The organism is Calditrichia bacterium (assembly GCA_020634975.1).
In the GTDB taxonomy this organism is placed as follows: domain Bacteria; phylum Calditrichota; class Calditrichia; order RBG-13-44-9; family J075; genus JACKAQ01.
Genome location: JACKAQ010000001.1, coordinates 3424873 through 3482543, shown reverse-complemented (window position 1 = coordinate 3482543; position 57671 = coordinate 3424873). Strand labels below are relative to the sequence as shown.

Genomic DNA, 57671 nt, shown 5'->3' with positions numbered 1-57671 from the left:
GCTGGAATTTTTCGGCTTTTGCCAAATCCACCTGTGCTAAAGCATTGATTATTCTATCTTTGGCGGCGCTGAATCGTGAGAATGTATCATTGTTTGTTTCATGAATCGCCAACTCAATATTGCTATCGTGAAACTTGCGCAATGCAATCGCAATCATGCGAATAATATTGGACATCTCATCAAAATCGGATGATATTTTTTTAACATGTTTCCGCAAATATTTATCAGGACTGAAGTTGTACAGTGCCAGCGGTGGCTTTTCAAACATCGCAACCGGTTCCGGAACGCCTATTTGCGACGCTGTCGCGGCATGAAATGTATGCTTGTTAAGCTGGCTTGCAACCGAAAAATCAGTTTGGACGGCGGAAGGGTCAAGTAATCTGCCTGTCACCGAAACATTTTGGGATTTTCCTGTCGCTGCATCACGATACCGCAAGACATATGCAATTTCGGACGGTGTATGGCTAATCAAAACTTCCTCTTTTTGGAAGTACGGCACAAAAACTTTGCAGTATACTAATGTTGAACCGTCCGGTATTAGATTTGAGTTTAATGTATGGCGATATTCTGAAAATAAATTAGCCACAAACATTTCATCGCCAGCCCAACCGTATGCTGCGGTCTCCTCTGGTGATGCTGCTATACCGGGCTCCGTTGCACATAAGAAACGAATTTTGAGTGTTCGGCCGCCATTGGCATAGCTAACCAGTGATTTCGTTTTTTCAAATTGATAAATTCCCGCACCGCCATGGTGAAAGTAATGTTCCTTTTTACGGAATTGTTTGATCACTTTTTTTACGTCAAATCCGTCACCGTCGTCCGAAATCAGAACAAACGCACCGGAATCTGTGATAACTGCTTCAACCACAATCTGTTTGGATGGGTCTTTTTGATTTCCCCATTTGTAGGCATTACCAATACCTTTTTTCAACAAATACAGCAGGTCATTTTTCAAGTGGTCGTGCGGTACATGTGAAAAACGTCGCTCAAATGCAGCATAGAGAATCGGCAACAGTTCATCTGGCGTTTGTCCTTTGATCAGCAAATGGACTTCGCCAGATGTTTCAAAATCCGGATTTGCAACATCGGTTATTTTTGCATCCATCGCATGATCCGAGGCATTGATTTCAGATAGAAATTGCTCCCTGGTATGGTTTAGATCAAACATTTTTCCGTTCCGAATTATAAATGTGCTTCTTTTCCAATTTCAACTGCTGTTTTACATTTGGTGAGCCGCCAGATAACGACTGTCTTACGAACAAAAATTATTTAAAGTGAGCTTTCAAAGTTGCTATCTACGAAAAATCCGTCTCAACAGCACCGAGGCGGAATTGCATTTTTATAAGTTTAAACTACGATAAACCTTTATTTTATACAGTGTGATCGTCACATTTTGCAAATTCCTTTTTTCATTGCTTATTTTTCCCGGATCATCCATTTTCAGTCGTTTATTGCAGGCGTAAAGCCGGTCAGCCGACACAACCCCCGAGATTTTTCGAGCAAATTTGCCAATTCTGAAATCGCCGCACCATTGCGAAAGGCGATCATCGTGCGGCGCAAAAAAGCAAATCCGTAATACAGCCGGATTTGCGACGGCAAAGCGATACCGCCATTTTGGCGATACCCCTGTTGCAACTGCGCCTGAAAGAATTCGAAATTTTCCGGAAAATGGGTTTCCAGCACTGCGAACATATTACCGATATCCAACGCCGGATTGGCAACGGCAGAGCTGTCAAAATCGATGAGCGTGATTGAACCGTTTTCCACAAATATTTGCGACAAATTGATATCGCCGTGCACCGGTTTGAGCATTTGGTCAATTTCATCAAAATCGAGCAATCGCTGGAGAATTTCGTTCACTGTTTTTTGCAACGACGGGTGAGCGCTGCACAGCGCATCAAATCCCGGATGGCAATATTTTGCGAGATGTTCGCGCATGGTGCGAATCTCGCAATTCGGCAGCGACAAACTGTGCAAAACCGCCAATGTTTGCCCGAGAGATTGCATGGCATTGCCAATTGTTTCGATTTCTGATATTTGCTCCAGCGTTTTTCCGGAAAGCATCGGTAACAGCAGCATGTCAATTTCCGGCAGATAGGCTAACGGCTCTGCCATTTGCAATTTTTTGCCGGATAAACTTGCAGCGGAAAGCATATGTTGCATCCGCCCGAACGTCCGTTTGCCGCGTTTTTTGCGATAAATTTTACCCACCAACACAGTTGTTCCGTCTGCAGTTGCAATGTCGTATGCAAACACACAGCGCTTTCCCGCGCGATGTTTTAGCACCCGATGATCGACGGAAAGGGATTTTCCCGCGAGTGACGGTAAGTGGGTCGCAAATAATGCAGCCATTTGCCCGTTATCCTGTGCGGTGGAAATACCCGGTATTTTTTTATCGACTATTTTCAATGTTTACAATTATCTACGTTGATGAATAAATGATGACATTTCACAAAAATTATTTCAGTAACAAGCTGTGGTTGTCCAAAACGATGCGGATACCGTTCACAAAAAACGTGCGGCTGTCGTAATCGATGCCGGAAATTTGCCCTTCGATTTCGTCAACATTAAAATCGTATGTTTCCTGAGCTGTTATTTTGCTGGGCAAAAATCCGCCGTGCTCAAAATATCCCCGGATTTTCACCTGCTCGCCTTCGTAAAAATCGCCAAAACTAGACGGTTTATTGGTAATCGTACGATAAACGGTTTCCGGCGATAGCGCAATGGTCTGGTTCAACACTTTTATTTTGTGCGATTCGCGATCGATAAACTGGATAACGCTCTGCATTTTATCCTGATCATCTTCGTATTTGGCGGTGCGGGTGGTGTTCACTTCCACCGCCAGCAATGCGCCGTCGGGTTGCAATTTCCCGTTCACTTTCACAAATTGTTCGTTTTGCAATGCTTCAAATTTGATAAATGCGCTCATTTGATCTCCCTGATGCAATCTTCTGCCTGTTGAATCATCTTTGCGATGCGTTTGCGCCACCCTTCTTTTTGATAACGGAGCAATTTGCAGGCGCGGCGCAAATGGGTGATTGCCTCGTAATACGGCACACGATCGCGGATTTCCGTGTCCATCGTTTTGAAATATTCATCGTAAAGTGCGTCGATTACGACCGCCATTCGCGGTTCGCGCTTTAATTTGCCTTTCAAAAATACAACCAGATTGCCGATATCCGCTGCCGGATCGCCATACGAAAGTGCATCAAAATCAATAAGATAGGCGCTTTCATCCTGCAAATGCAGCTGCCCCATATGCAGATCGCCGTGAATTGGCGCCAGCGGCACATTCGCCCAGCGTTTTTCAAGCGTTTGGAAATCCGCCAATAATTGCTCGATCTGCGGCGCTAATTCCGGACACGCCAAAAAGAGGAACGGATAGCGCGGATGGCAGCGCAGCAAATGATCGTCCAACGTCATCGCCGGTCCCGGCACATAGCCGCAGGAATGCAATTTTGCCAGTGTCCGGGCGAGTTGGCGCATGTATGCCGGATTGAGATTTTCTTTCAACAATTGTTTCACCGGTTTGCCGGGTACTTCTTCCTGAAACAACATGCTCATCGGTGTGGAAAAGGCGTATGGTTCCGGAATGCTGATTTTATCGGACGCATTTTGTTGAAAACCGCGGGTCCACAATTCTTTCATAAATTCAAAAACTTCTTCGCCCTGATTGATTTTGTAAACCTTGCCGATCACCGGCCAATTTACAATTGCACCGTTTCCGTTGGTGGATGCAACCACCCGGTAGCGGATAACGCAGCGCTGGTTGCGTTTGCGCAGCACTTCGATATTCACATCCCGGACTTCCGCTTTTTCGCCAAAATGTTCTTTTGTCATCGGCTCGAACACTTCCCGCATCTTTGCGGGATCGAGCGCTTTTTTGAGGGTATATAACTTATCTGTTTTGTAATGAATCGTCGATTTCGTCGCCACTGTTCATCCCTGTTTTTATTAAACTTAACTATATTTTACAATTGCACGAAAATCCCGGTTTTCCAGTGCCGGGCTTTTCATGGCATCATCCAGCAATTTGCCGATTTTGATGACGTTCTGACGGTTGTCAAATTCCTGTTTAACGGTTTCGCGTCCGGCTTTTCCCAACACCAGCGCCAGTTCCGGCTGAGTGATCAATTTTTCCAACGCAGCCGCCAGTGCTTCGGGATTGCGCTGCGGCACCAGCAATCCGTTTTTGCCATCGTCGATCAGCTCCGGAATGCCGGAAATCGCGGTGGAAACCGAAGGGATTTCCAACGCCATCGCCTCTACCAAAACGTTGGGAATGCCATCGCGATCGCCATCCGGCTGCACTTCGCAGGCGAGCGCAAAAATATCTGCCTTCCGGTAATATTCCAGCAATTCTTCCTGCGATAACTTATTGATTAATTGAACATTAGCTGTCAAATCAAATTGATCGATCAGCGTTTGCAATTCAGTTTCCATGGGTCCGCCACCTGCAAAATATGCGGAAAAAGCGTAGCCTTTTTCTTTCAGCAGATGCATAGCTTTCAGCAGCGTCGGGAATCCTTTTTTGGGCACAAATCGCCCGATGGATAAAATTACCGGCGGCTTTCCGTTTCGCGACAACGCCGCATTTCGGGTAAATTTTTCGATGTTGATGCCGTGATAACAGCGATAAACCGGCGCATCCTGCCCGGCAACGCCAGCCATATGCTTGCGATTAAAACCCGTGCAGGTTACGGCAAATTGCGCCCCGTGAATTTTCTGGCGCAAAAATTCATCTTCTTGCAAATAAATATCTTTTGCATGTGCGCTAAAACTGTAGGGAATTCCGGTGATCCAGCTTGCGAAAAATACCAGTGTGGTGGGTCCATGACTGAAGTGCGCATAATATTGACCGAACTGGGCGTTCGGCACAACCCTGTCTACAAAATAAACCGCCTGCGAAAAACGTTTGATTGTCGAAGAACTCCAGCGGTTCAGGCTGCGCCATGCCGCAAAATGCAATGCAGGCAAATAGGACAGCGGATACCGCAGCAACACCCGCAAATGGCTGAGCATAAACGCGCCAAAAAATTGCCAGAAATAATCCGGCACATACGATACCGGCGCTTTCACCCGCTCAACATCGCCGTGGATTTTCGTTTCTCCAGGATTCCGCATCGCAACGATGTGCAGCGGATAACCCAGCTCTTCCAGCAACAATATTTCGTTGAGGATGAACGTTTCCGAAAGCCGTGGGTAGCCTTTCAGAACAAACGCAATCACTTTTTTATCGCTTGAGCGTGACATTTTTTCCTTCCTTGAACCTTGTGCCGAATGTATTTCCAAATAACAATTGCCGTACGCGAATGGTTAAATCAGGCTCATAAAACGGGATTCAAATAAAAAACATCCGTGTGGTCCGTAATTTACAGATTGTTTGTTTTTCAAAAACCTTTGTATTCGGTTGCTTCGTTTACAATAATGTTGTAATTCATCAATTTGAGAATTTGCTCATCGGAGCTGATCGACTCGATATTGCCTTGCAGCTCATCGTTTTCCACGCCAATCGGTTTCCAGGTTTTTAACTTTACCGGAATAAATTCTCCGTCGGCAGAGCGATGGCCGATGAGTTTTGCCATATCGCCAACTGCCAGCTTGCTGAGCTCGGTGTTTTCGCGATGCTCATTTTTCACCGGAATACCTGGCGGAATTGAGAACGTTTGGTTTAGCAGCCCGATAACATTGTTTTTCGCATCGAGCGACTGAATTTTACCTTCCATTTCCAACTGGTCTTTTGGCTCTTTATATGAAATTTCCAAAGCGTTGAGCGTATTTCCGTCCACCGGTTCGCATTTAATTTTTACACGCTGCCCGATTTTCAACGCTGAAAATGCTGAATATGTAAACATCCTAATTTCTCCTGTAAAACATTCCGTGTTTGAAATTCAACAACCCTTTCTCCCGTAAAAACAAAGGGTTATACTTCTTTTTCATTGGCAACGGAAACGCTGCTCAAAATGGTAAATGCGGCATTTCTGGCACCAAACATATCCGGCACGTTGCTGTCATCAAGTGTCGATCCGCCTTTCAGGCGTTCGGTAATTGTTTCTGCAAGGCGCTCCGGCGTTAAATCGTTGGGGTGAATCGCTGCAAACATATTCCGATCCGTGAGCAAACGGGTTCGGATAGTTTGCTCGGCGCTGGGTCCGGGTCTGGGAATGATAATTGCGTTTTTACGGAACCGCATAATCTCGCTGGTAGTGTTGTAACCCGCCATCGAGATGAGCAGATCTGCCCGTTTTAAAAAATGAATGGCATCGTTTCCCAAACTTTCCACCGCAACCGGAAAGCCTTTTGCTTTATCCCTAAGTGCTTGAATTTGCTCCGTTTGCATAAACGGTCCGGAAGATACAATCGCCTGAAATGCCAGTTTCGATTTCAGTAGATTAACCGTATCCAAAAAAATATCCATAAAACTGTTGGCATCGTGACCACCGCCGCCGGTTACCAGCAAAAGCGGCAAATTGTTATTGGGCAACAGCTTTTTTAACTGGCTGTTACTGAACTCTTTGGGTGTATCATCCCGGCAAACAAAACCGCAATAGGTTGTTTTCTTAAGCATCTGCTCCGAAAAAAAATATTCTTCGGCGCTGTGGAAAATTTCCGGGCTGCCGTAAATCAGCACTTTATCGTAATATTTTTCGGCAACGTCGTATGCACCTTCAAGCTTCCATTGTTTGAAGATGTCTTCCGGTCCGCCCAAAATATCGCGAAGCCCCAAAACCATGCGGGTATGCGGGCTCAATTGTTTAATTTGTTTGATCGGTTCGGTAAGTTCTCCCAACGCACCGTGCGGCATGTGATCCACCAAAAAAACATGCGGTTGGAAACTGAGAGCAATATTGGTAATCATATCTGCCCGAACGGGCAACAGCTCGCTGGATGTCATATTTAAGCGATTGGATGCCCAAACGCCGTAATCGATTTTCACCATCGTGGGAATTTTGATAAAATCGCAGAGCGGCGGCAGCTCAAAAAATGGTGCAACCGGCGAATCCACTATAATCAAAACCGAGGCTGACGGACACAATTGTTTAATTTGGGTAGTGATACTCAAATTCCGTCGCAAATGTCCCAATCCGTACCCATCCTGGGAGTAAATTAACACCCGCAAATTTTTGGGGAAATCGGGTGTTTTTTCTGCTGCGGCAAACCTCCAATGATTGATGCTACCGTTTGGAACTGTATTTCGGCTCTCCAGGAAACCGTTTACATTCAAGTTAAAACTCCTTGTTTGCTTACCAAATGCATTATTTTCGTCTGTGTATCAACGAAAAAACACAGCACAGCATGGCTGATTCATCCTGTCGCGATAATTATGATTGAGAAAAGATATCAGGAAATTGAAACACTAAAATTGCCTTCGAAACAGAACTTCTGGTGTGTGGTATTTCAACAACACAAAAAAGCCAATTTGCGTCGATTACCTGATGCAACCAAAACAACGAACTCAAGAAAACCGGCACTGGCTTTTCTTTGATTCTGATATTACCAAAGTTACATTTTTTAGCAATGCCAGATACTCAATGAACAAATATAATTCAGGGTATTCAGCGTAATACTGAATGATAGAGTGATAATTGTACATTAGCGTTCAAGCACTGAACGCGTTCTACGATGTGCTCCAACGCATTGCGCGGAACCATATCGTATTTTTTTTCGGCTGGACCCATGGTAAACACTTTCATGACTTTTCGGCCCAATGTTCCTGCACTGAGGATATTCGGTGAAATCAGTTCGACCAATCCCAAGTCTTCAAGAACTTGTGCGCGATACAAATGCTCGTGATGCATTGTTTCGCCGGGAACGAAAATCGCGTGTTTATTATATGAAGATATTTCGCAAAACAAATTGAAACCGCCGTTGCAAACCACCAATTCTGCATGTTTTAAATATTGCAAAATATTTTTGCTGAACCGGTGAAACGTTACATTTGGCAACCGCTCTGCACGATCCATCAGAATAGATTTTTCATAAGATGCCATCATCGGACCGGTAATAATGACGCTGCTGAACGGCAACGGCTCCACCTGGTTTTCCAAAAATTCCAGATAAGAACTAACCAGCTCATAGCCTTCCGTTCCGCTGCCGGCGGTAACCAGCACATATGGATTGTCCTGCTTAATATCCGCAGATTCCCGGTGATTTCTCTCTGAAGAAATGTTTGGCGCGCTCATATAGCCTGTAAATGTGGTTTTTTGGGCAAGCGATTCCGGGAAATCGTATTCGCGGGTTGCGTCAAAAATATGCTGAACACCGTGAACCCAAATTTCGTCGCAAATTCGATCCAGCATACCGTAAACATCTTTTTGCTGCCATTCTTCTTTAATGATCGCCGGGCGACCGAGTATGTCCGGTAATCCCCAAATTAAGCGGGTTTCCGGAAAACGCTTTTTCACAAAACCAAATGTATGTTCAATTTCATGGGGTAAATCCGATGGATTGCTTTGGATCAGAATAATATCCGGTTTGAAAGTTTTGATTGCGCTTTTGGTAATTTTGTGGCGGAGGGTTAGCGTATTGTTGAGTGCGATATTCAGATTCCGCGCCTCATATTCATGCCGATCACCCCGGGCAATACCGGGGAGATGGACATAATCCATATTTTGAGGACATTTATAACGTCCGATAATCGGTAAATCTGTCAACAACAAAATAGCACAATCATCAATTTGTTCTGAAATACGAGTCGCAATGGAAAGTGTCCGGCTGGTATTACCCATTCCGTTGGCATCACTACAGTATATTAAAATCCGGAGTTTATTTTGTCTGACCACAATAGTTTCCATTTCTTCTTAATCCCTTATTTTGTTTCAAATAATAACCGGTATTCTATTCCATTTAACGCGCAAACCGGTATATAAAGCATAATCCGTTATATTATGGAAGATTTTTCCAAAAAATGACTTTTAGCGAACCACATTCAAAGAATTCAACAGAATCATACCCGTTTTTTCAAAAAATTCTAAAAAAAACACTCTGATTCTTCACGAGATGAAAATAACCTGTATCGGAATTGAAATGTGATTGTAATATCACAAAAATGATTAATAAGAATTTATTGCTTTTCTTGCATATTTATTTTTTGGTTAATCACCCGAGGTCACATTAAGAAGAGCGTTTATACCTTACTCTTTGACAAAAAATTTAATATCAGATGATAGCAAAAAAAAATACAATATTACTTATAATTCAGCTATTTTTTAGGTTTAGCAAATATGAGAAATTGTGACAAAGCGACATAAAATCAACACTTATAGAACATATTGCCTCAAAAAATGAGCGAGTAAAAAAATATAAATTTTCGTATATTAAATGGATATTAAGCATTGAAATTTCGCAACAATTAGAGAACTCTAATGTTGAAATAGGGTTAGGTAACCGGTAAATCCACTATTTTATCAAAATATTGGAAAACATTTTTTAAAGTATAAATTTTATGATGTTTTAGCTTACACAAAACAAAACGAAATTTGCTGCTTTTAAAAGGAAATAGAGGATTAAAATGGGAATATTTCTCCGAGGAATAATAGTAACCGGATTTGTGTTATTTGCTGGCTGTGCGGGTGTTTCCACAACCGCGACAAAGAATTATTCGCCAGACACCGAGACTAACGCATCACTAAATCACCTGCCGCTGGACAGTAATATCACAACCGGGACGTTACCTAACGGGTTGCGTTATTATATTCGCAAAAACAGCGAGCCACAAAATCGTGCGGAACTGCGATTGGGCATCAACGCCGGCTCAATTCTCGAAGATGATGACCAGCGGGGATTGGCGCATTTTGTGGAACATCTGGCGTTCAATGGAACGGAAAATTTCCCGAAACAGACACTCGTCGATTATCTGGAATCTGTCGGCATGCGTTTTGGACCGGATTTGAACGCATACACCAGTTTTGACGAAACCGTTTACATGCTCCAAATCCCCACAGACAGCACAGCAATTGTCGATACTGCATTCCGGATTCTCTCCGACTGGGCGCACAACATCAGTTTTTTACCTGAGGAAGTAGAGAAGGAACGCGGCGTAATTGTGGAAGAATGGCGACTCGGCCGCGGTGCAAATGCGCGAATGCTGGACAAACAATTCCCGATTTTATTTCATAATTCCAAATACGCGGAGCGCTTGCCCATCGGCAAAAAAGAGATTATCGAAACCGCAGATGTGGAAACGATTCGCAGATTTTACCGGGATTGGTATCGCCCGGATATGATGGCGGTTGTTGCCGTCGGCGATTTTGAGGTGGCGCAAATTGAAGCATTAATCCGTGAGCATTTCGCGCCAATTCCCGCATCAGAAAATCCCCGAAAGCGTCAGGAATTTCCGGTGCCGGATCATGCGGAAACACTGTTTTCCACCGCAACCGACCCGGAAGCGACATATACCAGCATCAGCGTATATTACAAAAAACCGGTCGAACCGGAAAACAGCCTGACATCCTATCGCCAAAATTTGGTAAAATCGCTGCATAACAGTATTCTCAACAATCGTTTGAACGAGCTGCTGCAACAGCCCGAACCACCGTTTTTGTATGCCGGCGTTGGCGAAGGGCGGTTTGTTCGCACAAAATCGTTTTTCAGCATGACTGCTGTTGTGAAAGATAATGAGTTGCCAAAAGGCTTGGCTGCGCTGCTCACCGAAGCCCGCAGGATTCGCGAATTTGGGGTGACGCCGGGCGAACTGGATCGCCAAAAATCCGAGATGCTCCGCGGAATTGAGCAAGCCTACCGGGAACGCGACAAATCCGGCTCTGCGAATTTTGCTGCAGAATACCTGCGCAATTTTTTCGAAGACGAGCCGATTCCGGGCATTGCCTACGAATACGAACTGTGGCAGCAATACATCCCGGAAATTTCGTTGGCAGAGGTGAACGCCGTTGCCGCTGAACTGCTCGACACAAAAAACCGGGTTGTTTTGATAAACGCGCCGGAAAAAGATGGGTTGAATTTGCCGGATGAATCGGAATTGCAAAGCGTTTTTGAAGCAGTGCAGAACAGCGACATCGAGCCTTATGCAGATAATGTTTCGGATGAACCGCTGATTTCCACGCTGCCGGCGCCCGGCGATGTTGTGCAAAAAATTCACAACGATAGCCTGGATGTTCACGAATGGCAACTATCCAACGGAATGCGGATATTTGCCAAAACCACTGATTTCAAAAATGATCAGGTGCTGTTCCGCGCGTTCAGTCCCGGTGGGCTATCGCTGTATCCGGACTCGGTTTACATCGCCGGGGAAACCGCCGCATCGGTGGTTGCGATGGGCGGCATCGGTAATTTTGACCGCATCGAATTGGAAAAAAAACTGGCCGGAAAAAATGTCAGCGTATCGCCGGGCATCAATAATATGAGCGAGGGCATCAGCGGCGGCGCATCGCCGGAGGATTTGGAAACGATGTTCCAGCTGATTCACCTCTATTTCACCGCGCCGCGGATGGATAGCACGGCGTATCTCGCCTATCAGGCGCAGATTCGCGGTTTTCTGGCCAATCGCGCCGCAGACCCGGGAACAGCATTCAGCGATACGGTTCAGGTTACCATGTCCGATTACCATTTTCGCACTCGCCCGTGGTCCGATAAGTTGTTGCAGGAAATGGATTTACAAAAATCTTATCAAATTTTCCGGGAACGATTTGCAAATGCGGGAGATTTTACGTTTATTTTTGTTGGCAATATCGATTTGCTGCAATTGGAATCGCTCGCGGAAACCTATCTCGCCAGCCTGCCGGCAACCGGCGATCGCGAAAACTGGCGCGATGAACAGATCGAAACGCCAACAGGCAGTATCGAAAAAACGCTGCACAGAGGGCTCGAAGAAAAAGCACAGGTTGAAATATATTTTAACGGATCGTTTAATTGGGATCGCGGTAATCGGCTGGCCATTCAGGCGATGGCATCTGTTTTGCAAATCAAACTGCGCGAAACGTTACGCGAAGATCAGGGCGGCACATACGGTGTGGGCGTTAGCGCGTCCACCAGTCATTATCCCGAAAGCACTTACGAAATACGCATCGCTTTTGGCTGCGCCCCGGATCGCGTAAACGAATTGACCCAGCTGGTATTTGAACAAATTGATAGCCTGAAAACGGTTGATGTCGATCCGCAATACCTGCAAAAAGTGCAGGAAAGCCTCCGCCGTGAAAATGAAATCAACTTGCGCCGCAACGGGTATTGGCTTTCCACGTTGCAATTTTATTTGTGGAACGCGGAAAACCCCAATAACATTTTACAAACGCCGTCTTTTATCGAGCAGCTATCCGTTGAGGGGATCAGGGCAGCCGCGCAACAGTATTTTAGCACACCGAATGTTGCCCGGTTCCAATTGCTGCCAACAGAATAACGCAAAAAATATGTTCGCAAAATGTGCCAAATTGTGAGGGATTAATGGCAAACGAGCTTCATCTATCCATTATTAAACAGGGTGTAGAAGCCTGGAACAAGTGGCGCAGCGAAAACCCGGAAATTGAACAGCCGGATTTGAGCTGGGCAGAGTTGAACGATCAGAATTTGATGTGGGCCAATTTCAAAGGTTGCGATTTAAGCTGGGCTAAACTCAATAATTGCAACCTGATATGGGCAGATTTTACTGCAGCGGATCTGAGTCGCGCCAATTTGAGTCGTTCTGATTTTACGACCAGCGTCCTCGATGGCGCCGTGCTCCATAACGCTAATTTATCCAGCGCATATTTCTATCGCGCATCGATGGTAAATGCAGATTTGCAAGAAACTGACGCCGAAAAAGCGGTCTTCAGTTCCAGCAATTTGTCCGGCGTTTCGTTTCGTAACGCCATCCTCAAAGGCGCCAAATTTCAAAATGTGAATTTGCAATATACTGAGTTCAACGATGCGGATCTGGAAAGCGCATCGTTCGATGAATCGGAGGATACAACCAGCAAAGTGGACCCAGAGATTGCCGATAAAACCGGCTATCGCTGGATAAAACTTGCCGCACCGCTGGCTACACTGGCGGTAGCTGCAACGCTCATTTATTTGTGGTTCAATTTGCGCTCAAATGTAGAAATTGCCGTTGCTAAATCTGCCATGCCAACCGTTATTTTCGATAACACGCGCCTCTCACCCACCCGCGAAAATGAAACGGATTATTTTTACGAACTGGACGGTTTGCTGCCGGGAAAATACCCGATGTTCGTTTACGCCACCCAGTTGAACGACATCAACACTCACGAATTTGTCCGTTTTAAACGTTTCAGCGATACGCTTAGCATTGGCACCAGTGACCGTCAAAAATCCATCCGGGTGGATTTTGATACATTATATTCGGTGCGAAAAATTGCGAAAGGTATTGCCCCGAACATCAGTCCGGACGGGCAAAAAATAATTTATCTGAAAAAGAAGCCCAAATCCGCCGGAATTTTTGAATCATCGATGTGGCTGTGCGATATTCCCACCCAAAAATCAACCCAGATAAAATTGCACAATACCTCGCTGTATGACTGGGATTGGGATTGGGATCGCCCGTTTTTGCGCGGCAACGGACAGCATATTTTTCTCAGCGCATTTAATCATCGAAAGCGCCAAAGTTTTGCGTTTATGATCGATTCCACCACCGGAGAAGTTACGGAAATTCCCATAAATTTGCAGCGTAACTGGTTGAAATATTTACCACTTGCAAACGCTGACAAAATGATCATCGAGAACAAATTGTATTCGATGAATGGCGAATATCTGCACAGTTACAATTTTCAATCGATGTATCAGAAAGAGGTATTTTACGGCGGAAACAGCGGTTTTGTGGTGCTAAATGAAGAAGACACGGATCAGTCGAACAGTGTATTGCTGGAGTGCACATACGTGAACCACGAAACGCTGGAAGCAAAAGTGTTGTTCGAAATTCCCAAAGGACGCGCGCCGTTTATCTCTGCTGCCAACGAAGCACAACGGGTGGTGCTGACCCAATACAATGGCATCACCAACGAGTTTACTTCTGTTATCCAGCTATGGTCCGATGGCGTGATGGTGAACCTGACCAACGATTTTCGAGACGGGCAACGCAAATACGCGAATGGCAGCACCTACCACAAAACAGAAGCCTGCGCCGATGACGCAGGCCAAAATATTGTGTACGAATACGAAGGTAATATTTATCTGCTGCAGTTGCCGAAATCGGTGACTATCGAAGCGCTGGCTTTGGCAAATATGCCCGAATCGCTGATCAGCAGCGCAACTGATTTACATCAAAATAAAATGTAACATTGCACAATTCCGGCATTCCCCTAAAACTTGGTTCCCAAAAAATATGGCAGCATTTGCCGCCACGTTGGCCAATCGTGGCGCATATCATGTCCCCATAAATCGAGCATGTGCGGCACGCCTTTGCCGTGCAAAATATTCGATAATTCGATGGACGAACTGGGATCTTCGTATTCGCCCTGCCCGCTGGCGATGATGATATTGCCACCTTTTTCGCGCATCCGGTTCAGCATAAATTCATCGCCCCAATTTGGCAAATAATCGATTGGTGAGTTGAAATAAACGTTGTCGTCAAAATAGCCGCGTGTGTAGGCAGTCAGGCGATAAACGCCGCTCATCGCAATTGTGCCGTCAAAAACATCCGGGCGGCGGAAAAATATGTTGGCTGCATGCAACGCTCCCAACGATGCACCGGTGGTGATAATCGGCACATGCCCCTGGCAATGGGTATAAATGAACGGCACCACTTCCCGCAGCACATATTCATTGTATTGCTGATGCCGGACAGCTTTGTCATACGGATGCATGTTGTTGTTCAGCCAGCTTTCGTTGTTGATGCTGTTGATGGAAAATACCTTGAATTTTCCCTGATCGATCATCGGTGCCAGCGTGTCCAGCAGATGAAACCGTTCATATTCAAGATAATCCGCTCCCGCAGTCGGGAACATTAACACTGCGAATCCATAATGTCCGTAAACCGCAATTTCCATATGTTTGTTGAGTCGTGGACTCCACCAATTGTGAATCTCTCTGTGCATTCAACGCTCCTCTTATAAATTTATTTTTTAAACCATTGTTTACAAAGATGATACAGCGTTTTTCGGAGGTCTGTTGGGATCAGACAATCAGATTTGTCACATCATTTGCTCCCGGTTAGGGTGAAATGAAATAACCATTTTAACGCGAAAATGCAAGCCCAATTTTACATTTGAGAATCATTTATGATCACTAAAAGTGGAACGTTGCAGAGCTGCCAACACGAAAACATGCTCATCGGAAATCCCACCCCTTCGTCCAAATTACCGAATCGCATCATTTAAAATTCGACAAAAATGTCGAACCAAACATCCGCTGCAAAAACCAGATTTTGGGTAAGCCATTGTAAATTTAAAGTTTATCGTCAAGCACTCACAGTTCATTTTCGCCGATATTTTCTGGCACACACATTGAATGTAATAACGCAGGTGAGAACGATTTTCTGGGGTGCAGTAAACCACCGAAATTAAGATTCTCCGAAATGTTTTGTTGTTGTACACGCTTTAAAAATTTGCCCCCACAGTTGCCGCTATAATCGGGAATATCTCGTTTATTTATCAATATATCATGCAATATAACCATTTGGGGGTAAAATGAAACACGACATTTATGCAAAGGGATTGCGGTTTCTCTGGCATGCCATCTCATCAAAAAACAATCCGTTGCTGGCGCAATTGGTGGTCACCCGCAGATGCAACCTGAGCTGCGCATATTGCAACGAATATGATAATTTTTCCGCACCCATCCCATTCGACGCCCTCAAATCACGTATCACAAAACTGGCCAGGTTGAATACTTTCGCGATCACCCTAACCGGCGGCGAACCGATGCTTCACCCGGATATTGACCGTATCATCAGATATATCAACAGCTTAGGATTTGTTTCCACAATCATCACCAACGGGTATTTATTGACCAAAGAACGCATCGAATTATTGAACGAAGCCGGTTTGCATGAATTACAGATCAGCATCGACAATATTCAGCCGGACGAAATTTCCATGAAAAGCCTAAAAGTGCTGGATAGAAAGCTAAAATTATTGGCAGAAATCGCTGAGTTTAAGGTCAATATAAACTCGGTATTAGGTATTTCGGATGAACGAACGGACGATGCAATTGCCATTGCCCAAAAAGCGTGCGATTTAGGATTTTCTCATTCTGTGGGACTGGTTCACAACGAGCACGGCATTCTCAAACCGTTAAGCCCAAAGCAGATAAAAGCATATCAACAAATTGGCAAAATAACAAAATCTCGGGTTCATTTTTTTAACAAATTTGTATTCCAGCAAAATTTAATTACCGGAAAACCGAACCGTTGGCAGTGCCGTGCGGGCGCACGATATTTGTATATTTGTGAACTGGGTTTGGTTCACTGGTGTTCGCAGCAGCGCGGTTATCCCGGCATTCCACTGTTGGAATATTCGCAACATGATATTCAGCGGGAGTTTAACACTGCAAAAAAATGCAGCCCGATGTGCAGCGTCACCTGCGTTCAGCAAATGAGTTTTTTGGATAATTGGCGCCCGAAACAAAAATTAGCTGATCCGAAAGCAACGCCCATTTTTGGGTAATCCGAATAAACGAACATTGAATTTTATAACGGGTGGTTTCAAATAAAAAAAAACGCCCCGTAAATGTGCGGGGCGTTTTTTGGTGATTTGATGCATCTTAAATTGATATTTTACAACTACTTCAGCAATACGGCTTTTTGCACCTGCCGGGTTTTTCCGGATTCCAGCACAATAAAATAAACACCAGCCGGCTGATTTCCCGCATCCCAACGCTGGCGATATTCACCGGCAGATTGCTGACCTTTAAACAGCACCGCAACGCGCTGACCGAGCAAATTGAACACCGAAAGCTCAATATTCTCGGCTTCCGGCAACGCATAATTGATGGTCGTTGCAGGGTTAAACGGGTTCGGAAACGCCGGATAAAGTTCAATTTTTTCCGGCAAATTGGTGTTATTTCCAATGCCCGAAAGGAAGTTGCTGGCAGCATAAGTATCAATAACTCCCCACCCAAAATCGCGATCTGGCGTTGCAGCGTTATCCGCGGTGGAGCGTAACGCATCGATTATTTCCATATTTGACAATCCCGGATTCGCCTCCAAAACGAGCGCAGCCGCACCCGCAACCAACGGGCAGGACAGTGATGTGCCATTTACGGCAGCATAGCCCGTCTGGCTGAATGCGCTGGCACAAACAGTGCTCACGCCTCTGGCGCAAACATCCGGCTTGATACGTCCGTCCGCAGATGGACCGCGAGAGCTGAATCCGGCTAGCGAACCCGTGGATGATACTGCACCTATCGCCAGCACGCTATCGCCATCTGATGGCGCGCCGATCGTGTTCGCAGGTTCTGCGACATCGCCGGAATTCCCGGCAGAATTGACCACCAGAATGCCGCGACTTGCGGCGATATCCGCACCGATGGTTACCACTGCGGTGTTGCCGTCCATATCTTCCCATGTATATTGGCGGGGTTCGCCAAAATCGAAATCCCAATAACCGAGCGAACTGCTGATGATATCTGCACCGAGGCTGTCCGCCCATTCAGCGGCAGCAACCCAGTCATCTTCTTCAACGTTGTGTTCCCAATCCGTATTTTCCGTTTTGGCGAGCAGGAAAGTAGCTCCGTAAGCCGGACCGATCAGATTGCCAGGTTTGTAACCGGCAAGTGTGCTGAGCGTATAAGTGCCGTGCGATCCAGTGCCCATTTGCCCAGCTTCATCATCCACATTTTCATCGCCATTGACAAAATCCCAGGTGTGGGTAATATTGAGATGCTGCAACGCTTCGTGCTCCAGATTGTTGTATCCGGCATCGAGCATCGCCACCGTTACGCCGGCACCGCTGTAGCCGAGATCGTGCATAACATTTGTGGTAATCTGCACATTTTGATCCAGCGATGATCCATAGTCGAGCAACGTGGTTTTGGTCGATTTTTGCAGTTCCGGCTGGATTTCCGCTTCCACCAATTCCGGCACTTTTGTGTAACGGATTACATCAATTTTTTTGATAAATTGCAAACTTGTCAAGCTATTTAAAATAGCCGGTTTAGCTGTTGCGGAAACGGCGTTTAGCCAGCGCGATTTGTGCTGAATTTCCACCCCGTTTTGGCGGAGAATACGCACATATTCCGCGTTTACCGGCACATCGTAGCGATCAACCAACTGATCCGCCGGACGATTGCGCAACCGCCGTTGCAACGCTTTTTCAGTGAGATTGGCTTCCGCAGTTGCCAGCGCTTTGGACAGCGATGCACCTTTATCCGTAAAATAAATCCATGCGGAAACCGGCTCTTCAGGGGAAGCTGTTTCCAGCACCCGATTCATTTTTTGGGTAATTACTGCGTTATCGGCAAACGAAATACCGGCTGCAAAACAAACAAAAACAATAGTTAATAACAAATGTTTCATGAGAATCCCTCAGAAAAAATCAGTGATCACGGATTATTTAAAACACCATTCATTTAACAATAATTTAGACGCCTGAAAATTATATTGGTTTACGAATTCGATAAAATATATAAAAATAATCCGCCAAAAACCAACCATCAATCGGTTTACAAGGGCTAATTTCCCCCATAAATTCCACCAATGACAAAATACGCCCACAAGCTGAGCAAAACGGCACCTGCGATGTTCATCAGTAATCCGACCACCAGCATTCGCCAAACGGAAACACCGGGAATCCCGCCAAAAGCCAGCCCGTTCACACCCGTGGCGATGGGGCTCATAAACGCCGATGTGCACGATAACGTAGTGACAATCAACGCCAGTAACACAGGAAAATCCATCGTCGCGGAAAGCGGCACAATCATCAAAAACATCGCTATTTGCACAACTGTATTGCTCAAAATTTCTGTGGTAAACGACGTAATCAGCGCGATGAGCAGCAACAGTACGATTGCCGGCAGATGATCGGGCAACAAATGCGGCAGCAATTCCCCAAAATATTGATCGACTTTCAGAAAATACATCACCACGCCCAACACAACCGCAACACCCACAAAAACAAATCCGCGCAACGGCAGGTTGCTGTAACAATCGGCAATGCGCAGCAACGGCGATCTCAACGTTCCGGTACTGCCGGGGGACATTGGAGTCAAAAACAGAAATCCAATAAAAACAACAGTTAACACGCCGGTAATCATCAAAATTTCGGTTTCATTTTCCGGCAGCATCATCAACAGCGCGGAGAGTAAAATGGACGATACAAAATATGCGGCTGTAAGCCAAATCGCCAATTTCTGGTGGGGATATTCGATCGCTTCCGGCAGAAACGGCAGCTCAATTCCGGCTTTTCCAAATCGTCCGGGGCGAAACATCACCAGCAAAATCAACCATGCAATCAGCGTGAAAATGATGACCAGCGGAATGCCCCAAACCAGCCACGATGCAAAAGTGATATTTGCAGCTCCGGCAACAGGATTGAACGCCAGAAATGTTGCCAAAATCCCGTTTGCCGGCGATGCGGTAATCGACCCCATCCCACCGATATTCGCACCGTAAATGACTGCCAGCACCAACATTGTGGCAATGCTCGATTCCGAAAATTCGCTGTTGCGATACGCCCGCTGCAACAACTCCAAAATCGGCAGCAGCGTTAGAACGGTAATCGCATTCGGGATAAAAAAGGAAAACATCGCGGAAAGCGAAATAACATAAAGCAACACCCTGCCCGGCGACAGTTCACGGCGATCAACCAGGCTGTAAACAATGCGCTCAGGCAATTTAACCTTGATAAACAATCGCGAAACCAGAAAACCATTGATAAAAAAGAAAATCAGTTGAACTTTATCCATTGCCGCCGCGTTTCTGAAAATTGAGTTGCAAAACCTCGCCAATTTAGCAAATAAACCCGCGTTCGCAAACGTCCCGTAATTTTCCTTTTGCTTTTTGAGAAAATGCCGCCGCAAAGTATATTGGTGCGCTATGGCAGATAAACCGTTGAAAATACTGGAACGCAAGTTCAAAAAATTGTTGAACGCGACGCTTTCGCGAGTGCTGGCGCCGCCGTCCAAACAATTGCCTGCGATGGGCGAGGTGCAAAAGGTGCTGGTTTTCCGGCTGGATCAGCGCATTGGGAACGGTATTTTGCTGATCCCGTTGCTGCGCGCCATCCGCGAATCGGGATCGCAAATTGAGCTGCATTTTTTGGTGCACCATCCGGTTGCGGCGTTGCTGGAAAAAGCTGAACCGCCGTTGGCGAACCGCATTTGGGCTTATCACCAATCGGAATTAATGCGCCGCCCGTGGCGAATGCTGGCGTTGATTTCCCGTTTGCGCAACCTGCAATTCGATGCGGTGATCACATCCAACAATCCCGACGGATTTTCGCTGTCGCAAGCCATTTTCGGGCGACTCTGCAAGCCGCGCTGGCTGATCGGTTTCGATGCCAAATCTGGCGCACAATATTATGATGTTGCAGTCAAATCATCCAACCAGATGCATTACAGCGATGCGATGATCGATCTGTGGCGCGCTATCGATCCGGCTGCAAAATTTCATCCCGGCGGATTACAGTTGCCCGCAGCACCATCGAAAAACGACACATCGCCGGTGCTGATCTGGCTCGGTGCCACCGGAAATAAAATATTACCGGGAAAAATTTTTGCAGAATTGAATGAGCAGATCCGCGCCATCGCTGATGTTCCGGTAGCCTTCGCCTGCGGTCCGGCAGATGCCGCGCATTTGCAAAATTATCCTGACTGGATTCGCGAGCGCACTGAAATCTGGAAAGCCCCGCTCACCGAAACCGCCACATTTTTTGCGGGATTTCGCGCATTCGTTTCCGGCGATACCGGACCGATGCACCTGGCGGTCGCGCTCGGCATTCCCACACTCACAATTTTCATCGACTCCAATATTCGCCAATACGGCTACAACGATGGTGAGCGCCATTTTTCCATCCTGCTGAACGATTCCGCGAATACGAAACAGCTCATCAACAATGCGTTATCAACCCTGCTCCGCTGAAACATCTCCCGCCGCAAATTTAGGGCGCACTTCCTGCTCGTAATAATACATCGCAAAAACTCCCAATGCTCCGCTGATGCCGTATGAGATCACATCTGTGATTTCCGCCACTCGCGACGGCGACAGAATTTGGGTAAACTCGATCAACGCTCCTGTGAGCAAACCGGCCAGCGTCATCAAAATAAAAATCCCCGGAAACGATTTTTGCTGAAGCCGTAACGTATAGCTAAAATATAAACTTAGCGGCGCAAAAAAGGCCAATGTTCGCACAAGGTCGTACAAATTCCACAAATTGGTTTTACGAAAATAGGCGTAAAACGGAATGAGGTTTCCCTGCTCGAAATCCTTGCCCCACACCGCCGGATTCATCGACCAATCGAACGGGCGGAATCCGGAAAACAGGATAAAAATGGCATATAGCAGCACCGGGATTTTGAGCATCGAAACGTCCAGTTGCCGGTTTGCTGCGATTGTCGGTGGCAGCAACCGGAACAGCAAATATCCAGCGTAAACGCCCGCACAACCGCCGATAATATCGTTGATATCCGTGATCCGCGAAGTTATAAAAATTTGAGCAAATTCGAGCAGAATAAAGTAAATGACCGGGAACAACCAGCGGATGAGATTTGCCCGTGGTAGTTGCGGAAAATACAGCAGCAGCGACAGTGAAATCAGGTATCCGGCAATAGCCCAAAATATAATATTTTCAATCATTTGAGTGAAATCAAAAATCGTTTCTTCGCTGCGAATTTGCGCCAATTGCAGTATGGTTTCTCGATGCGCTTTCAGCGCTTTTCCACCGACAACCGACTTGATTGCATCTAAAAATTTTCGCCGCGATTGCGGTTCCGGCTGGTCAAATTTGCGCAGATTTTCAACCACATCAGCCGGTAAATCAGATTGCTGTAATTTGGCTTTAACGGAATCGGTCATCTGAAATTGTGCATCTTTGCTGTAATCGTCAAAAAGCAGTACACTCAGCGGACGATAGGTGAATGGCACAAGGTTTGTCTCTTTCACGCTTTTTACAAAACCGGATACACTGATCGAAACAGTAAACGGCATGATTGCGGAAACGGATTGCGCGAGTAGCAGCAAAATGACAATCAGTAAAGCAGGTTTATTTTTCAATAAATCAAAAAATGTTTTGCTAATAAATTCGGAAAGCTGCGTGGCATAAATTGCGGCAACAGTTGCACCGATAGCGCTGCCAAGCGTGTTATTCACCAAATCATGAATTGCCGTATCTCTTGAATAAATAAAGAGTTGCAAAAATTCAATTGTAAAACTCAGCGCTGCTCCACCCAAAATGCACCACACCAATCGATGCCGTTTTTTCATATACCACAGTAGCATGTAACACAAAAAACCAAACGGAATAAACAGAAAAATATTGCCCACAATATCGGTTAGCGACACCAGATCGCCATCCGCATCGAAAAACGGAATGCGGTTTATCTTTTGCAGTTGCCCACCCAATTCGGAAAACGGCACATCAAATTCAAACGGAATGAGCGTGTTGTACAGCGTGAAAAAAATGAAAAATCCCAATAAATAGGCAAATATTTTTTTATGCATAAAAATTCCAAAAAGTTTTTGACTTAAGCTTACAAATTATCGATATTTACAGTTGATACTATGATAAAGTTTGCATATTTGAAGCCGTTAATTTTAGCGACAAATTCGTCAAAAAACCACAGCGGTTTTATTTCAGTTTTTGAGATGTTTTCACATTTTTTCGTGTGAACTTATTGAAATATGTTACCAATCGGGTTTTCCGCCTCAGATACAGGTGCTAAAAAACTATTTAGCTTCTCTATTTGCGACGGTCAGTAAGACTGCGATTTTTTTCATCTTCAATTTGTTTACCATTTCCCGAATATCATTCATCTCAACGTTTATCCACTGTGGTTGCAACATTCGCAACGATCATTTTTCGTTGCCAAATGATAAACACTTTTGAGTTGAGGCAACCATGTTCGCAGATTTTTTTGAAACGATCGATTTCACCTATTTTTTCCTCTCGGCAATGCTGTTTTTTGCAGGAATTTACCTCGGACCCACCGCAGTTGACCGAAATCTTGATTTTTTGTTGCGATATCCACGCTGGATATTGCGAATGACCCGCCGTTATTTTACAGACGGTTTAAATATAATGGCCGTTTTTCTGATTATTTTTTCACTGAACAATTTCTCTTTAGTCACCAGTTTTCTGTCCGGCGTGCTGGTTATTTTGCCGCCGTTTGCCGCGTTTTTTACCGGATTTAATGTCGCCGTAATGAGCTATGAAATGATGGGTTGGCGGGGAATTTGGCAAATTTTGATGAATCCGGTTGCCTGGCTGGAATTTCCGGCAGCGTTCATCAGCTTTAGCCTGGCACACCAATTGGCTGAGGCGCAGTTGATGTTTTCGGATTGGCAGCACACACTAAACCTGCTCACCGATTTGTGGCCGTTTTATCTTAAGTATGTGTTTACACTACTGTTAGCAGCTGCCATTTTGGAAACGTCAATTATTCTGTACGGCAGAAAATTACCAAAAGACAACTAATTTTTTCTCACCGGACACCTAACTTCTTGTTGATATTCTCTGAAATGAGCAACATTTTTCACCGGCGTTCGTAATTATTTTTGTAACCATTACGAACGAAGGAGAAGAAATGTTTGAATTATTAGCCCTGATTGTTGTTGTTGGTGTTTTTATTGTTGTGTTCAAGCTTTTTGGCGTTCTGCTCGAGGCTTTATTCTTCCTGCTCGCACTTCCCTTCAAAATTATTTTCGGAATTATCGGTGGGGTTATCGGTTTGATAGCGTTGCCTTTAATTATTATTCCTGCAGCACTTGCATTGATTGTTCCTTTGGCAATTGTCGGTTTGGCGATTGGTGGCATTGTGCTACTCGTAAAATAGTAAGGGCATTCATTCGCGTGGTTGAAATACGTGTCACTGAAAATCAATTTCCCGAACTGCGGATATTACCCGAAACACTTGACAGCATCACCATAAAACAGTAAATTTGCCCATTCAAGCGGGTGTAACTCAGTTGGTAGAGTGTCAGCTTCCCAAGCTGAGAGTCGCGAGTTCGAATCTCGTCACCCGCTCTGAGTTTAAGCATATAAAAAACAACAGCTTGCACGTGTCATTAAAAGAAAATAGAATTTGATAAAATATTACAATTATTCTAATATTTTGTTATAGTTGCTTTGTTTTGTCATCCACTAATGTCATTTCCCTTTATCTTACTTCCCTGCTTACTTATTAAAATTTATAAAAAATAATTTTCCGTTTAGTGTTGAAAAACACCGCCGATAAAATTAGATTAAACTAATTACTTATTAGGTTAGTATAATTTATTATAAGTTATAATTTGAGAAGCTGATGGAATTATCAAAAAGCCAAGAAGATTACCTGAAAATCATTTGGTATATGGAACGGGATCAAATTAAGGCAACTGCAAAAGCGGTAGCAGATTGGTATCAGGTGAAACCACCGACGGTATTATCGATGTTTAAACAGCTTTCACAAATGGAATTGATTGAATACGACAAAACCAAAGGCGCTCTCTTGCTTGAAAAAGGCGATTTCTTGGCACGAAAACTGATTCGAAAACATCGCTTAGTGGAAACTTTTTTGGAAAAAGTGTTAAAAATGGATGACCAGATTTTACACGAAGAAGCAGAAAAACTGGAGCATGCGATATCTGATAAATTGATGTATTTGATCGATGCCTTTTTAGGCTTTCCCGATAAAGACCCACACGGATCGCCAATCCCGAATTGGGGCGAACATTTGAAAGCGATTCAATTAAAAAATGTTATCATCGGGCATTCATTCCGTGTTCAGGATATTCAACTCACTGCGGAACTTGAGCAATATTACACCGCCCGTCAGTTTGCAAAAGGAACAACCTGGACACTTCAGGACAAAACGCCGGATAATAGTGTATACACTTTGACAAATGGAAAAGCATTTTTGGCTGTATCCGGCACAATTGTATCGAGTATAAAGGTAATACCTCATTATTAACAAGGATCAATTATGGTTCACCCGATTAATGCTCTCATCATCGCATCGATTGTAATTTTTATCGGACTGATTGTGGTGTGGCCAAAGCACGGCTTACTTTCTCATTGGCGATTTTTAATGCGCCAGAGCCAGCGTTCGTATATGGAAGATACGCTAAAACACATTTATGAATGCGAACGCGGGCGAATCACTTGCACCATTAACAGCATTGCCGGAACGCTATCGTTAAAAAAAGATCGTGTTGTACAATTGATTGAACAGCTCAAAAGCGGCGGGTTAATCAGCATCGAAAACAACCAGTTTTTTCTGACAGAAAAAGGTAACGAATATGCTTTAAGAATGATTCGCCTGCACAGAATTTGGGAAAGCTATCTTGCAGAAGAAACAGGAACTTCCGATCTGGAATGGCATACGCAAGCCGACCTTCAGGAGCATAAATTGGATAGTGCAGAAGCGGAAAAAATTAGCGAACGGCTTGGTCACCCACTATACGATCCGCACGGAAAACCGATCCCGACGAATAAGGGCGATCTGCCTTCCGAACGAGGATTATTGCTTACTGAAATCAGAAAAGAACAGACAGCCAAAATTGTTCAATTTGAAGATGACCAGGAAAATATTTACCGGGAAATCCGTGAAAACGGACTTTGTTTGGGCATGCAAATAGATTCTGTTCAGCACCAAAATGGCTCCATTCTGTTTAAAGCAGACGGTTTCAAAAAGAAGCTCCCTTTAATTGCAGCAGCTCAAATTCGCGTTGAATTACTGAAAGAGGAAGAAAAACTGCAAACACCGTTTGCAAATCTGTTGGTTTTGAGAAACGGTGAATCCGGAAAGGTCCTGCGAATCTCCCGGGAAATTCACGGACAGTATCGTCGCAGATTGTTGGATTTGGGCATCGTTCCCGGCACAATCATTCAAAAAGAGATGGAAAGTGCGTCTGGTAACCCGATCGCATTTCGTATAAAAGGCGCTTCCATCGCACTGCGAAAAGAGCAGGCGAAACTTATTCACATTCAAAAAATCGAGAGAAAAAATGAAACCACAGTCGACAGCAAATTGTGAAAATTGCCCGGCACACCATATAGGAAATTTGAAAAAACTGGGAATTGATATGGATTCCTGGGATTATGTTGTAGCACTTGCCGGAAATCCAAACACGGGAAAAAGCACTGTTTTTAATGCACTTACAGGACTAAGGCAACACACCGGAAACTGGCCCGGAAAAACAGTTGGGCGCGCAGAAGGCGGTTTTGGCTATAATGACAAAAAATACAAAATCGTCGATTTGCCAGGCACATATTCATTGCTTTCCACCAGCACGGATGAAGAAGTTGCCCGGAATTTCATCCTGTTTGGCAAACCCGATGTCACCTTGATTGTGGCAGATGCAACCCGTTTGGAACGGAACCTGAACCTCGTTTTGCAAATTCTGGAAATTACCGATCGAGCAGTGCTATGCCTCAATTTGATAGACGAAGCCAAGCGTAATCAATTGATAATCGATGAGCGACAGTTAACCAAAGAACTGGGAATACCTGTTGTTCCTACCGCTGCCCGGCAAAAAACAGGATTGGATGAATTACTGAAAGCAATCGACCAGGTTGCCACCGGCGAATATGTTTGCCAGCCACGACGCATTCAAAGTGGTTCCGGGCAATTGCAAAACGTGATTAACCGGCTCGCCAAAAAAATTGAAACACGCTATCCCGGATTAACCAACGCGCGTTGGATTGCATTGCGGCTGCTGGAAGGCGATACCCGAATTATAGAATCACTCCGCGATAACAATTTTCAGGATCTGGTAGGTAAGGTAACTACAGTATAAACATTGTATTATAATGACAATGAGTTTTTAATCAGGGTTGATATAAATGAAACACCATAAAGAATTTAACACGGATCTTTTGGAAGAAGCCAGCAACCTCCGTTGGGAATTGGGCGAAAATTTGCATGATTCTTTAATGGAAGCAATTTACGAAGAAGCCGGGCGAATTTCCGAAAAAACCGTTCGTAAAAGTGACGAACCGCCACATTTTGACTGGAGCCAAAAACTGGATCATCTGCTGACCAACCGGTGGACTGGTTTTCCGTTAATGTTGCTGATGCTAACCCTCGTTTTTTGGATAACCGTATCAGGTGCGAACGTGCCTTCCGCCTATCTGGCTGAAATTTTGATGGACTGGCTTCACCCATTGTTAAAACAGTCTGCGGTTCAAATCGGGATGCCCTGGTGGCTATCAGGTGTGCTCATCGATGGCATGTATCTATCGATGGCGTGGGTGGTTAGCGTAATGCTCCCGCCAATGGCAATATTCTTTCCATTGTTCACTTTGCTGGAGGATTTCGGGTATCTGCCGCGTGTAGCCTTTAATCTTGATAATATGTTCCGGAAATCCGGTGCTCACGGCAAACAAGCCCTGACAATGGCTATGGGATATGGCTGCAACGCAGCCGGAATTATTGCGGCAAGGGTAATCGATAGTCCCCGGGAACGACTGATTGCGATAATTACCAACAATTTTTCGTTGTGCAACGGGCGTTGGCCCACCCAAATTTTGATCGCAACATTGTTTATCGGCGCAATGGCGCCGCCGGCGTTGGCAGGATTGGTTTCTGCATCTGCAGTTGTTGCGGTTGCGTTGCTGGGCATCTTTTTAACGTTTTTTATTTCGTGGGCACTTTCGCGAACCGTTTTAAAAGGCGAGGCTTCCATCTTTAGTCTGGAATTACCGCCCTATCGTCCACCCCGAATTTTGCAAACGCTGTATACGTCATTAATTGACCGGACCATTTTTGTGTTGTGGCGGGCAATCGTTTTTGCGTTACCCGCCGGCGCGGTGATCTGGTTGTTGGCGAATATTCACATTTCCGGGCTTAGTGTTGCGGAACATATCATCCATTTCCTCCAACCTTTGGGATGGCTGATAGGCTTAAACGGCGTGATTTTATTAGCCTATATTATCGCAATTCCGGCGAACGAAATTGTGATCCCAACTATTCTCATGTTGACTGTTTTGAGCGCGCATTTAACCGGATTTGGCGACAGCGCAGGCGTTATTTTTGAGTTCGATAGCTTATCTGCCTATTCCGCAGTGTTTCAGGCAGGCGGCTGGACACTGTTAACAGCTGTAAATCTAATGCTATTCAGCTTGGTACATAACCCTTGCTCCACAACGATTTACACCATTTACAAAGAAACCAACAGTGTCAAATGGACCACCGTAGCCACGCTGTTGCCGTTGGGATTAGGCTTTGCGCTTTGCTTTTTTGTGGCGCAATTTTGGCGACTTATTTTCGGAATGGGATTCTGAAAAAACTATGCACAAAACAATCATAATGTAATGCACAAAAAAATAGCCCGCGCAGATTTTTCCACGCGGGCTAAGGTTTAAACTTGTTAGAAGTGCTATTTATTTCACCAACATCACCTTGCGGGTTTTGGTGAAACCTGCCGTCGACATCCGGACAAAATAAGTGCCGCTGGCAACACCGCCGGCATCCCACCGCACTTCGTGCACACCTGCCGGCAACGATTCTTTCATTAATCGATCAACCAATTGTCCGTTGAGGTTGTAAACAGCCAGTTCAACCGTCGTCCGTTCGGGCAGTGCGAAGCGCAGCGTTGTTGATGGATTGAACGGGTTCGGATAGTTTTCGTCGAACGCAAATTCGCGGGGCAAATTCTCCACCGGATTCACACCGGTTACACCGATGTTGAATTGCCCGGACGAAATATCGCTGCCGTTATAGGCGGCATCAACTGCCCGGAGTGTCCATTCGTAGCTGCCGTCCGGTAATCCGCTGAGCAGCCATTCGGTCACCGCGCTGACATTTCCCGGCTCCGGCAACCGGCGGGGCAACGAAACGGGTGTGCCATCCCGGAATAAATCCAGATCGTATGTGAGCGCTGCGGAGGGTGTGTGATCATCAGTCGCCGGATCCCATGAAAGCAGTACGGTGCCACCGCTTTGCACGGCTGCGTTCAACCCTGCCGGAGATGTGGGTGCAACATTTTGCCCGGCTGCATCGTTGCGATAAATGTGCATTTGTGCTTCCACAAGTCCGCCGCCACCCGGAACAAAATATTGCCCGGCGATAAAATAATCGAGGTCACCTTCGCCATCGATATCGAGCCACGAAAAGGTTCCGCCGCGTGAACCGCTGGCACGCGGGGCAGGCAGTTCGTTGCCGGAATCGATGAATGTCCCGCCATTGTTATCGTATATTTTGGCGCGTCCTTCAATTTGGGAACCGGAATTATAGTTCCCGGAAACCAGCACATCCATATCGCCATCTGTGTCGTAATCTGCCCAGGTTGCAGCGGTAATATCGAACCATCCTTCGCAGGGAACACAGTCGATAACTTCAAAAGGAACATAGGTTTCGTTATCGTTGCGATAGATACGAAGCACCGTATTATACGAACCATCCAATTCTTTAATGTGACCGGCAATCAGGATATCAAAATCGCCATCAGCGTCAAAATCTCCCCATTGTGCTTCACCGTGTTCAACAGTCAAACTATCGAGAATATCTTCGCCAACAAAAACGCCGTTGCCATCGTTGCGATAGCGCCGGATAAACCCGTCGTCAGTCAGCGGTGATATATTTACGAGTAACAAATCGAGATCCTGATCCTGATCAAAATCTGCCCAGGCGCTTTGTGCGTGAACAGTCGGTGCGAAAACGGAATCCGTTTCGGTGAAAATCCAGCCGCCGGTACCGTTTTTGCCATCGTTACGCATCAGCTTTGTGCGATATTCAAATATGTTCACATCGTAAACAGAGGGCAGGAGCAGGTCAAGATCACCATCATTATCGAAATCCGCCCAGGTGATGGATCTCAAGTCGAAATCCGCCTGATCGTTTTCTTCCCAATATCCCGGTAAATCGGTGTCTGTCAATACGAGCGTTCCGTTATCGTTGCGATAAATTACCGTTGCACCGTTGCTGCCGAGCGCCAGATCCTGATCGCCATCGCCATCCACATCACCCCATGCGAGGTCGGATGATCCGGCAGAAATATTGCCCAACGGCACATCGATGTATGTAAATTCCCATTCTGTCGCACTCGCGGGACCATCATTTCGAATGAGAACGAGGCGATCGACAACGCTCTGGTTATACACAACATAGTAGCCGAGCACTGCGATATCGAGGTCGCCATCGCTGTCGAAATCTGCCGGGGCAGTGGTGATTACCCAAAAATCTTCGTCCGGCGGTGTGACAAACAGCGAATCGAGCGGTGTCACCTCTGTAAAATCGCCGAAAGTGCCGCCCGGATTGGGTTGAACAACAACAAACCGGATTGTGGATGTGGTAGCGCCATCATCATCGGTGACGGTCAGGCGGACGATGTAGGTGTTTGCTTCTGCGAAGGTATGCGACGGATGTTGCTCGATTGATGTGGTGCCATCGCCAAAATCCCACAACCAATTGGTGATAAAACCATCGGGATCGCTGCTGGTACTGGTAAAATCGACCGACAATCCGTTAATTGAAAAATCGAATGCTGCAACCGGCGGACGGTTGAGCGGCGGCGGTGGCGGGCCGGTGAATTTTTCGATAAAGCCCAAGAATCCGGCAACCCATGCATCACCGGAAGGGCTTGCCGCAATTGCTGAAAATGAACCAAATCCGGTGGAACCAATTTCGAGCACTGCCCAATTTTGACCGCCGGTGGCGGAATAATATGCGACATCGTCGTTGGTGCTCAGCCATAATTCGTTAGCGCTGATCAGATAAATATCCGTGAAATTATCGGTGGTATTGGGTGTCGGTAGCACTTCCCAGGTTGCGCCGCCGTCATCGCTGCGGGCAGCGTATCCAAGCATCCCAACAGCATAGCCGGTGCCTTCATCGATAAAATCCATATCATAAATTCGCACGGGAGAGCCCGGCAGGTCACCCTGAATCCAGGTTGTGCCGCCGTCATGGCTGCGGTAATATCGCCCGCCAACATTTGCTGCCCATCCGCTTTGCCCCTCGATATCCACGGATACATAAGTGCCGCCAAAACCCTGGACGGCTGTCCACGAGTTGCCGCCATCCGTTGTGTTAAAAAGGACGTTGCCAATCGCGCCGCTGCCGATCAGCCAGCCGTTCTGCAAATCGCTAAACTTCAGATTTACGGCATTTAGCCCTGCCGGAGTTGTTGCAAAAGACTGCCAGTTTTCACCGCCATCCGAGCTGCTGAACACCTGCCCGTTTTCATCGACAACCACAACTTCCTGCTGATTGATAACCTGAACAGCCATCAGATCGAAGGGTGTAATGCCACTGTGCTGCACCCACGGCGATGCACCGTTGCTGGTCAGCAATGTGCCACCCTCGCCGACGGCAATCATTTTTCCGTCCGGAAATCGATCGATATCATTCAGCGATTGACCGGTGCCACTGGAAATTTGTGACCACGATGCACCACCATCCATTGTTTTGATGACAAATCCGGCACCATAGCCAAAATACCCCGTTTGTGCGTCCGCAAAAACCGGCGCTGCGCTGTTGAAAAAGCTCGGCAGCGGTCCGGGCGATGTGAACGTTTGGGTCCAGTTTTGCCCTGCATCTGTTGATTGAAACATGCTTCCGCGAGGATCTGCAGCAACCACCGTTTGGGGATCTGCCACCGCAAAACCGAGAACGCCATCCGGCCAAATGGTCCCGAGATCAGTCCAGCTCTGCCCGCCATCCGCTGACCGGAATGTGCGAAAATCGAAATTCGGGAAAACGCCGGAACGTCCGTATGCCAGCACAACATCGCCAGAAATCACCTTCAAATCGCTGCGCCCTTCAGCAGAAACAACGGTTGACCAGGTTGCCCCGCCATCCGTCGAGCGCATGAAATTGTCATCCACAATGGCGAGCGCAACGGACCCGGAGAGGAACGCTACCGCAGCCGCATCGCCGGATTGAACCAGCGTAAACGTAACGCCACCGTCGGTGGTGCGGTAAACGCCACTGGTAGCTGCGCCGATGCCATTTTGGGCATCAGCAAATGCAAATGTAAACATCCCTTCCGGCGAAGGCTCCCAATTCAATCCGCCATCGCGACTCGCATAAACGCCAAAATTGCCGGTCGTAACGCCGAAATCCGGGGTGTAAAATTCCATAAAATATGTTGATCCGAGCACCGGAAGCGCCGTCCAGGTAGTTCCGCCGTCGGTGGTGCGATAATTATCGTTACCGTAAACCCATCCCAAATTTTCATTCAAAAAGAAAATGCCGTTTAACGGGCTTGCCAGACTGAATGGCACATCGCGCTGAACCCAACTTGCGCCACCGTCACCCGATTCGAACAGCGAACCGCCGTCATCAAAGGAATCATCATTCGTTGCGATAAACACCCGTTGCGCCGTGGGTGCCGCAACACCCCGCACATCGAGAAAAGTAGGCACAGGACTTTGCCTGTTCCATTGCGCAACCGCCATTGAAGTTAGTAAAATGAGCATTAAAACAAGCCGATTTCCCAGGCTCAAAAATTTTTGTGTTTCTGGTAACATTCGCATGATAATTCGTCCTTTCTCTGTAAACACTATCGTTCCTGTAGTTGCAATTGATAAACGGTGATTGAAGCTGAAATTCTATTGCTCTGGCTGAGCTAAACCGACACGCTCATATAATCAATTTGAATGCCAAACAAATAAGCGCATTTACTAAAATTCCTAAGTGCCTGTTTTTAAACGAATAAGCGCATTAATAAAAAAACAGGAACGAATCAGCACCAATAAAACCCGGTGGGCAAAAATGCGCGGAAGCGCAAATTATGCACCTCGCAGGTTTTCCCTCAACTACAGATGGTTCAAAAACTTATCATTGTTATAGCGGTCGACAATTTTTGAAAGGCTGTAAATCTCTTTCATAACAACAATCATGCTTTGTTTTTTCAATCAATTACCACCTAAGTAAACTCTTCAAATATCCGATATTGGTAAGCATGAAAAAAATTTACAGGTGGATCAACCATGAGCAACATCAAATTCTTTTGTTTTTTGGCGGCTGTATGCATATTCGCAGCACCGTATTATGCAACTGCACAACTTTCCGAAGCAGACACTGACAAAACATCTCTGGAATTGTTGCTGAATACACCGGTGAGCGCAGCAGCGAAATACGAACAATCCGTAAGCGATGCACCGGCTTCCGTTACCGTGATCACATCTGTCGAGATTAATAATTATGGTTTTCAAACGCTTCAAGATGTTTTCCAGATTATACAGGGATTTTATACTTCAGATGATCACAACTATACCTATTTGGGTGTGCGGGGATTCAGCCGGCCAACGGATTACAACAATCGCATTTTGTTGCTGGTAAACGGGCATGCACTGAATGAAAATGTGTATGGTTCAGCTGCAATCGGCACCGAACTCGGTGGTTTTAATCTTGCTTCAATCGATCGAATTGAAATTATTCGTGGTCCGGGCTCTGCGTTGTACGGCACCAATGCCATGTTTGCAATCATCAACATTGTTACCCAAAAAGGTAAAACGATAGACGGACTTGAGATAACAGCGGAATACGGAAGCCACAATTTTTTGGTCGGTTCTGCGCTTTTTGGTAAAAAATATGCGAACGGGCTGGATGTTACTTTTTCGGCACGATGGGCGGATGACAACGGAGAGGATATATATTTTGCAGAATTTGACGATCCCTCAACCAATAACGGCATCGCAAAAAACATGGATTGGGATGATTATTACGCTGCATTTTCAACCGTAAAATACGGTGCGTTTTCTGCTCAATTGATGTATTCCTCCCGCGAAAAAGGTATTCCCACCGCAGCATGGGAAACGCTGTTTAACAGCGGCAACACAAAAAGTATTGATAATCACGGATTTGCGGAAATTAAATTCGAGAACAAGTTCGGCAACGACAAACAATTGATGGCGCGTTCATACATCGATCACTACAATTACGAAGGTTGGTATCCGTACGAAGATGAAATCCTTTACAATTCTTACGATGCGACTGTTGGAAACTGGTTTGGTGGCGAAGCCCAATTTTTGTGGGATATTTCGTTGAACAACCGGTTAACTATCGGATCGGAGTACCAACATCACCGGCGTGCAGATTACCGCAGTTGGGACGACGATACTACCTATTTCAATCAAAATTTTCCCTATTCGATAGTTTCGCTTTATGTTCAGGATGAATTCCAGATATTGCACAACCTATCTTTCACCGCAGGTATCCGGTTTGACAAAAATGATCAATTTAAATCATCGCAAATGCCCAGGGGCGCATTTGTGTATCACCCGTTTTCGACCAGCACAGCAAAGCTGGTTTACGGCGAAGCTTTCCGGGCACCCAATGTTTACGAAACCAATTATGATGATCCGCTTTTCGGTTTCAAAGCTAATCCGGGGTTGAAACCGGAGAAAATTAAAACAACGGAAATTATTTGGGAACAGCAATTTACCAATCAATTTTCCGGTATGTTGTCCATCTATCGCTACAAAATGCAAGATTTGATCGATCAGGATATCGATCCACTGGATTCGCTCATCCAATACCGCAATTTCAGCAAAGTACAAGCACGCGGCATCGAGATTCAATTGGCATCGCGGGTTGCAAAGGGCTTCAACGGGTTTATTAATTATGGCTATCAATGGACAGAAGATGTCATCAGCGGAGAATCGCTGACCAACTCGCCTGCTCATCTGGTAAAAGCGGGTTTTTCGTATCCGTTTTTTCCGTATGTTACATTATCCGGTAACATGTTGTATGAAACTGCCAGAAAAACCATTTATGGAAGCAACACCAAATCCTATGTTTTGATGAACGCAAATTTGATCACACAATTGTTTTTTGATCATTTCAGGCTCCGGTTACAGGTGCGCAATTTGTTGGATCAGGAATATCAGCTGCCCGGTGGTTTCGAACATATCCAGAGTGCGATTGTGCAGCCCAGACGCGCTTTTTCAATATCTCTGGAATCACGGCTATAAGGAAAACTTGACCCAAAATCAGGTCCCGGAACGATAAATCTTATGGAATTAACAAAATTACAGAAATTTTTAACCGTGCTATTGTTGTTATCAACGATACTGTATCCGCAAGAAATGCCGGTGCCCGTTGACATACAATATTCGCTATTTCAAAAGATTTTGACATATGACCGCAACCTGAAATCCCGCGGAACGGAAAAGCTGGTTGTGGGAATAATTTATCAAGAAAAATTTCGGATGTCGTTGGTTGCAAAAGATAATTTCATGGCTGCATTTAACGCATCCGCAACAAAAACAATTGAGGGAATTGCCATCGAATGCATCGCAATCAACATTGGTGATAGCAAAGATATTACTGAAAAAATCGCAGATGCCGATGTAAATATTTTGTATGTCGCACCATTGCGTGTTCCCCCTCTGAAAGAAATCGCAGATTTTTGCACAGAAAAACAGATTCTTACCCTTTCCGGTGTTCCAGAATATATCAAATCCGGGCTTTCAGTTGGTATCGGCCAAAAAGGAAATAAACCGGAAATTTTGATAAATCTAAAATCTGCCAAAGCAGAGGGCAGCAATTTCAGCTCAAACTTATTGAAGCTCGCGACCGTTTTATAAATCTTATTTTTCGACTGTAAGCAGAGGAAGCCTCTCCGTGTTCTGGAAAGTTTGGACCATAAATTTCAAATTAACAGCGCTTTTTACAGCGCTAATTGCCAGTATTTCCATTTTTATTTACTTATTTTTCCCCGCAAAACTGGAAAAGCAGGCGCTTTCCGCAATTGTGGATAAATCCCAAAGCATTGCAAAATTGACGGCATTCACCATTGGTCCCGGTGTGTATTTTGAAGATATGGATGCAGTCAACGATGGATTGGCTGGCATCAGCCAAAACAAAGATGTCATACATGTTTGGGTGCTAAATTCAAAAAATGAAATCATTTCCCGATTTGACAATCTCCCCAATCCATTACAAAACAATATGTTACGTGAGAAAAACAAATTCATTAATCAGGATGGCTCGGTATTTATCACCACCGCCCCGATTATGAAAGATGCGCAACAAATCGGTGAATTGAAATTGGCGATCTCGCTAACGGATCTTCATAAAAAAGTATACGAGGCCCAGCGGTCTATCGCAACTGTCAGCTTTGTTGTGTTCATTGTAGGTTTAATTTTTATTTTGATGATCAGCGCGTTTATCACCCGCCCAATCAGCCAGATGGCAATTGCTGTCGGCAATATCAGCAAAGGCGATTTGAGCCAACGGGCACAGGTGTATTCCCGGGACGAAGTCGGGCAGTTGGCGGTCGGATTCAACAAAATGGTTGAAAATCTGGAACACACTCATAAAGCGTTGGCAACGATGAATCAGCATCTGGAGCTGAGGGTAAGCGAACGCACCGCAGATCTGGAAGCTGCAAAAATAAAAGCGGTGGAAGCCAACAACGCCAAAAGTGAATTTCTGGCAAATATGAGCCACGAAATTCGCACACCGATGAACGGTGTTATCGGGATGACCAGCTTGCTGATGGAAACACCCCTCACCGCCGAACAGCAGGAATATGTGGAAACCATTCGATCCAGCGGCAAAAGCCTGCTCAACATCATAAATGATATTCTGGATTTTTCCAAATTCGAACAGGGCAAACTGGTACTGGAAACCCATCCATTTGATGTCCGTGATTGCGTAAAGGAAGCAATCGAACTGCTTTCGCCAATTGCCCGCAACAAAAATCTGGACCTGATTCTGGATATGCAGTCCACAATACCCCAAACCGTTGAAGGGGATTTCACCCGTTTATGGCAGGTGTTGATGAACCTGTTAAACAACGCCATCAAATTTACCCATAACGGTCATGTAAAACTGACTGTTAGCATGCTTTCCGAATCAGATAATGTTGCCGAACTGCAATTTTGCATTGCCGATACTGGTATCGGGATTCCAAAAGAAAAACAGGCAGACCTGTTCACCACATTTATGCAGGTAGATTCGTCCACTTCCCGAAAATATGGCGGAACCGGTTTGGGACTGGCAATTTGTAAACAAATCATCACAAAAATGAATGGCACCATTTGGGTAGAAAGCGAAAAAGGAGAAGGATCGTCTTTTATTTTTACAGTGAAAATGGCTACAGTTGCCAATTCTAAAACCGGCGAAACCACACCCTATTCAATCAGAACCAACAAAACTACCGGCCGTATCGATCACAGCCTCGCTGAAAAAATGCCCATGAAAATCTTGATCGCCGAAGATAATATTGTGAACCAGAAACTGATTTCGCGGCTGTTGGAGAAAATGGGCTATCTGGCCGATGTTGCCGCCAACGGCATCGAAGTGCTCTCAGCAATGAATGCCAAAAATTACGACATCATTTTTATGGATATGCAAATGCCGGAAATGGATGGGCTGGAAACAACACGCCGAATCGTTGATAAATATGATGTTAGCATTCGCCCAACAATCATCGCTCTGACAGCAAATGCGTTGGTCGGCGATCGCGAAAAATGTCTGGCTGCCGGAATGGATGACTATTTATCCAAACCGATAAGTATTGAAATGCTGCAACATAAACTGGCGAATTTCAGCAAACGCAGTCATTAGCGAAAAAAACAGATATTTCGTCTCCGCCGTTTTTTCACAAAATTACCCCACAATTAAATAATTTTAGTCTTCTCGGAAACCATCGTTGAAAAGTATCGCGGATTGTGGTATCTTGTCTTGCAACAGTGGTTCACTCAATTAGAATCCGGCTTGCCGTAACCGGCAGCAGCGCTTCCTGTTCCGACTTCCAATCAGTACTAAAAAAAGCAATTTCCATCAAAGCAGGTTTGGATATGCGTCAGTTTTTGTTGACACCCATCATTTTATTTGCGATACATCTGGGATGGTTTTTTGCTTTATCGGCAGCCGGTGAGCAGCCATCCGCCTACGAAACCGGCAGCCCAAACATCACATTTTACGACCCCAAAACATACGGCGAGCACACCCAAAACTGGTGCATCATCCGCGATAATCGCGGGGTGGTTTACTCGGCAAATGGCAACGGCGTTCTCGAATATGACGGCGCCACCTGGCGGCTCATCGAAACTCGCAACAGTGCGCGAGCGCGTTCGTTTGCCAAAGGCGCGGATGGGACGATTTATGTCGGTGCGTCGGCAGATTTTGGCTATCTCGTGCCGGATTCCATTGGCGAAATGCGCTTTGTTTCGTTGCTGAACAACGTTCCGGAAAACGAACGGGATTTTTCGGAAGTTTGGCGAACCCACTGCACCAGCGATGGCGCAGTTTATTTCCAGACATTCAGCAAATTGTTTCGCTGGTCCAACGGGAAAATAAAAATCTGGAAAACCGATCCGCTGTTTTTCCTCTCGCATCTGGTGAACGACACGCTATTTATCCAGCAACGCAACGTTGGCATTTTCAAACTGGCAGGCGATTCGTTACAATTAATTCCGGGAAGCGAAATGATCGCCGGAAATGGTGTTTTCGAAATTTTGTCGATTGACGCAGAAACTCGATTATTCTGCGTTGGCAAAGCTGGGTTGTATCTTCATAAAAATCAGAAATTTACCCGTTTTTCAGATGCGGCAACAAAATTTATTTCGTCCAACCAGCTTTCCTCTGCTGCGCTATTACCGGATGGACGGATAGTATTGGGCAGCTACAATGCCGGCGCAATTATTATCGATCTGCAGGGAAATTTGCAAATGCGGCTGGACAAATCCGGCAGTTTGCCGGATGACGATATCAAACATTTGTATCACGATGGCATGGGTTCGCTGTGGTTGGGCATGAATTTTGGCATCGCGAAAATCGCGTTACCGTCCCAGTTCAGCTATTTTACGGGCATCAATGGGCTGGAAGGAAATGTCGAAAACATCATCCGGCATCGCGGACAATTGTTTGTTGCGACCGGGCAGGGCATTTATTTACTCGATCCCCAATCGGAAAAACCATTTCGCCAATATGGCAATTTTCAGCACCAATCGTTCCATTTGCTTTCCACCGGAAAAGATCTGCTGGCCGGCACAAATAACGGCGTTTATCTTTTGGAAAATCAGCAGGTTAAACCAATTTCAACGAATGATGAAACGGTGTTTTTTTTGCATCGCTATCAACAAAATCCAAACCTGATTTTTGCCGGACATTTGTTAGGTCTCGGCGTTTTGCGGTACGAAAACGGAAGCTGGCGATATGTCGGCAAAATCGATGGAATCAGCGAAGAAATCCGCAGCATTGTGGAAAATCCCGATGGCTCGTTGTGGTTGGGAACGATGCAAAAAGGGGTGATGCGAATCCAACTCGACCATCTCGACCGGGAAATTCCCATCGCGACAGTCGCGCATTTTGAGATGGACATGCCGTTATCGACCGGGCAAATTAGCGCGATTAACAATCATGTTTCTTTCGCAACATTAAAAGGTCTGCGGTATTTTGACGAAGCGACCCAAACATTGCAACCAGACTCGGTTTACGGCGCAGCACTTGCGGATTCCACCGTTGAAATTTACTGGCTTTTTGAAACCGGCGATGGCAACGTCATTTTCCGGCTTGGCAGCAACAAAACCGGGCATTGCTGGCTGGCGGAAAAACAGCCGGATGGCAGCTACAAACTCAACAAAAGCCGTTTCCGGGAAATATCGATTTTTGGGGCACTGGATGCCTGTTTCACAGATGCAGACGGTGTGATCTGGTTCGGCTGCAAACCGGGAATTATCCGTTTCGATCCGGCAATTGATTATCAAATGAAACCGCAATTTCCACCGTTAATCCGCCATGTTTCCATCCCCAAAAATAACCGGCATTCGCTGTTGTTCAACGGCACCGTCATCGACCGGGCAGAAACACCGGTGTTGCAGTATCACGATAATGCGCTTCGTTTCGAATTCGCCCTCCCCTCTTTTGAAAATGAGTTCGAAAACCAGTTCCGCTTTATGCTCGACGGTTTCGATCATGGATGGTCTGGCTGGTCGGCAACGGCAAAAAAAGATTACACCAACCTGCCGGAAGGCGATTACGTTTTCCGCGTTCAATCCAGAAATATGTATCGCTCGGAAATTGGTGAAACCAGCTTCGCGTTCGACATTTTACCGCCGTGGTTTCGCACGTGGTGGGCATTTTTGCTGTATTTTGTTTTGGGCGGCATTGCGATTGCCGGAATCGTGCAAATTCGGGTACGGCAGTTGAAACAACAGCAGGAGGAGTTGGAAAAAATTATCACAATGCGCACCGCGCAGGTGGTCGAACAGCGCAACCAATTGGAGCAGCAATCGGAAAAGCTGAAAGAAATGGACGAACTGAAATCGCGGTTTTTTGCGAATATTTCCCATGAATTTCGAACACCGCTCACGCTGATAATGGGATTGCTGGACAAATTGCGGCGAAACATACCCACTGCGGATGCCCACTCAGACTTGGGAATGATGCGTCAGAACGCCGCACGATTGCTCAATTTGATAAATGAATTGCTGGATTTATCCAAACTGGAAGCGGGGCGGATGGAGCTGCGAGCCGCAAAAAGCGACATCGTTCAGTTTCTCCGGCGAATTTTTGCATCGTTCGCATCCTTCGCGCCGGAAAAGAAAATTGAACTCCGGTTTAATCATGTACCGTTGACGGAAACATCGGGGCAGGCAGCTATTTTTATCTATTTTGATGCGGAAAAATTGGAAAAAGTGTTCAACAATTTGCTCTCGAACGCCTTCAAATTTACTCCGGCAAACGGGGAAATTGATGTGAGCATTGTTACCGGCATCGCCGGCGGTGGCGATGAGCAGCCGGTTGTGGAAATCCGCATCACCAACACCGGACCGGGCATTCCGCCTGACAAGCTGGAAAATATTTTTGACCGGTTTTATCAGGTGGAAGCCGGCACCACCCGCCAGTTTGAGGGAACCGGCATCGGTTTGGCGCTGGTGAAAGAGTTGGTGGAGTTGCATCGCGGCAGTGTTTTTGTGGAAAGCGAAGTGGATCGAGAAACCACGTTTTCGGTGCGGCTGCCGTTTGGCGCCAAACATTTGCGACCGGAAGAAATTGTCGAAAAATCGGAAGCAACGGAAGAACAAGTAGTGCCCATCGTCCGGCAAATTCCGGTGAAACCGGTCGATATCGATTCGGGCGGTTCGGTTTTTCAACCGGATGCCGCATCGCCAGTTTCAAAAAACACCGGCGATGATTGCATCGTGCTGGTTGTGGAAGATCACCGCGATTTGCGGGCGTTCATCTGCGAGCAACTTCGACCGGAATTTCAGGTGATCGAAGCGGAAAACGGGCGAATCGGGCTGGAAATTGCCGAAGCGCAAATTCCCGATTTGATCATCAGCGATGTAATGATGCCGGAAATGGACGGCTACCAGCTTTGCGACGCGCTAAAATCCGGCGAGAAAACCAACCACATCCCAGTAATTTTGCTGACCGCAAAAGCGGCAACGGGCGATAAAATTGAGGGGCTGGAAACCGGCGCGGATGATTATTTGGTGAAGCCGTTCGATTCGCAGGAACTGGTGATCCGGGTGCGCAACCTGATTCGCATCCGCGAGCAAATGCGCCAGAAATTCAGCAGCGAAATGCTGCTCAAACCGGCGGATGTTACCGTGCCGTCGATTCATCAGGAATTTCTCTCGCGATTAATAGCGATCATCGAAGAACATCTGGACGATGAAAATTTCAGCGTGGAAGCGTTCTCGGACGAAATCGGGATGAGCCGGGCGCAGCTGCACCGCAAATTGCGGGCAATCGCTAACCAGTCGCCGAGTGAATTTATCCGCTCGTTCCGGCTGCAACGCGCCGCTGAGCTGATCAAACAGGATGCCGGAAACATCGCGGAAATCGCCTACATGGTCGGATTCAACAGCCAGGCGTATTTCACTCGCTGTTTTCAGGAACAATTTGGCTGCTCGCCGCGCGATTTTAAAAAATCAATTCAATAAATTGCTTCTGTGGAACGCAGATCTGCGTTCCCTACCGCCAAATTTGTCACTCACTTGTCACTCGTTTGTCACTCGTTCCAAGCTCCTGCTTCGGATGACTCTCGTTCCAGGCTCCTGCCTGGAATGCATTTTCCTCAAAACACCTCTCCCCCCAAAAATCCCCGTTTGCAACATTTGTTCAAAAAAATGCGACATATGTGCAAAATCGCTCCCGTTAAACCACGGAATACTGTTTCCCCACCACAAACACACCAAAAATTTGCGACAATTGTGCAAAAACCGGCGACATAGTTGAAAGATTTCTCCTGCACTTTTTCATACCTTTTTCACGTCATCGTTACAACAGCAAAAAACAAAACGATAGACAAATATTAAGCGTGTGAAAAACTCAACAAACAAAGGAGAATAGAATGAAACGCGCAATGATTTTTTTATATGGTGTTATCAGTTATTCCATTTTTTTCAGCTGGTTTTTGTATATCATCGCATTTGTGGGCGATTTTTACGTGCCCAAAACCATCAACTCCGGAGAAACGACGTCGATTGGTCTCGCTGTTTTGGTCAACATCTCGCTGGTGCTTCTGTTTGGACTTCAACATTCCTTAATGGCCCGTGGGAAATTTAAAAACTGGCTTACCCGCTACATCCCGGAATCGATGGAACGCAGCACTTATGTGTTGGTATCCAGTGTATTGTTCTACTTTATGTTGTGGCAGTGGCAGCCAATTCCGGCTACTGTTTGGAATATAACCAATGCAATGGCTGCTCAGGTAATTTACGCTGTGTTTGCTGCCGGATGGTTTATTTTGCTGCTCTCAACATTTCTGATCAATCATTTTGAGCTGTTCGGATTGCAGCAGGTGTTTTTCCAACTACTGAAAAAAGTTGCGGGAAAACCACGCTTCGTAACACCCTTATTCTACAAAAATGTGCGTCACCCGATGATGATCGGCATTTTTCTGGCAGTTTGGGCTACGCCGCATATGACCGTAGGTCACCTGCTGTTCGCACTCGGAATGACAGCGTATATCCTGGTTGGCGTTTATTATGAGGAACGTGATCTGGTGAAAACATTTGGAGATGATTATATCAATTATCAAGAAACTGTTCCCAAAATAATTCCCTCGCTGAAAGCGAAAACAAAAGAACAAGTTTCGGTTGATGCATTGTAATCAACCTCAACCAACCAATTAAATATTGTATGGCTAAGCGGTAAATTAACAACAGCTTAGCCATACAAATCTGCAAAAAAAATAATACGATAACCGGAGATTTAACATGAATTTATCAAACCAGGTCGCAACCGTTTTCCGCCAAAATCCGCTACTGCGATTATATAAACATTACATTTTTGATAGTGTTATTATTCTGAAAAATGAAGGCTGGAAAGCACTGATCCGCAAACGCGGCACGAAATTTTTGTTTATCATTTTTGGCTATTATCTGATTCGCGATACAATTTTATACATCATCATCCCGCTGTGTATCGCCAAAGGTTTACTCTAACAATCAAAATAAAATTATTAAAAGGAAATAAAAATGTTCGCAGCAATCATCGCATCTGAAATTTTGAAAAGAAAAAATATCTGCTTTTCCGTTTGCTCGTATGGCTACCAGCATCTGGCGGATCGACAGAAAGATTTCATGGAAACAGACCCGGAAGTGTTGAGCCGAACCATGACCGAAATCAACAACAAAGCAATTCGCCGGCAGGAACCGGAATTGGATACCTTTACCTTATACGCTAAAGCCAGTTAATTGTCATCATCAATCATCAAAAATTTGGAAAACACTCATGGAAATTAATCAGAAAATAAAAAACGCAATCGCCCGGAATGTAAAGGCAATGACCCTTCGCCCCAACATTGCCCGAGGAACGGCGGTTACCACAGCCAGGGTTACCGACGGAATGACCTGCGAAATTGTGGAAGGACAGTGGCAATTTACAGCTGATATGCACGAAAAACACGGTGGCGAAAATGCCGGACCCAATCCCGGTGTGCTCGGGCGTGGGGCTTTGGCAAGTTGTCTGGCGATTTGTTATACAATGTGGGCTGCACGATTGAATGTGCCAATGCGCATTTTGGAAGTGGAAGTTCAGGCGGATTACGATGCTCGTGGCGAATACGCCGTTGCGCCGGTTCCGGTCACATATTCAGAAGTTCGTTTTACCGTGACGCTGGAAAGCCCGGCACCGGAGGAAGACATTTTATGTGTATTGAACACAGCAGAAGCACACAGCTCATATTTTATCATTTTTAGCAAAGCGATGCCCCTCCGCCGGGAAGTGAAAATTTTAGAAACGGAGGTCAAATAATGGAAGCAAAACTGCAACGGCGAATCCAGCGATACGGCTGGGATAAAGCCGCTCATATTTACGAAAAAAGCTGGTTGGAACCGCTGGCACCCGCGCAAAACCGCCTGCTGGAAATGGCAAACCTGCGACCCGGCGAACGAGTGCTGGATATCGCCTGCGGCACTGGACTGGTTACGTTTCCCGCAGCTTCGGCGGTCGGGATGCATGGCGAGGTAATCGGCACGGATATTTCCGATGAAATGATCCGGCTGGCGGATGATTTCGCCCGGAAAAACGAAATCCACAATGTTCAGTTCCGGCAAATGGACGGGGAGGATTTGCGTTTCCCGAAACAATCGTTCGATGCGGTACTGTGTGCGTTGGGATTGCTGTATTTCCCGAATCCGCTGCAATCACTCCGCGAGATTTTCCGGGTGCTGAAACCCGGCGGACGGGCAGTGATTGCCGTGTGGGGGCATCGCGACAAATGCGGCTGGTCAGAAGTTTTCCCGATTGTCGATGCGCGGGTGAAATCCGAAGTTTGTCCAATGTTTTTCCAACTTGGCACCGGCGACATGCTGCAACTGCAACTCGAAAATGCCGGTTTCAGTGAAATTCAAAACCATCGACTCTCGTCCGAACTGCATTTCCCCACAGATGAACGGGCATGTTCCGCAGCTTTTGTCGGTGGTCCGGTGGCGCTGGCTTACGCGCGCTTCGATGAATCCACCAAAGCGGATGTTCACCGGGAATATCTGGATTCCATCGCGGAATATCACAACGGCAACAGCTACCGGATTCCCGGTGAATTTGTGGTTGCCGCCGGTTACAAGTGCGATTGAGCCCATATTCCTACCGGTTGATATTTACCGATCGGTAAATATCAACCGGTAAAAAACAATTTATGTGCAGATCAATTTTTCGCAGATTTTCAACGATTTTTCAACTCAACTCTTTAAATTCTGTTACTTATCCTTTCACCCGACATTCACAAATTTCCCAATTTTCTTTTTGGCACTTATGTTGCCTTTACCTGTGTAAAACAGAGGAAAGGTTATATGCGTCGGTACTATTACATTCGCCCGGGAATACAGTTTGCCTTCACCATGCTTTACACATTTCTGACGGCCGTAGAGATTATGGTTTGCGGCATCGTTTTCTATATTTTCGAAAAATCCACTGCCCACCTGCCGCTGGATTTGCGGATTTACTGGCTGTTTTCCACCATTTTCCTGATCACCATTTTGCTGAGCGCCTTTAATTTTTGGCTGGGTACCCGCATTTCGCACCGCGTTGCGGGTCCTGTTATCCAGATAAAGCGAGCATTGCAGCAAGCCATTAAAGGCAATTACACATACCGGATTCAAATGCGATCGACAGATTACCTGCACGAAATCGGCGATAAAATTAATATGCTGATGGAAAATCTGGACGAACAAAACACCCGGCAAACTGTGCCAAAAGATAATACAAACGATTAACTGAAATAGTTGTTTTTACTTTATTTAACCACAAGGAGGTGTGTAAATGAAATCCCCAGGATGGCGTAAAGCCAGCGCCAGTAGTCACAGCCGAATTTTTGGCATTTGTATCGCGCTGCTGTTTTTATTTTTCTCTGCGGCGGAAGCCCAGGTAGCAAAGAAGCTGCAGATTCTGCTACCCGGGATGACGCCAGCCCCAAACACGGGCAACGGATACAACGGCTCACCGATCGACCAGACCAGCGGCGTTCCGTTTGACGTAATTGTGAACGCAGTAGACAACAATTGGAATATCGTTCCGGTCAACGATCAGGTGTCGCTGACATCATCCGATCAATTGGCGGAACTGCCGCTACCGGTGAATCTGGTGAACGGCAGCACAACGCTGTCCGTTATTCTGAATTCCAACGGATTGTATTCCATAACCGCACACGACGATTCGAAACCATCGGTCAATTCCGCATCGTCTCCGCCGGTGCGAATCGTGAAAATCGATTATTTCATGATTACCCCGATTGGCAATCCGGTCGGCGGCGTTCCCGGTCAGGTGAGTGTGGGTGAAACGATTCCCAGCGTAGAAATTAGCGCCCGCGACCAAAACGGGAATCTGGTTAACAAATACAACGGCCGGGTTTATTTATCCGAATTAACCGATTACGGCGAAGGCAGAATTGAGCCGGAAGCCGTTCAACTCAGCTCGGGAAAATGGATCGGCGATCTAAAAATATATCGGGCGGGAGAAAAAGAAGCGGCATGGGGCGTTACCGGCGATGTGTGGCTAAAAGCCAGCGACGGCACACCTGCATCGGATAAAATGGAAATCATCATCACCGCGGATGACGCATACGAATTGTATGTGAACGGCAATTTTATCGGTGGAAACGCACAGCCGACAACCGCGCAAACCTATATTTTGCCATATCGTGACGGCAAAAATGTTGTGGCCATTCACGGCACAAACCAGAGTTCCAGCAAAGGGTTGCTCGCTGAAATTCGTGTGAACGGCCAGATTGTGAAAGTTTCCGGCAACACCTGGTTGCAAACATCAACGTTTGAAAACGGCTGGCAAAGTTTTGATTTTAATGATCAAAACTGGAGCCAGTCGACCGATTTAGGGGCATATGGCATCCCGCCCTGGGGAACCAATGTTGCCGGGTTTCCTGCAGGTAGCCCGGCGCATTGGATCTGGGGAAATGCGGATGAAACGTATTTCCGGACAACCGTTACCGTAAATTCGGTGCCGCCGGCGCCGGCGTTCACGCCGCATGACGGCGAAAGCAACCGTTTTTGCGCATTGCCGGGTTCGTTCAGCCAACTGCTGACGATTTTGCCGGGTGAATCTTTCGCGCCGGGCAGCAGGATCGGGAAAACCGGTTTGCCAAACGATCAACCCGCCGGAAACGATTTCTGGGTGAACGTTTACGGCACGGATAATTTCTGGAATAAAATTCCCAATACCGATGTTGTTGCACTGACATCCAGCGATGCTGCGGCAAATCTGCCCTTCAACGCTACGATGAACAACGGCAGCGTGAGCATGAACGTGACGCTGAACAGCGCCGGAATGCAAACTGTTTCCGCACGGGACGTGTCCAACGCATCCGTTTTGCCGGACACTTCGTCGGAAGTGCGGGTGGTGGAAGGCATCGATCATTTTGTGTTCAGCAACATCAGCGCAACGCAGGTTGCCGGTCAACCGTTCAACGTTACGATTACCGCGGTGAACGATCTCGGCGTTCCGGCAACCAATTTTCAGGGTGTGCTGACGATCAGTTCAACCACCGGCGAGCAGACCGTTTTTCCGTCCGAAATTACCATGATTAACGGCACATGGTCGGGTTCGGTGATGCTCACCAAAGCCGCAACCCTCGTAAATCTGGCGGTTACGGACGCAGCCAATCCGCCGCACACCGGAAACAGCAACCAATTTAACGTGGTCGCCGGAACAGCGGCAAAACTGCAGGTGCTGGTTCCGGGCGAAACCGCAACGCCGGGCATCGCGCCGGGAAAAACCGGCACGGCAGCCGAAGTTTTGGCCGGCAGCAGTTTTTACATTCGCGTAAATGCGGTTGACCAGTGGTGGAATGTCATCAACAGCAACGCGGATTTGGTACATTTGAGCAGCTCCGACGCTGCAGCTTCGCTCCCGAACGACGCAGCGCTGAGCGGCGGCACCAAACAATTTTTGGTAACGCTGAACACCAACGGATTGCAAACGGTTTCCGCATCGGATGTGACCAATCCGGTGGTTGCGCAGGGCACCGGCAGCCAGATCCGGGTGAATCCGGGCAATATGGACCACTTTGAATTTACCACGATTGTCGGACCGAAATTCGCCGGAACACCATTTTCGATTACCATCACCGCTGCTGATCCGCAGGGCAATCCCGTGACGGATTATTCCGGGGTGGTTTTCCTCGCAGCCAGCACCGGCGATAACACGATGATTCCCATCACCGCCAATTTCAACAACGGCACGTGGACGGGCAACGTGACGCTGAAAGTTGCCTCCGGCGGCGTTTACCTGACCGCAAAAGACGGCGCAACACCGCCGCACACCGGCACCAGCAACCAGTTCGAAGTCCAACCCGGTGCGCTCACCAAATTCCAGGTGCTCGTTCCGGGCATGACCGCAACGCCAGGCGTTGAACCGGGACACACCGGCACGCCGCAATCGCAAAATGCCGGTCACCCCTTCCCCATCGTTGTGAACGGTGTGGATGAATACTGGAACGTAGTGACCACCGCCAGCGATTCTTTCGGCGTATCTTCCACGGATGCGTTCGCATCGCTGCCGGAACCGGCGCGACTGATCAACGGCGCGAAAAATGTGAGCATCACGCTGAACAGCGACGGTGCGCATACGGTATCCGCATTTCATTTGAACAACCCGACGATCCAAAACGGGCAAACGCCGCAAATTTCGGTGTTACCGCAAAATCTGGATCATTTTGAATTTAGTACTATCAGCAGTCCGGTCACTGCCGGAACACCGTTTTCAGTGGCCATCGAAGCGCAAACCGCTGACAACCAAACGGTGTTCGGATTCAACGGAACAGTTGAATTGAGCGCATCGACCGGCACGGGAACGATCACACCGGTGACCGTCGGGCCGTTCCAAAACGGCGTTTTTTCCGGCGAAATTACACTCACCAAAGCCGCCGGTTCTGTTACGCTGACCGCGAATGACAACGGCACACCGAACCACACCGGCACGAGTAACGCATTCACGGTCGTGCCGGGATCGTTCAGCAAATTGCAGGTGTTGCTGCCCGGCGAACAGGCCAATCCGGGCGTTGCGCCGGGAAAAACCGGCACGCCGCTGGATCAGCAAACCGGCGAAGAATTCAACGTTTCCGTTCGCGCGGTGGACAACCACTGGAACCTGATCACCGCTGCCGGCGACAGCATCAGGCTGAGCTCCACCGATACGAGCGCCATTTTCTCGGAAACGGGCAAGTTGATCAACGGTGCGGCAAGCCAGTCTTTCATCATGGGCACGGCGGGCATTCACACCGTTTCTGCGGCGGATATTTCCAGTCCGTCGATTTTGGGATCGGTCAGCAGCGCCATCAATATTTTCCCCGGCAATCTGGATCATTTTGAATTTGCGACCATCGCCAACCAGACCGCCGGAAACGCATTTGGCGTAACGATAACTGCAACGGACGTTGCCGGAAATCCGGTGTCCGGTTACAACGGGCACGCCCGTCTGGAATCGAGCAGCGGCGCAGCCACCATTTCGCCATCCGAAGTCGATTTTGTGGACGGCGTTTGGAGCGGCAACATCACCATCACAAAAGCAACAGCCAACGTGCAATTAACCTGCCTCGACTTTGCGGCAAATCCGCACAGCGGGCAGAGCAATTTATTCAACATCACCCCGGGCGAATTTACCCGGATGCAAATTTTGCTGCCCGGCGAGACAGCAACACCGGGGATCGCTCCCGGAAAAACCGGCGATGTTGACCCACTGGTTGCCGGCGACGCGATCCCGGTAACGATCAACGCCGTGGACGAATGGTGGAACGCGGTCACGACCGACACAGGAACCGTGGGGCTTTCCGCTACCGATCCATCCGCGAATTTACCGCTGGATGCGCAACTGCAATCCGGCACCATCACTTTCGCGAATACGCGATTGAACACGCCGGGATTCTGGACGCTGACCGCGCATTATCGCCACGATCCGCAAATTTCTTCCGATACATCGCCGTTGATTCACGTAGTGAGCGGTTCGGTAGCCAGCTTTTTGTTCGAACCGATCAGCAGTCCGCAGAGCGCCGGCAATGCCATCAACGTAACCATTCACGCGGTAAACGGCAGCGGCTCAACCGTCACCAATTACAACGAAATGGTCAGCCTGACGTCATCGACGGGACCGGGAACGATCATCGTTGGCAATGTCCAGTTTGTCGATGGCACATGGAGCGGACCGGTGACGATCACCAAAGCAGCGCAGAGCGTTCATCTGAACGCGCACGATTTCGCGGACATCGTTCGCGGAAACAGCAACCCGTTCACGGTGGTTCCGGGCGCATTCAGCAAACTGCAACTCCTGATGCCGGGCGAACTGGAAACACCCGGTTTGGCACCGGGAAAATCCGGCAATCCGCAACCGCAGATCAGCGGTGTGCCCTTCCAAATCAAGCTACGCACAACCGACGCATGGTGGAACGTGACCGCGCCGGACAGCTTCGCAGTCAATTTCAGCGCAACCGATCCGCAGGCTGTGCTGCCATCGGAAACGATGCTGACCGCCGGAATCAGCAACATTGATTTCACGATGCTGACACCGGGCAACCAGAAATTGCGGGTCGCAGGTGCGTCGAATCCGGCGTTTGCCGACACCTCCAGCCAGTTTTCCGTGCAGTCCGGCGCTGTGCATCACTTCGCATTTTCCGTGATCGACAGCGGGCAAATTGCCGGTCAGTCCTTCAGCCTGCACATTCAGGCGATGAATATTTACGACAATCCGATTACCGATTATGACGGCGATATCATCCTCTCCGCCTCAACCGGAAACGGCACAATTACCCAAACCGGCGTCACGCTGGCAAACGGCAACTGGCAGGGCGAACTGGCCGTCACCCGCGCCGATTCCGCGGTTGTGCTGTACGCCGCGGATTACGTGCCCGCGCCGAACACCCACACCGGCTACAGCAACACGTTTACGGTCGTTCCTGCTGAACTCGCGGGATTGCAAGTGTTGCTCCCCGGCGAAACGGTGACACCCGGCGTCAACCCCGGCAAAAAAGGCAACGCACTCACCCAAACCGCCGGAAACGCATTCAACATTACGGTTCGCGCGGTGGATGCATTCTGGAATATCATTGCCGAAAATGCTGATTCGCTGAGCATCAGCGTCAGCGATACATTTGCCCAAATTCCCGCCGACATTCAATTGGCGAACGGGCGATCCGAAATTCCGGTGACCGTTCGCGCAGCAGGAACGCACAACATTCAGGCGCAATTCACTTTCACAACCGGATTTCCGGCGGCAATTGCCGACAGCCTGATTGTCGAGCCGAACGCTTTTTCGCAACTGCTGGTGTTGCTCCCCGGCGAATCGCTGCTGCCCGGCGATACCGAAAACGATCCGCTGAAAACCCCGGGACGCGCCAACAGCGCACAGCGTCAAACCTCCGGACTGCCGTTTTCGGTTGAAGTTTGGGCGGTGGATGATTATTGGAACGCCATCACCAACGCACCTGCGGATAACGTGCACTTATTCACCACCGACAATAGCGCCACAATTATCAAAAATGACTCCGTTTTGGTGAACGGCAAAGCCGGATTTTCGGTGACGCTGAACCAGGGCGGCAACCAGATTATCCGGGCAATCAACGACAGCCGTTCGAGTATCCGCACCTCGCTCGATGCGCTGCTGGAAGTGCTCGTCGGCGGATTACATTATGAAATTTCATTAGATACAACTCGCTTTGCGGCCGGCGAATCGTTCGCGATGACCGTATTTTTCAAAAACGGCATCGGCGAAATCGTGCCGAGCGCAAACCATGTGGTAAACCTGAGCGCGGTTGACGCGCAAGATATTGACGAGGTTGTCGGCACATTCGAAAATGCGTCATTCAACCTGCAGGGCGGACAGCGCACCGTGCAGCAAAGCGGCGATTTTGTGGGCGTTATCCGGATTAAAGTTGCGGACGGCATCGGCACCGATCCGGGCTATTCCGATCCGCTGGAAATTTTTGCCGGAAACGTCGCATCGATTTCGGTCAACGCACCGAAAACCGAGCTGCGCGGTCTGGAAGAACTGGTGTTGCTGGCAAAATTATTCGATCAGGCCGGAAACCCGGTAATCAACCATGATGTCAGCTTTGAACTGGTTCAGGGCAGCGGGCAGCTCAAACAGGGCAACGCCGTTTCCAACGGCGAAGGCGTCGCCAGCGTCACGTTTACAGCAGGTCGTGTGACCGAAACCAACATCGTCCGGGCACTCGTGGACACCGTTGCGACGGATTTCGAAATCGTCGTCAACCTGACCACTTCGGACATGCCCGACGGTCAACCTGTCAACTACCCGAATCCATTTGGTCTGGAATCCGATATGACACGAATTGATTACTACCTGCCGGTAGATGCAGATGTGAAACTGCAGATTTTCGATCTGTTCGGGAATCTGGTGTGGACACAAAAAATCAGCGCCGGTGAGCCGGGCGGAAAAGGTCGCGAAAACAGCAGCCATCCCAACTCTGTCATATGGAATGGTGTGAACGATCGCGGACAAAAAGTGGGTAACGGCGGCTACATCCTCGTTGCCAAAGCCACCGCCAACGGCAAGGTTGTCATGAACGCCATGCGCAAAATCGCGGTGTTGCGATGATGGCACAATCAATTGAAGCAATGACCGTTATTCAACCATTTGGGAGCCAAAAAATGAAAAAAAATAGACGTTTCATCGGATTAATCGCAGCGATCGCGATGCTCAGTTTCCCTGCGTTATTTGCGCAGGAAGGTGCAGCCGGAATGCCCGGCGCCTATCTCCACATGGGGATAGGCGCACGCGGGCAGGCATTGGGAAATGCCTACACCGCAATGGCACAGGACGGCTCGGCGTTGTTCTGGAATCCGGCAGGTTTAGCCAACCAGAACCCGTTCCAGATCTATTTTATGCACTCTAAATTGTTTATGAACACCAGTTTGGATTATGTTGCGGCAACCGCCCCCACCCGCAGCTACGGCAATTTCGGGCTCGGTCTGATCGCCCTCAACTCCGGGGAATTTGATCAGCGCAACGAGCTGAACGAGGAAATCGGCAACTTCAATCTCAGCGATATGGCGTTCCTCGCGTCGTGGTCAACGGTAGCATTTCAGGATATCGCCATCGGGATCAATTACAAACTGGTTACCCAAAAAATGCTCGATTACTCGGGAATGGGTCACGGGTTTGACATCGGTTTGCGGAAGCAACTGTCGCCGTGGCTGACCACCGGTTTGATGCTGGTGAACGCACTCGCTCCGTCGATGACGCTGGCGGAAGAATCGCAAAGTTTTGCCCGCCAGCTTCGCGTTGGCGCGGTCGCCAAACTGTTCGAAGACAAAATGTCGGTGAGCACGGAAATCTCCAAAATTCTGGGATGGGATAAAACCGCGCTCAACATCGGTGTGGAATATCAGGTAATGCCGATGATTGCGTTGCGCGGCGGTGTCAACAACAGCCAGATCACCATGGGATTGGGATTATCGCTCAACCAGTTCGGGATGGATTACAGCAACAAAAACACATCGGAACTCGGCACCAATCAGGTGTTCGCGCTCAATTATTCATTTGGCGGATTTGGCGTTGCCGCAACCGCCTATCCGAACGTTTTCTCCCCGGCAGGCGAGCAGAATGTTTCAAAAATCAAGTTGAAAGTGAATTGCCGCAGCGACATCAATCGCTGGAATTTTGAGATCGTGGATGCCGAAGGCAACATCGTGCGCAACTTCGCGCAGGCAACGGAATTGCCCGAAGAAATCGTTTGGGACGGTCGCAACGATGCCGGACAACTCGTTCACGACGGCAAGTTTTTCTACCGGTTTGCGGTGAGCACTGTTGCGGGGGAAACGCACCATTCCGATGGCACGCTGGTTTCCATCAACACGGCCGGTCCTTCCGGATCACTGGGATTTGACGAACGAATCAACAACCCCGGAGAAAACAAAAATGAACAACAATAGAACAAAACACCGGAAATTTCATATCGCAATCGCCGTTTGGGTTGCCCTGTTGACCGGGTTGGCGTTCGGCGATGAATATATTGCCTGGCAACATTTCCAGACGGCTGCCAACAGCTTTTCGGAGGGCGGCGATATCAATACCATTGTTACGCTTTGCGAACAAGCCAAAAAGGAAACCCGGGATGCCGTGCTGTTTTCACGGATATCCTTTTTGCAATCCGAAGCGTTGCTCAACGCCCAAAAATACGACGGCGCGTTGAAAGCGCTGGAACAGATTGGCAACCGCGACGGAAAACTGCCCGATTCGATCCGTGAGGAAACGGAACTGCGGCGCGGCATCATTTTTCTGAAAAGCGGGAAAGAGAATCTCGCGGTGCAGGTGTTCCAATCGCTGCACGACCGGAGCGCAATCCCGTTCATCAAACTGGAAGCATCGCTGGCGCTGGCGTGGCAATCTGCCAACCGGGAAAATTGGACGCAGTGCCGTTCGCTGATCGATGAAATTGTCAGCGAAAATCCGGCTGCCGCGAGCGATTCACGGCTGAGCTCGCTGCAGGCGCGGCTGTCCATCGCGGAAAACGAGCCGCAACACGCCATTGATTTACTGAAAAACGAACGCGACCCGCTCAGCCTTTCCCTCCTCGCCAATGCGTACGAAATGGTGGAAAACCGCATTTTGGCGGTCAGCATCTACAAAAAAATCAACGACCAGTTTCCCGGTTCGCCGGCTGCGGCAAAAGCCATGCTGCAGGCTGCGGATGTGTTCATGCGCGGGCAGGACTGGCTGGCGGCACAATCCGAACTGAAACGCTTCCGGCAATATTTTCCGGACAGCCGTTTTCGTGATGCGGTTACTTTCCGGCTGGGTTGGGTGTATCTCAATTTGAATCAGACAGACGATGCATTATCTGAATTTAGCCGCGAATCAGAATCTGCCAACAGCGCCTGTTTTCAATACATGCAGGCGGAGTGTTTCCGGATGATGGGCAAAATCGATCCCGCAAAATATCAGGATGCGATTCGGCGATTTCACACCATTGCATCGCTGAACGCCAATTCGCCCATCGCGCCGCTCGCCAAAATAAAAGCAGCAATGACCGAGTTGGAAAAAGGCGACAGCCTTAGTGCGGTCATCAGCATGCGGCAATTTTTATCGATGTATCCGAAAAACGAAATCGTTCCGGCAGTCAATTTTATGCTGGCGATGAACGAAGAGGCATCGAATGCCAACAAATATTTTGACAGAATTATCCAGTCGCGCGGCACGGGTAGCATTCCCGAAGCCGCATTTTTTGCCCTGCAGAATGAGGATTTTCAAAGACAACAATATCAACAGGTTATCAACCGAAACAGCTATCTGAAAAGCGACGCGGGTGATGCGGAATTGAGCTTTTGGGAACGGGCAAATTATTTGCTGATGGCAGAATCCGCCTATTTTCTGAAACATTACGATCTCGCCAAAGAAAATTACAACCGCGTGCTCAGCGAGCAACCGGACGATTTGTCCGAAAAAGCGCAATTGGGATTGACGTGGATTGCGTTTTACGAACAGGGTGTCGATGCCGCAATCGACGAGTTTCGCGAATTGAAAAACACGCTGAGCAACCCGAACAAATCCGCGGCGCGATACGGTTATGCCACGGCGCTGTTTCATCAGGAAAAATATGCGGCGGCGTTGCAGGAATATCCGGTGCAGCCGGATGACCAGCGTCTGCCGGAAAATGCCGCGCTGATTTCGCGATCCGCATTTCACGTTGCTGAATGCTATTACCGATTGCAGCAATATGCCGAAGCCATCGATACGTGGGAACGGATGGCCATCGATTTCCCGCAATCGCCATTAGCACCGGATGCGCTGTTTCAGGCGGCGGATCTCTATTTTCGGGCTAATTATTTTGAAGATGCGGATTCTGTGCTGACCAAAATTATCCGGAAATATCCCGGAAGCCCGGTTGCAGTGGAAAGCCATTTGCGACTCGCCCAGTCGGCGTATAACGCAGAAAATTATGATTTAGCGATCAAACGCTATCAGCAATTTTTAGATAAATTTCCCGATCACGAAAAAAACACTGTGGCGTTGGAAGGCATCCAGTACAGCTATTACCAGCTTGGGCAAACCGATCAGGCGGCGGAAACATTCCGAAAAGTTGCGGAGCAATCCGCCAATGCGGAGCTGGCGGTCGATGCGCGTTACCGGATGGCAACCAATTATCTCGCCGAAGGTTCGTACGAAGCCGCAGCAACGGAATTCAAGGAAATTTTGACTGCGTTTCCGAGTTCGTCTTACGCGCCGGATGCCCAGTTTTCGCTGGCGAAAGCGTTTATGGCACAGGAAAAATATCCGGATGCCGCACGGGAGTTCAGCCAGTTTATCCAATATTTTCCGGCGAGCAACCAGTTGCCGGAAGCAAATTTTCTGTTGGGTGTTTGCTATTTTAATATGGAAAGCTACCTGTCTGCCATCGATTGTTTTGATGCGGTGATTGCGGGTTTCCCGGAATCCGGATTTGCGGCGCACGCGTTGCAAAATGCCGGTTGGACCGCCGGACGGCTGAACGATCATGCGCAGGCGCTGGAATATTTCCGGCAGTATTTGACGGCATATCCTTCGGCAGAGGATGCACCGAAAATCCGGTTGCAAATGGCGAATGAGCATATGCAATTAAACCAGCATCCCGATGCAATTGAGCTTTACACCACATTGATCCGGACACCCGACGGAGCAATTGCCAGCGAAGCCATTTATCATTTGGGGATGTTGTATCTTCAACAAAATCAGGTAGATGAAGCCGAATCCATTTTCAGTCAATCGATCGGCGTTGGCGAATCCGCAGACTATTACCGGCTCAGTTCGCTCGCCCAGCTCGCCGCAATTTATGAAAATATCGGGAAAGACTCGAAAGCGGTATCGGCGTATCAATTGCTGGTGAACAGCACATCGGAAGAACGCTGGGTAGTTGCGGCAGAAGAACGCATTCAAGCGCTGACAGATCTGAAAGCGGCGAAATGAAAATTATACCGCTGAGGGCGCAAAGCGCGCAGAGGAAAATGAGAACAGATCATTTTAAAGTGAAATCTGCAGTTAAAAACAAACATCAACAGGAGATAAAAAATGGACTTGAACGTTGTTGAAACCATAAAATCCAGTATCACGATGCTCATTTTATTGGGCTGTTCGGTGGTTGCCGTTACCTTTATTTTGGAGCGTTGGCTGTTTTTTAAACACACAACGGTGAATGCGGATTCATTTTTTACGAGCATCAAAAATGCGCTCAAACAAAATGACGTTGAAGCAGCAATAAACATTTGCAGCAACTCGTTTTCACCGCTGGCGCGGGTGGTCAAAAGCGGGCTGGAAGAGGCAAATAAAAATCCCGGCGCAGCCGTGGATATGATGGACGCCATCGCATTGGAACAACGCACCAAGCTGGAAAAAAACCTAAATATTTTGGGAACGCTGGGCAACATTGCGCCGCTGATCGGGCTGTTCGGCACGGTGGTCGGGATCATCCAGGCGTTCCACTCGCTGTCCGTTTCCGGTTCCGCCGGACCGTCGGTGATTTCTGCAGGCATCGCCGAGGCGCTGATTACCACTGCCGGCGGGCTGGTTGTCGCCGTTCCCGCGGTGGTGTTTTACAATTATTTTTTGCGAAAAGTGAACACAACCATGCTGGAAATCGAATCGGTCAGCAAAAAAGTGTTGATCATATTGGGAATCCCGGACAACGCGTGAACAGCCATCGTTCCGAAAATCAGGAGAAAATTCAGCAATGAAAATGAACAAACAAATCCGGAAAAACGGCGGCGTCACGGAGGTCAATCTGACATCGCTGGTGGATGTTTCGC

39 protein-coding genes and 1 tRNA gene (2 of these 40 only partly in view) are annotated in these 57671 nt (G+C 47.4%); 27 read left to right on the top strand and 13 right to left on the bottom strand.

The window, feature by feature from the left end:
• The 7 genes from H6629_13990 to H6629_13960 form a co-directional block, all read right to left on the bottom strand.
• Nucleotides 1–1105, bottom strand: the 5' portion of a protein-coding gene (locus tag H6629_13990) for a phosphotransferase (protein ID MCB9068906.1). Its footprint begins 413 nt before the window's first position; the window shows 1105 of its 1518 coding nt (coding positions 1–1105); the start codon lies at nucleotides 1103–1105; its stop codon lies off the left edge, out of view.
• 335 nt (nucleotides 1106–1440) lie between these two features.
• Complete coding sequence (locus H6629_13985; protein MCB9068905.1) at nucleotides 1441–2409, bottom strand: aminoglycoside phosphotransferase family protein; 969 nt, start codon at nucleotides 2407–2409, stop codon at nucleotides 1441–1443.
• Between the two features lie 49 nt (nucleotides 2410–2458).
• On the bottom strand, nucleotides 2459–2929 hold the full coding sequence (locus H6629_13980; GenBank protein ID MCB9068904.1) for a hypothetical protein: 471 nt from the start codon (nucleotides 2927–2929) through the stop codon (nucleotides 2459–2461).
• A complete protein-coding gene (locus tag H6629_13975) occupies nucleotides 2926–3936 on the bottom strand; it encodes an aminoglycoside phosphotransferase family protein (GenBank protein ID MCB9068903.1) in 1011 nt (336 codons plus the stop codon). Before H6629_13975 ends, H6629_13980 begins: the two co-directional genes overlap by 4 nt.
• Nucleotides 3937–3960: 24 nt before the next feature.
• Nucleotides 3961–5253, bottom strand: coding sequence for a glycosyltransferase family 4 protein (locus tag H6629_13970; protein ID MCB9068902.1), 1293 nt, complete (start codon nucleotides 5251–5253; stop codon nucleotides 3961–3963).
• Between the two features lie 137 nt (nucleotides 5254–5390).
• Entirely contained in the window at nucleotides 5391–5855 is a 465-nt protein-coding gene (locus H6629_13965; protein ID MCB9068901.1) for a hypothetical protein, read from the bottom strand.
• A 68-nt stretch (nucleotides 5856–5923) separates the two neighbouring features.
• Nucleotides 5924–7114, bottom strand: a complete 1191-nt coding sequence (locus H6629_13960; protein ID MCB9068900.1) for a hypothetical protein — start codon at nucleotides 7112–7114, stop codon at nucleotides 5924–5926.
• A 51-nt stretch (nucleotides 7115–7165) separates the two neighbouring features.
• On the opposite strand from H6629_13960, the gene H6629_13955 reads away from it, so the two are divergent.
• The gene (locus H6629_13955; protein ID MCB9068899.1) at nucleotides 7166–7486 is read left to right on the top strand and encodes a hypothetical protein; all 321 of its coding nucleotides are present in this window, start codon (nucleotides 7166–7168) and stop codon (nucleotides 7484–7486) included.
• Between the two features lie 70 nt (nucleotides 7487–7556).
• Here H6629_13955 and H6629_13950 read toward each other — a convergent pair whose 3' ends face one another.
• Complete coding sequence (locus H6629_13950) at nucleotides 7557–8729, bottom strand: hypothetical protein (protein ID MCB9068898.1); 1173 nt, start codon at nucleotides 8727–8729, stop codon at nucleotides 7557–7559.
• A 782-nt stretch (nucleotides 8730–9511) separates the two neighbouring features.
• Between H6629_13950 and H6629_13945 the strand changes: the two genes are divergently transcribed.
• Both H6629_13945 and H6629_13940 read left to right on the top strand, forming a co-directional pair.
• A complete protein-coding gene (locus H6629_13945; GenBank protein MCB9068897.1) occupies nucleotides 9512–12352 on the top strand; it encodes an insulinase family protein in 2841 nt (946 codons plus the stop codon).
• 44 nt (nucleotides 12353–12396) lie between these two features.
• Entirely contained in the window at nucleotides 12397–14223 is a 1827-nt protein-coding gene (locus H6629_13940; protein MCB9068896.1) for a pentapeptide repeat-containing protein, read from the top strand.
• A 23-nt stretch (nucleotides 14224–14246) separates the two neighbouring features.
• Here H6629_13940 and H6629_13935 read toward each other — a convergent pair whose 3' ends face one another.
• Nucleotides 14247–14981, bottom strand: coding sequence for an esterase family protein (locus H6629_13935; GenBank protein ID MCB9068895.1), 735 nt, complete (start codon nucleotides 14979–14981; stop codon nucleotides 14247–14249).
• A gap of 591 nt (nucleotides 14982–15572) precedes the next feature.
• On the opposite strand from H6629_13935, the gene H6629_13930 reads away from it, so the two are divergent.
• Nucleotides 15573–16550 carry a radical SAM protein gene (locus H6629_13930; protein MCB9068894.1) on the top strand — a complete coding sequence of 326 codons (978 nt, stop codon included), beginning with the start codon at nucleotides 15573–15575 and terminating at the stop codon, nucleotides 16548–16550.
• 116 nt (nucleotides 16551–16666) lie between these two features.
• On the opposite strand, the gene H6629_13925 is transcribed toward H6629_13930, so the two are convergent.
• Both H6629_13925 and H6629_13920 read right to left on the bottom strand, forming a co-directional pair.
• Nucleotides 16667–18400 carry a S8 family peptidase gene (locus H6629_13925; protein MCB9068893.1) on the bottom strand — a complete coding sequence of 578 codons (1734 nt, stop codon included), beginning with the start codon at nucleotides 18398–18400 and terminating at the stop codon, nucleotides 16667–16669.
• A 155-nt stretch (nucleotides 18401–18555) separates the two neighbouring features.
• Nucleotides 18556–19788, bottom strand: coding sequence for an anion permease (locus H6629_13920; protein ID MCB9068892.1), 1233 nt, complete (start codon nucleotides 19786–19788; stop codon nucleotides 18556–18558).
• Between the two features lie 130 nt (nucleotides 19789–19918).
• Here H6629_13920 and H6629_13915 point away from each other — a divergent pair, with 130 nt between their 5' ends.
• Nucleotides 19919–20962 carry a glycosyltransferase family 9 protein gene (locus H6629_13915; protein ID MCB9068891.1) on the top strand — a complete coding sequence of 348 codons (1044 nt, stop codon included), beginning with the start codon at nucleotides 19919–19921 and terminating at the stop codon, nucleotides 20960–20962.
• On the opposite strand, the gene H6629_13910 is transcribed toward H6629_13915, so the two are convergent.
• Nucleotides 20945–22540 carry a VanZ family protein gene (locus H6629_13910; GenBank protein ID MCB9068890.1) on the bottom strand — a complete coding sequence of 532 codons (1596 nt, stop codon included), beginning with the start codon at nucleotides 22538–22540 and terminating at the stop codon, nucleotides 20945–20947. The two genes, H6629_13915 and H6629_13910, sit on opposite strands and share 18 nt — an antisense overlap.
• Nucleotides 22541–22937: 397 nt before the next feature.
• Here H6629_13910 and H6629_13905 point away from each other — a divergent pair, with 397 nt between their 5' ends.
• The 7 genes from H6629_13905 (at nucleotide 22938) to H6629_13875 (ending at nucleotide 28301) form a co-directional block, all read left to right on the top strand.
• A complete protein-coding gene (locus tag H6629_13905) occupies nucleotides 22938–23513 on the top strand; it encodes a hypothetical protein (protein ID MCB9068889.1) in 576 nt (191 codons plus the stop codon).
• A gap of 109 nt (nucleotides 23514–23622) precedes the next feature.
• A complete protein-coding gene (locus H6629_13900) occupies nucleotides 23623–23871 on the top strand; it encodes a hypothetical protein (protein ID MCB9068888.1) in 249 nt (82 codons plus the stop codon).
• Between the two features lie 118 nt (nucleotides 23872–23989).
• Nucleotides 23990–24062: transfer RNA gene (locus H6629_13895), tRNA-Gly, on the top strand.
• A 277-nt stretch (nucleotides 24063–24339) separates the two neighbouring features.
• Nucleotides 24340–24987 carry a metal-dependent transcriptional regulator gene (locus H6629_13890; protein MCB9068887.1) on the top strand — a complete coding sequence of 216 codons (648 nt, stop codon included), beginning with the start codon at nucleotides 24340–24342 and terminating at the stop codon, nucleotides 24985–24987.
• A 12-nt stretch (nucleotides 24988–24999) separates the two neighbouring features.
• Complete coding sequence (locus tag H6629_13885) at nucleotides 25000–26052, top strand: metal-dependent transcriptional regulator (protein ID MCB9068886.1); 1053 nt, start codon at nucleotides 25000–25002, stop codon at nucleotides 26050–26052.
• Entirely contained in the window at nucleotides 26024–26815 is a 792-nt protein-coding gene (locus H6629_13880) for a 50S ribosome-binding GTPase (protein ID MCB9068885.1), read from the top strand. Before H6629_13885 ends, H6629_13880 begins: the two co-directional genes overlap by 29 nt.
• 46 nt (nucleotides 26816–26861) lie before the next feature.
• Nucleotides 26862–28301 carry a ferrous iron transporter B gene (locus tag H6629_13875; protein ID MCB9068884.1) on the top strand — a complete coding sequence of 480 codons (1440 nt, stop codon included), beginning with the start codon at nucleotides 26862–26864 and terminating at the stop codon, nucleotides 28299–28301.
• 99 nt (nucleotides 28302–28400) lie between these two features.
• On the opposite strand, the gene H6629_13870 is transcribed toward H6629_13875, so the two are convergent.
• Entirely contained in the window at nucleotides 28401–32495 is a 4095-nt protein-coding gene (locus H6629_13870) for a VCBS repeat-containing protein (GenBank protein ID MCB9068883.1), read from the bottom strand.
• 456 nt (nucleotides 32496–32951) lie between these two features.
• On the opposite strand from H6629_13870, the gene H6629_13865 reads away from it, so the two are divergent.
• The 15 genes from H6629_13865 to H6629_13795 form a co-directional block, all read left to right on the top strand.
• A complete protein-coding gene (locus tag H6629_13865; GenBank protein ID MCB9068882.1) occupies nucleotides 32952–34937 on the top strand; it encodes a TonB-dependent receptor in 1986 nt (661 codons plus the stop codon).
• A 264-nt stretch (nucleotides 34938–35201) separates the two neighbouring features.
• Complete coding sequence (locus tag H6629_13860) at nucleotides 35202–35552, top strand: YfiR family protein (protein MCB9068881.1); 351 nt, start codon at nucleotides 35202–35204, stop codon at nucleotides 35550–35552.
• Nucleotides 35553–35589: 37 nt separating this feature from the next.
• A complete protein-coding gene (locus H6629_13855) occupies nucleotides 35590–37539 on the top strand; it encodes a response regulator (protein ID MCB9068880.1) in 1950 nt (649 codons plus the stop codon).
• 233 nt (nucleotides 37540–37772) lie between these two features.
• The gene (locus H6629_13850; protein MCB9068879.1) at nucleotides 37773–41867 is read left to right on the top strand and encodes a response regulator; all 4095 of its coding nucleotides are present in this window, start codon (nucleotides 37773–37775) and stop codon (nucleotides 41865–41867) included.
• 410 nt (nucleotides 41868–42277) lie between these two features.
• Nucleotides 42278–43039: an isoprenylcysteine carboxylmethyltransferase family protein gene (locus tag H6629_13845; protein ID MCB9068878.1), complete on the top strand. Its 762-nt coding sequence runs from the start codon at nucleotides 42278–42280 to the stop codon at nucleotides 43037–43039.
• 106 nt (nucleotides 43040–43145) lie between these two features.
• A complete protein-coding gene (locus tag H6629_13840) occupies nucleotides 43146–43373 on the top strand; it encodes a hypothetical protein (protein MCB9068877.1) in 228 nt (75 codons plus the stop codon).
• Nucleotides 43374–43406: 33 nt separating this feature from the next.
• Nucleotides 43407–43625: a hypothetical protein gene (locus tag H6629_13835; GenBank protein ID MCB9068876.1), complete on the top strand. Its 219-nt coding sequence runs from the start codon at nucleotides 43407–43409 to the stop codon at nucleotides 43623–43625.
• A 37-nt stretch (nucleotides 43626–43662) separates the two neighbouring features.
• A complete protein-coding gene (locus H6629_13830) occupies nucleotides 43663–44184 on the top strand; it encodes an OsmC family protein (GenBank protein MCB9068875.1) in 522 nt (173 codons plus the stop codon).
• Nucleotides 44184–45005 (top strand): methyltransferase domain-containing protein, encoded by an 822-nt coding sequence (locus H6629_13825; GenBank protein ID MCB9068874.1) that lies wholly within the window; start codon nucleotides 44184–44186, stop codon nucleotides 45003–45005. The genes H6629_13830 and H6629_13825 overlap by 1 nt, the downstream gene beginning before the upstream one ends.
• Nucleotides 45006–45221: 216 nt before the next feature.
• A complete protein-coding gene (locus H6629_13820) occupies nucleotides 45222–45644 on the top strand; it encodes a hypothetical protein (protein ID MCB9068873.1) in 423 nt (140 codons plus the stop codon).
• Nucleotides 45645–45690: 46 nt separating this feature from the next.
• Nucleotides 45691–52488 (top strand): hypothetical protein, encoded by a 6798-nt coding sequence (locus H6629_13815; GenBank protein MCB9068872.1) that lies wholly within the window; start codon nucleotides 45691–45693, stop codon nucleotides 52486–52488.
• A gap of 53 nt (nucleotides 52489–52541) precedes the next feature.
• Nucleotides 52542–53825: a PorV/PorQ family protein gene (locus H6629_13810; GenBank protein ID MCB9068871.1), complete on the top strand. Its 1284-nt coding sequence runs from the start codon at nucleotides 52542–52544 to the stop codon at nucleotides 53823–53825.
• Nucleotides 53812–56835, top strand: coding sequence for a tetratricopeptide repeat protein (locus H6629_13805; GenBank protein ID MCB9068870.1), 3024 nt, complete (start codon nucleotides 53812–53814; stop codon nucleotides 56833–56835). Before H6629_13810 ends, H6629_13805 begins: the two co-directional genes overlap by 14 nt.
• Nucleotides 56836–56937: 102 nt before the next feature.
• A complete protein-coding gene (locus tag H6629_13800; protein MCB9068869.1) occupies nucleotides 56938–57558 on the top strand; it encodes a MotA/TolQ/ExbB proton channel family protein in 621 nt (206 codons plus the stop codon).
• Between the two features lie 37 nt (nucleotides 57559–57595).
• Nucleotides 57596–57671 carry the beginning of a biopolymer transporter ExbD gene (locus H6629_13795; GenBank protein MCB9068868.1) on the top strand. 338 nt of this gene lie beyond the right edge of the window, so 76 of the gene's 414 nt are visible here — the first part of the coding sequence; its start codon is at nucleotides 57596–57598; its stop codon lies beyond the right edge, outside the window.

Coding starts and splice junctions, on each gene's coding strand:
- H6629_13980 (MCB9068904.1), bottom strand. CDS start 2,929: ATGAGCGCATTTATCAAATTTGAAGCATTGCAAAACGAACAATTTGTG.
- H6629_13970 (MCB9068902.1), bottom strand. CDS start 5,253: ATGTCACGCTCAAGCGATAAAAAAGTGATTGCGTTTGTTCTGAAAGGC.
- H6629_13965 (MCB9068901.1), bottom strand. CDS start 5,855: ATGTTTACATATTCAGCATTTTCAGCGTTGAAAATCGGGCAGCGTGTA.
- H6629_13955 (MCB9068899.1), top strand. CDS start 7,166: ATGATTGATGCTACCGTTTGGAACTGTATTTCGGCTCTCCAGGAAACC.
- H6629_13950 (MCB9068898.1), bottom strand. CDS start 8,729: ATGGGTAATACCAGCCGGACACTTTCCATTGCGACTCGTATTTCAGAA.
- H6629_13945 (MCB9068897.1), top strand. CDS start 9,512: ATGGGAATATTTCTCCGAGGAATAATAGTAACCGGATTTGTGTTATTT.
- H6629_13940 (MCB9068896.1), top strand. CDS start 12,397: ATGGCAAACGAGCTTCATCTATCCATTATTAAACAGGGTGTAGAAGCC.
- H6629_13935 (MCB9068895.1), bottom strand. CDS start 14,981: ATGCACAGAGAGATTCACAATTGGTGGAGTCCACGACTCAACAAACAT.
- H6629_13930 (MCB9068894.1), top strand. CDS start 15,573: ATGAAACACGACATTTATGCAAAGGGATTGCGGTTTCTCTGGCATGCC.
- H6629_13925 (MCB9068893.1), bottom strand. CDS start 18,400: ATGAAACATTTGTTATTAACTATTGTTTTTGTTTGTTTTGCAGCCGGT.
- H6629_13920 (MCB9068892.1), bottom strand. CDS start 19,788: ATGGATAAAGTTCAACTGATTTTCTTTTTTATCAATGGTTTTCTGGTT.
- H6629_13915 (MCB9068891.1), top strand. CDS start 19,919: ATGGCAGATAAACCGTTGAAAATACTGGAACGCAAGTTCAAAAAATTG.
- H6629_13910 (MCB9068890.1), bottom strand. CDS start 22,540: ATGCATAAAAAAATATTTGCCTATTTATTGGGATTTTTCATTTTTTTC.
- H6629_13905 (MCB9068889.1), top strand. CDS start 22,938: ATGTTCGCAGATTTTTTTGAAACGATCGATTTCACCTATTTTTTCCTC.
- H6629_13900 (MCB9068888.1), top strand. CDS start 23,623: ATGTTTGAATTATTAGCCCTGATTGTTGTTGTTGGTGTTTTTATTGTT.
- H6629_13890 (MCB9068887.1), top strand. CDS start 24,340: ATGGAATTATCAAAAAGCCAAGAAGATTACCTGAAAATCATTTGGTAT.
- H6629_13885 (MCB9068886.1), top strand. CDS start 25,000: ATGGTTCACCCGATTAATGCTCTCATCATCGCATCGATTGTAATTTTT.
- H6629_13880 (MCB9068885.1), top strand. CDS start 26,024: ATGAAACCACAGTCGACAGCAAATTGTGAAAATTGCCCGGCACACCAT.
- H6629_13875 (MCB9068884.1), top strand. CDS start 26,862: ATGAAACACCATAAAGAATTTAACACGGATCTTTTGGAAGAAGCCAGC.
- H6629_13870 (MCB9068883.1), bottom strand. CDS start 32,495: ATGCGAATGTTACCAGAAACACAAAAATTTTTGAGCCTGGGAAATCGG.
- H6629_13865 (MCB9068882.1), top strand. CDS start 32,952: ATGAGCAACATCAAATTCTTTTGTTTTTTGGCGGCTGTATGCATATTC.
- H6629_13860 (MCB9068881.1), top strand. CDS start 35,202: ATGGCTGCATTTAACGCATCCGCAACAAAAACAATTGAGGGAATTGCC.
- H6629_13850 (MCB9068879.1), top strand. CDS start 37,773: ATGCGTCAGTTTTTGTTGACACCCATCATTTTATTTGCGATACATCTG.
- H6629_13845 (MCB9068878.1), top strand. CDS start 42,278: ATGAAACGCGCAATGATTTTTTTATATGGTGTTATCAGTTATTCCATT.
- H6629_13840 (MCB9068877.1), top strand. CDS start 43,146: ATGAATTTATCAAACCAGGTCGCAACCGTTTTCCGCCAAAATCCGCTA.
- H6629_13835 (MCB9068876.1), top strand. CDS start 43,407: ATGTTCGCAGCAATCATCGCATCTGAAATTTTGAAAAGAAAAAATATC.
- H6629_13830 (MCB9068875.1), top strand. CDS start 43,663: ATGGAAATTAATCAGAAAATAAAAAACGCAATCGCCCGGAATGTAAAG.
- H6629_13825 (MCB9068874.1), top strand. CDS start 44,184: ATGGAAGCAAAACTGCAACGGCGAATCCAGCGATACGGCTGGGATAAA.
- H6629_13820 (MCB9068873.1), top strand. CDS start 45,222: ATGCGTCGGTACTATTACATTCGCCCGGGAATACAGTTTGCCTTCACC.
- H6629_13815 (MCB9068872.1), top strand. CDS start 45,691: ATGAAATCCCCAGGATGGCGTAAAGCCAGCGCCAGTAGTCACAGCCGA.
- H6629_13810 (MCB9068871.1), top strand. CDS start 52,542: ATGAAAAAAAATAGACGTTTCATCGGATTAATCGCAGCGATCGCGATG.
- H6629_13805 (MCB9068870.1), top strand. CDS start 53,812: ATGAACAACAATAGAACAAAACACCGGAAATTTCATATCGCAATCGCC.
- H6629_13800 (MCB9068869.1), top strand. CDS start 56,938: ATGGACTTGAACGTTGTTGAAACCATAAAATCCAGTATCACGATGCTC.